Source organism: Chryseobacterium carnipullorum, from assembly GCF_900142785.1.
GTDB lineage: Bacteria > Bacteroidota > Bacteroidia > Flavobacteriales > Weeksellaceae > Chryseobacterium > Chryseobacterium carnipullorum.
Map to the genome: position 1 here is coordinate 115,343 of NZ_FRCD01000004.1, position 57,671 is coordinate 173,013.

The following is a 57,671-nucleotide window of genomic DNA, read 5'->3' on the forward strand; positions in this document are numbered from 1 at the left end:
AGAAAAATACAACAATGAAGGTCCAGCTTCCACCAAAAGAAGCAACTTTATCAGCAAGCCTTTCTCCCGGCGTAAGATCAGCTTCTATTTCATCCTGAATATTTTCCGAGAGAATGGAATTGTTTTTAATAGCCTCCATTACATCCAGATCTATGATTTCAAGTTCTCCCCTCTCTTCCACAATTAAGGATGTCAGGTATAATCTTCGGTATTGATTCAGTTCCGAAATAGAGATAAAATCATCTTTGCTAAAGAGAGCATTTTTCTTCCGAATAAGGTTAAAGATGCCCTCGCGAAGATCTTCTCCTTTCACTTCTTCTCCTTCCCGAATTTCCTGATGACTGATCTTACTGGTTTCCATTTTGAGCTTTTACTTTTATTAATCTGCAGTGATTGAATTCCAGAATGTTTTTTTAAATAAAAAATGAAAATCTAAACTGAGATCCATTTTTAGGCGGCATTCTGCAGATAGGTTCCTGAATTTCCTTTAACTGTTTGGTCGCAGACTGTAAATAATATTTTAAATCATTAATAAACAATTGATTTTTCATCCCGGAATGAAACCGAGGTTTTTCATATAAAAGAATATATAATTCCGGAAATCCTGACTGTATCCCGAACTTGACATCAGAAATTTCTTTTATAAGATATTTGGTTGTATCCCTATAATTCATAGCCGCTTTTTATAATCGTTAATATCATTTTAAAACGCTCGTTGGCTTTGATAACATTAGGCTTATGAGCAGGAATAATAATGGATTGTCCCGTATCTAAAAGGAAAGATTGACCGTCAATCACAATTTCCGCTTTTCCTTCTATAATCTGAGCAAAGGTGTCAAATGGGGATATTTTTTCAGTAAGCCCTTCTCCACTGTCGAAAGACATTACACTGATATTACCGGTTGATTTTTTCAAAATGGTTTTGATGACCACAGAATTGGGAATGTATTCTATAATTTCAACCGTGATATAAGCGGTTGATTTTTCGAGTTCGTTATTATCCATAATAGATTTGGGCTAATGTTAAAAAAATAGATGTTTTAATTCTTCCTGCAGCCTAACGCCCGGAAGATTGATGATTAAAGATCTTCGAGATTTTGCTTTCTTTTTTGTCCTAACTGTTTATAGAAAGAAGGGCTAAGTCCGGTTACCTTTTTAAACTGATTGGATAAGTGGGCAACACTGCTATAATTGAGTTTATAAGCGATTTCCGTGAGATTAAGTTCATCATAAAGAAGTAATTCTTTGGCTTTCTCTATTTTATGATTAATAATATAATGCTGGATCGTAATCCCTTTCACTTCAGAAAATGTATTGGCCAGATAGGTGTAGTCATACCCAAGTTTTTCACTGAGATAATCTGAGAAGTTTTGTTTTGGCAGCTCATCTGAGTAATGGACCATATCTATGATGACACTTTTGATTTTCTCGATCAAAATACTTTTTTTGTCATCCAGAAGCTGCAATCCAGATTTTATTAAAATCTCTGCAAGTTTTGCCCTCTTATCATCACTGGTTTTTTCTAGGGTTTCAACCAATCCCAATTCTATCCCTACATAATTTATATTTAAACTATCTAATGCATCCTGAACAACCATTTTGCAGCGCAGACTTACCATATATTTGATGTATAATTTCATAAGTTCTACTGAATATTTGCATTGTATAATGATTTATGGTATTAAGACAGATTGTAAGAAAGTATCTTCCCATAGTGAACATTCGGAAAACTAAAATGATGATCGCACCGGTAAACTCAATGATTGCCGATTTTTATCCAAGTGTATCAACATTACTATTTCTTTGTTTATATTATGACACCCCTCTCATGATCTCATCAAATCAGTTCATCAGCTACTGCCTGGCGATGGCCATCTGCTATTCCTATTTGTATTTTCATGCGTTTGTTCGCTTGTTCGCTCTCTTAATCTGTTTTTTTGCCTTTTTTGAAATGGGCTTAAGAGATTTTTTTACGATCTTTTCCATTGTACGGGTCAACTCTGAGTTATTACTTGTCAGCACTCTGTTTACCGCTGCCAGAAGTTTTTCCTTTAGTGGTTTTATACCTATTGTATGTTTTACTATTTTTTTTTCCATGATTTCTGGATTTATTTTCTGGATTTATTTGAGCAAGCCGAGCTCAATGCTGGTATTATTGAATGATTTTATTCTTTAACAGGGCTCCATCAGGAGAATAGAATAAAAAATGTTTTGAAGATCCATATTGAACCTCAATTTTATATACTTTAGCTTTGTCTAAAGAATTATCTCTGAATATCTCTTCATTTTCTTTGGCAATTTCCCAATCCCTGTATAACCCTCTACTTATAGCCTCCAAAATAGGTTTAGGAAGCTGAGAACTCAATTTTTTATGGACAGCAATCTTCTTTCCTTCATTGGAATACATTGCTTCCTGATGTTCTCCATCCTCCCAAAATTCGACTACAAAATATCCGGAAGCTACTGAAGAATTTAAATAAGGATTATAATCATACCAAACGTTTGTAAAATCTTCTTTAGGATACCCCTTCCACAACTCATATTTTACAGATGAATGATCTTTAAAAAAATTTTCAATCACAATATCAGGAACCTGTTCCTTTGCCATTCGGACAGGCTCTATATCAGTTCTTTTATTGGCCTTATTTTCAGTATTCTGAGCAAATGCAAAGGTTGTAAATGCAATAAAGATGATCCCCATAGCAAATACCCTAAAAATTCTATTTTTCATACGATCTTTATTTTGTTGAAGAATAATTGTGTGAATGTTTCATTATTTTATTTTAATAATAATCAGATCAAACGAAAGCAATTATTTAAAGATACCGAAGAAAGTGCCCGTCACCTCATCGCCATGATTTATTAAAAAGCATATTCATAATCTACTGTAAGCTTATTTTTCACCTCCCAAATTCCCGGAGCTTTCCAGGCAATATGACCGGCTTCTTCTTTTGCATACAAAGAATTGACTGTTCCCTCTAAGGTGACTGTATTTCCAAACACAGATACCCTGATATCATTATCCTCAATTACGCTTCTTCTCAAAGCATTTTCAATATCTTTCTTTTCAATTTCATCATGAACTTTTGACTTTATTTTAATATTGTTAGTGATTGCCTTAATACCGGGAAGAAAGTTAATAGCCTTTTTTGCAGCATCCCGCTCGTAATTCCAGTTGAGTTCCCCTCCTAAAGTTACCCATCCGTCTTCTACCTTCACACTGACTTTTTCATCAGGAACTGTATCATTCGATTTTAATGCTGCCAATACCTCATTGGCAACATCTGCATCACTTTTAGTCCATGAATTTGGAAAATTCACTTCAATATTTTCTACCAATGCTTTTACCCCTTTAATTTTTATGGCAGCTTTTTCTGCTCCTGCTTTTTTTGCAAAACTGTCCACTACGCCCGTTAAAGAAACCACCCCATCTTTTGCAGTAACCCCAATCTCAGCTGAATGTAAGAGCGGCTCCCATTTGATGGCGTCCTGGACATCTTTTTGTAATTCTGAATTTGTTTTCATTTGTCATGAATTTCATTGAAACTGATTTATTTCGATAGATTAAATTTACGCCTATCTTTTGCTCATCTCTTTACACAACAATAAAACTTGATTACATATATCACACATTTTCAAATGATTGAATCAACCGTTGCCGAACAATTATGATCTGGTAAGAATGCAAAATACCCGCAATGAATACATTGTGAAACGAATATTTAGGAACTGAATGGGAATTCAGAAATATGGAGCCCTACTAAAAGTATGATATTGCTTTAATATTCTCACTTTTTTAGTGGATCGTCACCATTAGGCTGTGACAAAAGGTTAATAAAAAAGATCGTATAAATATATCGTCATCGTCACATGTAAATCCTATTTTAGATACTGGAGAAGTGTACCTTTGATTCTTAAGCTTAAAATAAATTTAAATTCCTCTCATTCCATAAGAATTGTATAGTTAAAATCCCGATAGTATAAAAAATGACTCTTCAAAAGAAGAGTCACTTTAAGTTAAATTTCAGATCATATTTAGAAGCCCAGGAGTTTAAGCTTAAACTGAATGGCAAAATTATCTTTAAATTTAGGTGTATTGTAATACCCTACTCTATAGAAAAAGCCCAAATTAAATTGGGAGGATAAAAAATTATTCCATTCCAGACCCAGCTCATTATATAAATGATCTAATTTTTTAAAATCAAATTGATGAAATTCCGGATTTTTCATATCTCCGATGGTCCCTCTATAGATCACATCGAAACTTGAAACATTCTTCCCGAAACTTTTAAAATACCAAGGCAGCCTATGCGTGAGATAAGCTCCCAAAAATTTGTCGTTATAATATTTTCCACCTTCCATTGTTGCAAAACCCAGATAGGACGTAAGGTTGAAATTCAACCCACCATTTCCATTCCCCAGCCCGTTGAGTGTAAAATTTTTCCAGATCGGAGCATCACCTGTCACTAATCCTCCATACAATCTCACTCCGGTTAAACCAAGCTTAGTTTTAAAATTCTGAACAAATAAGGCATCAAACCTACTGAATTGTAAATCACCTCCCAGAGCCTTGTACCCTTGCTCATAATTAAGATAGAATTCCGGAAGATTCTGTTCGTAGGTATATTTTCCGGTAGGCGTCATAATATTTTTAGAATTGGGTGAATATTTTAGGGTGATGGTGGATGATGCGATATCGAAGCGACTTCCAAGCTCTTTAAAATTATAGTTAAATTTAGATTCTTCCTGCGTTCTTTTAGTGGCAATGTTAATCGTTAATGCATTGGTAAAGTCATTTTCATAACTCACTTTAAAACCTTTATAACCAAAAAAAACGTTATTATTAAGCGCAACTCCGGAGTTCATTATTTTCATTCTGAAATTCCATAAGTTTTCTGAAAAGCGTCCGGCTGCCATGACATCATCAAAATATTCAGCCCGGAAAAATGAATTTTTCTCCAATGTTGTACGGACATCAACCCCCACTCCGTATTTAAAATCCTTATCATAAATACCATAAGCAAAATAAGCATCCGGAGAAATATACCTGTTGAACTTTTCATTCAGTTTGACACCAGCCCCCAGTCGGATATGTTCATATTTGTTGTACCCAATGACTTTAGAAAGGTCAAAATCCAGCATTCCCAGCCTTACCTTACCTTTGAGCAAACCGGTTAATGCTTTTGCTTTCTGACTGAGCTTATATTTGGCGCTTAAGCTGTCGATTTTTGTATAGGTAGCTTGTTCTCGGTCCGTCAGATTTTCAGTACGGTACTGATCAATCTCATTTCCGTCAGAATTTTTAACGCTGATCGTATAGCCTTTAAAATCTTCAGGTTTTTCTTCAATAGAAGTTTTGAAATCAAAATAATCCGCAGTGACAAAAGCATAACTGCCAAACTTTTTTATGTGTTTTTTTTCGGAATCTTTTTGTTCTTTCGTTCTTTTTTTATCCTTTTTATCATCAGTATCAAAAGAGGCAGACCCCATTTTCAGTTTATAATTTTCTTTGACAAGAAACCATTTATTTTCAATAGGTTTCCAAATGCTCGTAATACTTCCTTCACTTTTAATTTTACTATTACTTTCTATTTTTTTCAGAGCGTAGCTCGCTTTGTCTACATAAAGATAGCCATTGAATTTTTTTTGTTTGGGAGATTGCTTATAATCAACCTGGCGAAAACGGATCACATAATTCTCACGTCCTTCTATTTCAATAGAATCTGTTAAAAAGAAACGATAAAGATTCCTGTTTTCCTCACGTACCTCCTTGGGAATCTGATTTCTGTTGGAGCGGAAAGCCATCAGCTCATAGATAGGCTCTTTCAGACCGGCAACTTTATTATCCAGAATGTTAATTTTCTCACCATATTTTTTTGAATACAGATTTTGAGAAGCTCTTTCCCATAAAAAGATTTTGCTTCCCCCTACAAGCTTCATCAGATTGACAGACTCCAAAGAATCTTTTTTCTTTGTTGATTTCATGGGAAGTTGAGGAATCTTTTTAAGTGAATCTATACGGTTGGCAATATAAGTGTTATAAGCTTTGATACTGTCTTCGTCAAAATCCAGAGAAATTTTCTCATAGGATTTAAATGCGTAAGACTCTAAACTCTTAGGAGAATTTTCGTTGTAATTTTCGTTGACTTTCCTGAGAATTTCCAATGCTCTGGGATCACTTTTATCGTCCAAAACGATAGCCTGAATATTTTCAACGTTGGGGTCGGCCTTCATTAAAAAGACCTCCATCACCTTATCAACAACAACATCATCATTCTGGAATCCTCTTGCAGAAATTTCCACTTTTTTACATTTTGTTTTAAAAACAGATATCCCTGATCCATCTGTTCTTCCTATTATTTTGCTGTTACAAGACACTGTTGCATTAGAAATTGGAGACTGATCTCCGGAATTTCTTACAATGACTTTTGACTGTGAAAAAATGCTGAGATACCCAAATGATAACAGCAGGATAAAAATTTTTTTCATATTTATTTTTAGCTAGTGGATTTAATGTATTTTATGATCAGTTCATTCCGTTTTATCGTAAGAATTACTGCTAACATAACACAGAATTGAACTATTGCAAAAATTGGGCTATCCTGTTTCATTTTATACAACAAATAAAATCTATTACTTAACAATAGTAATGAAAATGCTTATATTAATGGGTTTTACATTTAATTTCCTCTTTATTGAAAGGCAGTTAAGATTTAGCCCATGAGAATTGCAATTTTCAAAAACCAATCAGTTAGCTAGCTACTTTGAAAATAAAATAAATCTAAATTCCCTTTATCCATTATTAATCAGAAATTTACTGACACAAAACATACAGCATGCGGTGATAAATACTCTGCTCTTTTGAATTATAAGCAAGGATAATCCATACCAATCAGATTTGTATACCACGAATTATTAAATACTATTTTATGAAAAATTTTGAAAGCCTAAAAAGAATGGCAACTAAATTCTCAAGAGAAAAGATAAAAACTATTAATGGAGGTATGCATTGGACAGATCAGAGGAGTTGTAATATTGAAGACGAAAGGCCGGGAGCTGATCCAATGTGGTGGCGCTTTTTCTGCAATTTGACACGATATCCTTCAATTAAGATATATGAAAGAAATCCCCACCTCATAAGTGGGGATTCGTTTATTTAGAGCGGTTGCTATTTTGTCTGGAAAAAAATACCAAAATCAATTTAAACAACTCTTTTTATGGTAAAATTATAAGTAATAACAGGGAATTACACACTGGCATTATCGTCCTGAACCAAGCATTTTTATCCAAGATGCCTTATAAACAGGGTTACTAAGCGATTCTACATGGTAGGGATTGCTATAGTTTATATTAGTGCTGGAAACATTTTGATTTCCTACAAATAGATTACCACTTGGTATACGCATTGCCTTGCATTTTGCCGCTAACTGTTGAGATGCGATTTCCTTTACATGGTAAGCGGCATAGATATTTGAAAGCGGTGTAACAAATTGTTGAGAATACCATCCGGCTATTTGCTTTGTCCTTGAATTGCTGTAATCCCATCCTCCGGAAAAGCTAATGACCCTTGCAACTGATGCATTTTTGGCTATAAATTCGGCCATACCGCCACCCTGTGACTGGCCTCCTACAGCAATCTTGCTCCATGCGGGCCTGCCTGTACTTTGATTCAGGTATTGTGACCATTGCCCCCCTGGATCATTGATTGACAAATATTTAAAAAGTTTGATCAGACGTGGGATAATAGCATCCTGATATTGATCTGGAATATCTGGAAAGGAAGTATCTCCGTAGATCCGCTGACGACGGAATTTAGCTGCACAATTGACATCAACATCTAACTTTGGCCCTATGCATATTTGGGATACACCAGGATCAGTAATGAAAGAAAGCGCGACAATCCTGTAGCCCTGATTTAGTGCTGTTTTAAAAAATTCAGCGGGAACATTCCTGGTCGTTCCGCCGGTACCGGTGAGCCATAACAATACTTTGTTATTTTTAATCGCTCCGTCGTAATACACAATATGGTCATGATCCCACTGATATACCGAAGGATCCGCCTGGCTGGGTTTTACATGCACTTCGTTATAGCCAGGAAATCTTACAGAAAGATTATTTATTTTTTGCCCTTCTGTATTCATGTAAGAACTGATCTGATTTTCTTCAGACATCTGCGTATTTTTCACATTCAGATCATCTGCCTGATTTGAGCAACTCGACAAGGCAATAAACACCAGACCAAATAAAAATGTTTTTTTCATAATATTTTATTTTTGTGGTACAAATGAAGGAATAAAGCTGAAGTTTTAAAAAAAAATAAACCCCCAAGAAAGCCTCTAATTTCAATAACATGATAATCAAGCAATTAAAAGACATTATTAAAGTTGCATACTTGTATAAATCTCCAAAATGGGATAAATAATACAGATTACTGGATTTATCTTTTGTGGAAAAAAGCAAACTTGAATTCAATTCATCTTCAAAATTCTGCAATTTTTTCTGCAACTTGGGATCAGTCGAAGAAAAGTAAAAAAACAGGGTTAAGGATAAAATGAACTAAAAGGCATTTTTTTAACAGATTGAGTAAATGATTACGCTTTTCTTAGCGATCAAAACGCTCTCTTTTATAGAAGCTGCAAGCCTTAATATTTCGTTTCAGTTTTTAATAATCTTTTTACTGTTGATTGTTCCTCCTGTATGTTCTGATAACGCAGAATAGCCAGTAGATACTTCAGGAATAAATAGCTTCTTACCGTTCCAATCTCTGATTCTTGGGGCAAATTTAAATCCCAATACCTGCATCAAAGCAAACACATGGTCGGTAAACCCTGAAGTATCCGTATAATGTTCTTTTAAAGAAAAACTGGCAGTTAGACAATACCATACAGATAAAGTGATGGCAATGTATTTTCTATGGTATCAGAGATTGAAAGGGATTTGATTTCTAAAAGAACAAAAGAGGCTTTGCAAACAAAGAAAGCTAGTGGAATAAAATTAGGAAGACCAAAAGGCCAGAAAAAAGTAAACTCGATGAATGCAGAAGTGAAATAGAAGCGCTACTTAAAAATGGATCTACTAAAAAATGGATCATGCCCATCCAAAATTGGGGATTGATTTTAAACCAATTTATGCTTATTTTTGAAAAAAGGCTCAGATTATAAATCTAAGCCCTGACTTTTTAACTTACACACTTTACGGCATGTTTCGTTAGTGTATTGCAAAATATTTAAAATTATCTTTTAATAACCTTAACGGTTTTAAAGGTCTTACCTTTTGCATCTTTCAAAGAAAGTAAATAAATTCCTGAAGGATATTTAAGAATCTCCGTATTTATCTCCTTTTCAATAGCATCAAGATTTCCTTTTGAACTGAAAATTATTTTTCCATCTGTCCCCAAAATATTGATATTGTAATTTCCTGATGCATTTTTCAATTTAATATGAATTGATCCATTTTGCTCCACAGGATTAGGATAGACAATCAATTCTGAATTACTATTTTTCACTTCGGCTACAGAAAGTGTTGAAACTGGATACACCAAAATTTTCCGTCCATCATACCCCACTGCATAAACAGCTGTAGCGTTAGAAGGATAGTATACTTTGGTTGTTTGATTGCTAGTATCACCCGTTCCCATAACAGATACATAAATCAATTGATTATTGGCATTGAATGTTTCATAGGCAACTGCATTTTTCCAAACACTGTGCTGTACAGTAAGATAATTATTGCTTAAATTAACTCCCTGACCTGTTTGTCCGCTAAGCGGAAGCTTGTTACTGAAAGCTTTAATACTTCGGGATGAAATATAATGTATTACAGGCGAAACAGGTGTCTGATAGTTTTGAGCTTGTATGGATGCAATGGTAGCATCGATTTGAGCTTGTGTAATGGTAAGCTGCCCGATACCGTAATCATCAATAGATTTGTTTATAGGTTTTAAAAATCCGGTTTTAATAAAGAATCCGGTTAAGTCTTCTTGTACCGCATCGCAGGTATTTTTCACAAAATTCAGAAGCAGTTCACCATTTGAAATCCCAGAAGCATTATAACTTCTTGCCACGTTTGCAACCGTCCCAAACCAGTGTGCATAATCTACTCCTGTATAGTTAGTTGGATAATTAAGGGAAAGAACCGGGGCATTTCTTGAAGCTCCCGCCAGCTGATAATACAGCTCAAGCTGCCAGAAAGGTACCAGCACTTTAAAAACATCTGTATTGCTATTCCCTTGTAGAGCTTCCTGATTGACGGCTGTATTCAAAATGGCTCCGTTTATTCTTCCTCCTTCAATGCTCGCCATTCCTGTTGTCGGTTCTACAGATTCTCTTTCCAGCCGGGACATTCCATCATTTTGTGGATTCATATGATAATCTACCCATGTACTGTGCATATTATTAGTAACCTCTGTAGTGCCAATCCATTTAAGGTCCGGTCTTATCTGATTGATATGCCCGAATTCATGTGCAATTCCCCATAAAGACAATTGATTGACATCAGCCAGAGTCTCTTCGCCCCAGTCAGAATCCATATTTATACCTAGTCCGCCAGCATACCAGCCTCCGCCATTATTACTATAGCTGAACATACGGTTTTTGGGAACTAAATTATATTTATACAGCCCCATCAAAAGCCATTCATTTTTTACAATAAGGTCATATTTTGAAACAAGCTCTGCGGGATTAAAAGTAGCATAATTTTTCAGCATACTTTTTTTGTAAACCAAATGAGAATGCTGTCCCACAACGTCAATCATATGATATGCTGAATTTGTAAGATTGGCCTGCCAGTCACTTTGCGTAGAGGTCTGATAATGATATAGTCCATTGACCTTACCGGAAACAATATTGATTTTAACATCAGGCAAAGCTTCATTGGCATTATAATAACTGATGTATCCTAAACCACTGTTGGTCAGCTGAAATACATTCAAACCATTATGAAGTTCATAATAGGAGGTAGTACCGCCAAGAACGGTAGAAAAATCCTTTACCTGCAACGAGATGCTGGCACCGGGAGGGATATTCTGCGCAAACAAGGCCACTTTATCTGCCTGTGCAAAGACAATACCTGTAGGGTTTTCAAAACTGTCGTAACCGCTTCCCACCTTTAAATTACCTGTGGTAACAGAAATAGGCGGGTAAACCTTATAATCCTGAACCCTGTATTTATTTACATAAGTTCCATTGAACAGGCACTGTGCCAGCCCTTTATAGAACGGCGATGCCATCCCATCAATATCCGCCTGACTAACAGAAGGCTTTAATGCTGAGTAAAGTGTGTTGGCAAAAATATTATTATAAGGATTTACAGCTCCTGAAGAGCCTGCTGTATAAAAGCCCATTTCGGCACAACTAGCAAAATTTCCCTGGCCATTGTTTACGGTAATTCTTACATTTAAAGGAGTTATCTGGTTTGGAAAGTAGACATTCACAGGATAAGAAGAATGTTGAAAATCAAATGACATCAGGTTAACAAACGTACTGTTTGCACTAGTATTGTAACTGATGTTCACGCTTCCGAACCGGCCATTGTCCCCGCTGGGTCTAGGTGTATATTTCAGATAATCAATAGGAGTGGACCCGTTTAATCTGTAATTTAACACCACCGGAAAAGTAGTATTGCTGTATGAAGAGTGATACAGCGTATTTACATTATTATCATAAGATTTATCGATATTTTCTCCCGACTGGTAAGATGATGCGGTTGTTCCTGAAGGGATGATCGCAGCCTTCACATCGTTGGCGCCATTTATACTTAATTCTGATGTATTGATGGTACAGTCTGTACCGTCAGTAATCGCAGGTTGTGTTTCAGAAAAGAATTTTATCTCCGCTCCGCTCGAATAGTTTCCAATACCAGCGTTTACTGAAATTTTAATCGCGTAAGGGTTCAGGATAGCTGTTGGAAAAACAACTTCTTTATCCTGAGCATTGGATGCCCAAATTAAATTATTGCTTACCGAGATGAAAGTATTCGGAGCCCCCTGTGTACTGTAGGAAATACTTATATTGGTCCACATACCGTTTGTCCCGGATTGTCTGGGAGTGTAAATCAGTTTTTTAATGCTGGTGACATTTGAGGTAAAATAAAATTTAAGCTCATCCGGAATACCATTCTGTGACCATTTCGAATGATAAATCGTGGTATTATCACCGTCGAGCAACTTTGCAACTTCACTCCCCGGCTGCCCCGGCTGCAGAGATGAAACTGAATAGATAGGAACCTGATAAAGCTGTGAAAATACAAGCGATCCCCATAAAATAAAGAAATACAATAGTAATTTTTTCATGTGATGTTATTTTATATATAAAAAGAGTTTTTAAAAGAGCTATAACTTTTATCTGGACATTATTTTTACAACATAAGATTTAACTTTTTATCTAAAAAATTTATTAAGGTTGATAGATTTTATCCTTAACATGTTTTTTTTACTTTTCGTGAGCTGATCCCACAACCTCAAGAAAACGAAAATGAACATGGTAACATTCGTAAACAATTTCTAAGAAATGAATTTCATAGCGCTGAGACAATTCAATACATATTTCTTGCAAGCCTGTTCAAACTTCTTCGCTAATAACCTAATTCCTTTATTTCATAGGAAAAATAATACGGTAAAGAAGTAAAGTTTTATTATGCCTTTTCAAAATATGATCATCCATAAATCAAAGCTTCATCTTTTTATTTTTTGAAAAAATATCCGTTTTTCAAACTTTTCCTCTTTAATCCCGAGACAGAGCCCCGAGGAATTCTTTAGATTAAAATAATGAATATTAATAGATAAAAAGAATGTAGTTGTCCAGTTTCCAATACTTTCTATACCTTTATAGATAGTCTCCTGCATTTTGAGTGGAATATCTCATACTCCCTGCTGCCGAAGTACCGTTTATAAGTATCTGATATGTTCCTTCTGCATTAGCATTAATTGCATTTGAATTAAAACTTACGTGTACTGTTACATTCTGCGTTCCAGCCAAACTAATGGTCTGGCTAAGGTCAACTGAATTTCCAATAGTGACCTGTATCGGTCCTCCTGCATTCTGCTGAAAAGTTTTTGCACACAAACTTCTCCAGTTACTTCCATTATACAAAAATGTACAGTTCTCATTAGTATTATATACCTGAAGACCGGCAGCAGGTGTTGCAGTAGCATTCATCTGAACAGAAGTCATACGTGGCATCAAAATCCCAGCTGATGTAGATGTAATATCCAAAATAGAAGAAGTATTAGGAGTTGAAGTACCTATCCCAATTCTTCCATTATCTAAAACCGTTACCATCTCTAAAGCACCGGAGTTATTAATTTTCAAAGCTTTCGTAGTACATAAGTGAAAATAATAATTTTTCATGGCCTTTGTTTTTAAAATTAGTTGTGTTTATCCAAAATAATCAGCAAATTATTATCAAGTATACAAATTAAGGAATAAAGCTGAAATTTTTTAAAAAAACAAGCCCCCAATAAAGCCTCTAATCGCAAAACACTAAAAATCATCAAATTAACAACCCATAATAAAGCTATACACTAATATAAATCTCCAAAATGGGATAAATAAAACAGATTGTGAGGCTTTTTTTGTGGGAAAAACAAACCCGAATTCAATTCATCATCTTAAAATTCTTCAGTTTTTTTCTGCAACTACAAGAAAACGAAAAATATTATACATCTAATTTTGATTAGGAAGAAATTGCAAGAAAATGACGACCATCTTTAAAATAAAAATCCTGCAATTTTATATAATTGCAGGATTAATAAGCTTTTTAAGCATTTTTGACAATGTTTTTAACGTCTGCTCAGTGGAGAATACGGGATTCGAACCCGTGACCTTTTGACTGCCAGTCAAACGCGCTAGCCAACTGCGCCAATCCCCCTACTTTCTTAAAGCGGTACAAAAATAGGTATTTAAACTACATATCCAAATATTTTATCCTCTTTTTTCTAATAATTTACAGTAGAATTTCCTTTGCTGTTCAGTATTTCAACTGAGTTCTTTAAAAAATTCCGAATACAATAGTGAACAAGCATCTCACAATCAGCAGGTTTACATTTCTTTTTTTAACTGGAGTGCCCGCTGATAAAAAGACTGCTCTGCCATCTTCTCCTCTGCTTCATTGATCGCCGCCAGAAGATTATTCTTATTGTCGCCGATATCACCCAATACTTTTGACACCAGATCCCAAACAGGTTTCATTTTCTCTATGAGCTCAATCCCCTTTGGAGACAATACGATAAGTCTTCTTCGTTCATCGTATTTATCCTTTTTAGACTGAATGAGCTTTTGCTTTTCCAACTCTTTAAGCAGACTTATGGTTGATGGATGAGTGTATCCTATTTCGTTGGCGATCTCTACAACACTCAACATTTTTTTATGATGCAGGGTAAAAATCACCGGAAAATATTTCGGCTCAAAATCAATATCAAAAGATTTATAGATCAAAGCACCATCTTTCCGGAGTTGCTCACTGAGACGTTGCAACCTCGTAGATATGGCCAGAATCCCTGATTCATCTATGATGTTCATACAGTTTGGTTTTCTTTTAAATGTAAAGAATAAAAAACATTATCGGCATTCATCAAGGGAAAACGAGTCGGAAGGTTTTCTTTTTCAACCTCTACGAAATGATTCCGTTCATAAAAACGCATGGCTGCTTTAAGTATAGTAACAGTCCCTAAATAGATGGAATGTATTCCATTTTCACGACAGAATGAAACTAAAACGCCCAGCAATTCCTGCGCAATATTCAGTTCCTTTCCTCTAAACTCTTTTTTGACAAACATTTTTCTTACCGCTCCTGCCCTTTCATCAAATTTAACCAATGCTATTGAACCTACCAATTCCCCTTCAATAAAAGCGCCCCAAAAATTTCCACCAGGTTCCCTGTAAAAACTTTCAATCTGTTTAAGGTCCGGCTGATCTTCTACCGTAATCGGAACATTAAATTCTTTCTGCTGGATGGTTAGGATCAGATCAATCAACTCATCAGAATAACTATTGTCTAGCTGCTGGATATTTATCTTCATTTGGTTTAAAATTAACAGTACAAAACTACGTAGTCTGCTACATATATACAAGTGAAATATGTTTTTTGTTCTATTTTAACATTATTATTCTTTTGTAAAATGACACCTCACTCAAATAAAAAAACGCATGTCATTGTTGACATACGTTTTTATGATATAGATTGAAAATTATTATTTCCATCCACCGCCAAGAGCCTGATAAAGGTCTACAGCAGCTTTCATTTTACTGTATTCTGCATTGGAGATATTCAATTCAGCGTTCAATGAATTTACACTTGCATTCAATACTTCAAGGTAGTTGGCCATCCCATAATTGACAAGTTCCTGAGAATAGTCAACCGATTTTTTGTAAGCTTCCAATTCCTTTTCTTTCAATTCTATAAAAGAATCCTGAACAGAGAACACTCTTATCGCATCAGAAACCTCTTTTCCAGCTGTAAGAACTGTTTTTCTGAAGTTTAAATACGCAGTTTCCTGATTCGCTAAACTTACGTCGTAGTTCGTTCTGATGGCTCTTTTATTTAAAATAGGTTGAGCCAAACCTCCCACAACACTTGCAAATAAGGAATTCACACTGAATAAGTGGTGGATATCGAGAGACTGGATCCCTCCACTTCCCGTAATCTTTAAAGTAGGATAAAACTGAGCTTTTGCAGCATTGGTCAATTCAAAAGCATTCATCAGATTATACTCTGCTCTCATCACATCCGGACGGTTGGCCAGCAATTGAGCCGGATATCCCAATTTCAGATCGATGGGTATTTTTTGCGTTTCCAGTGTAGATCTTTCAATAGCGTGAGAAGGCTCTCCCATCAGTAAACTCATGGTGTTTTCCAATAACTGGATCTGTGTATCAATATCAATCAATAAAGATTTTGCATTGAAAACCAATGCTTCACTTTGCTGAACGGCAACTTCTGTCACAGTTCCTGATATCTTTAATGCTCTGGTTGTTTCTAAATTTTTCTCACGAACAGCAATGGTTTCCGTAATGATCTTTTTCTGGGAATCATATGTTAACAACTGATAGTACGAAGAAGCGACCGATGCGATCAAATCACTTTTAACGGCTTTATGGGCTGCAACCGTTCCTAAATAAGTAGCAAGCTGAGCTTTTTCCTGAGCTTTTAATTTACCCCAGATATCAGCTTCCCAACCAAGGCTTGCTGTAATATCAAGCTGATTGATGTATCTTCTATCACCGAATAGTCGCCCGGTTTGGGTATTTAAAGACTGGGTCTGGAAAGTATATCCAGGTCCTACAGTTAATGTGGGTTCATACGCCGCTTTACTCTGCTTTAAGTAAGCTTCTGCAGAAGTAATACTCTGTAAGGCAATTCTTATATCTAAATTATTTTCTAAAGCTTTTGAAATATGTCCCTGAAGTATCGGATCTGTGAAAATTTCTTTCCAGGAAATATTCGCGATATTAGCACTGTCTGCAGGAAGCATATCTGTGCGGAAAAGCTTTTCATCTACAACATTTTTCGGCCTTTCATATTCTTTTCTGGCCATACATGATGAAACGGCAGCAAGAATTGCGACTGAAAAAGTTATTCCTTTTATAATGTTTAATAAACTCTTCATTTTTGTTAATTAGAAGTTAGAGTTTAGAAGTTAGAAGTTAGTTTTAGACTCATCTCTAAATTCTAACTTCTAATTTCTTGAACTTTAATTTTATTCTGCTAAATTGATTTCTTCTTTTTTAAGCGGTTTCACTTTTTCTTGTAAAGTCTGGAAAATTACATACAAAACAGGAATTACGAAAAGTCCTAAAATTGTCCCTATTAATAATCCAATCGCGGCACCTGTAGCAATAGATCTGTTACCTACCGCGCCAATTCCGCTTGCCAGAACCAATGGTAATAAACCGAAGATGAAAGCAAATGAGGTCATCAGGATCGGTCTCAATCTGGCTTTTGCCGCATTGATGGCAGACATGACAATGGTTTCCCCATGATGCCTTCTCTGGACCGCAAATTCGATAATCAAAATGGCATTTTTCGCGAGCAATCCAACCAACATAATCAAGGCAATCTGGAAATAAATGTTGTTTTCCAAGCCCATTATTTTTTGTCCAAAATAGGCTCCCATTACCCCAAGAGGAAGAGAAATAACCACCACCAAAGGAAGAATATAACTTTCATACTGTGCAGAAAGAATGAAGTAAACGAAAATTAAACTTAATCCAAAGATCAAAAGAGTTTGAGATCCTGAATTTAATTCTTCTCTTGTTAACCCCGTAAACTCAACATCGTAATTTTGATTTAAAGTTTCTTTCGCTACGTCCTGAACTGCCGTAATTGCATCCCCTGAACTGAATCCTGCAGAGTTGGCTCCTGTAATCTTTACGGAAGTAAACAGGTTATATCTACTTACTGATTGCGGACCGTATGCTTTTTTAAGCGTTACAAACTGAGAGATCGGCGACATTACTCCGGATGCGGTTCTTACATACAATTCATTTAAATTATTGATGTTCTGTCTGTTTTCAGGAAGCGCCTGAACCATTACTCTGAACTGTTTTCCGTATTTCGTAAAGTCGGCCGTATAAACTCCCCCGATGTATCCCTGCATCGTACTAAGAATCGTACTAACAGAAACTCCCATCTGTTTAGCCAAAGGAACATTGATGTCCATCTGGTACTGAGGATATTTTGTGTTAAATGATGACTGGGCAAATTCAATTTCAGGTCTCTGCATCAGTTTCCCGATGAACTCGTTGGTTTTATCATCAAGATCAGCATAATCACCACCTGACTTGTCCAGTAATACCATTTCAAAACCTGCACTGTTACCAAAACCTGGTACACTCGGCGGTTGGAAGAATACGACTTTTGCATCCGGAACTTTTCCTGAGATCCCGAATAGTTTTTTAGTAATATCTTCAGAAGTCTGATTGTCTTTTTTCCTTTCGTCAAATGGTTTTAACTTAATAAAAGCAAGACCATTATTACTTCCGTTTCCTGATAAGAAACCTCTACCGGTAGAAATGGTAACGTTTTGTACACCAGGAACCTTCATTGCGTTCGCCTGAAGTGTTTTCAAAACGTTATACGTTCTTTCCATTGAAGCGCCCGGAGGAAGCTGCACATCTGTAAAGATAATTCCTCTGTCTTCCGTAGGAACGAAACCTTTTTTCATGGTTGAACTCGCCCAGAATAAAATTCCTCCCGTCACGGCAAAAATGATCAAAGTAACCCATTTATGTCTTAATAAGAACACAAATCCTCTTCCGTAACGATCTGTAGTCGTTTTGAAAGCAATATTAAATTTATAGAAAAACTTCTGTAAAAAGTTTAAGTTTTTATATCCTGCATGATGAGCATCGTGAGGTTTCAGGAATAATGAACATAAAACCGGACTCAACGTTAAGGCATTAATCGCAGAAATGATAATCGCAATAATCAGCGTAATCCCAAACTGCTGGTAGAAAACCCCTGTTGGACCTGTAATAAAGGTTACGGGAACGAATACCGCTGCCATCACCAGGGTAATGGAGATAATAGCTCCTGTAATCTCGTCCATTGCTTCTACCGTCGCTTTTTTTGCATCGGAAATACCGTGTTCCATTTTCGCATGAACGGCCTCGACGACGACAATCGCGTCATCCACCACAATACCGATCGCAAGAACTAATGCAAATAGAGTAAGAAGGTTTAATGAATATCCAAATAAATTCAGGAAGAAGAATGCTCCTACAATAGATACCGGAACCGCAATCGCCGGAATCAACGTGGATCTGAAATCCTGTAAGAAGATATACACCACAATAAATACCAGGATAAAAGCTTCAATCAAGGTATGAACTACCTTTTCGATGGATGCATCAAGGAATTCGTTGGTATCAAAGTTAAACGTATATTTTACACCTTCAGGAAAACTTCCTTCCGCTGATTTAAGGTACGATTTGATATTTTTAATAATATCCTGAGCATTGGAACCCGGAGTCTGGAAGATCCCCATACTGATGGAAGGGTTGTTTCCGTTTTCCCCAACTCCTGTATAAGACTGTCCTGCCAATTCAACTTTAGCCACATCTTTCAGCATTAAGTTCTGTCCGTCAGGAAGCGCTTTAATGATAATATTGTCATACTGATCTTTTTCGTTGAATTTTCCGACATATTTAATGATATATTCAAAAGAACTTCCACTGTTTTGTCCTATAGAACCAGCAGCCGCTTCTCTACTCTGCTCATTGATCGCAGCGGTAACATCATCCGGAGTTAATCCGTAAGCTGCCATTTTAGAAGGATCCAGCCAAACTCTCATGGAATAGTTTTTACCCCCGAAAACGTTGGCATCACCTACTCCATTAATCCTTTTCAGGTTTGGAATAACGTTGATATTCAGGAAGTTTTGAAGGTACACATCATCTAAATCCTTATTTTCAGAATAGAAAGACATATACATCAGGGCACTCGTCTGCTGTTTCTGGGTAACAACTCCTGAACGGGTTACCTCACTAGGAAGTAACGGTGTTGCTCTTGTAACACGGTTTTGTACGTTTACCGCAGCAATATCCGGATCAATCCCTTGTTTAAAGAAGACCTGAATCTGTGCCGAACCATCATTTCCTGCACTGGAAGTAATGTAGTCCATTCCTTCCACCCCATTGATCTGTTCTTCCAAAGGGACTACCACACTTTTCATAACAGTTTCCGCATTGGCTCCGGTATAGTTTGCTGAAACGCTTACGGTGGGAGGAGCAATATCGGGATACTGTGTGACTGGCAGGGAAATTAATCCCAAAACACCGAGAATCACAATCAAAATTGAGATTACGGTGGATAAAACCGGTCGGTTTATAAAATTTTTAATCATTTTAGAATTTCGGTTTTATAGATTGTACAAGGCTATCCATTTTTACAGGTTTAGGCTTTACGGCAGTTCCCGGTTTTAAACCTCCGATTCCAGCAGCAACGATCATTTCACCTTTATTAACTCCGGATTTTATTAAAGCCATATTGTCAATTCTGTCGATCACATTAATTACAACATTTCTTGCAGTATCACCTTTATCAACTTTATAAGCATACACAATACCTTGTTGCTCGTAAGTTGCGCTTTCAGGAATTACCAATACGTTATCATACGTTTTTGGAAGTCTGATAGATCCGCTGTTCCCGTTGCTTAACAATTTCTGTGGATTCGTGAAAGCAACTCTGAACTGAATGGTACCTGTTGTCACATCAATCTGTCCTGTAATGGCTTCAATTCTTCCTTTTTCAGAATAAATACTTCCATTGGCCAATTGTAGCTCAACCATCGGAAGATTTTTGATCTTCTCAGACATGGTAGCTCCCGGAGATTTTTCAAGAAAATCAAAGTATTCTTTTTCATTCATAGAAAAATAGGCAAACAATTCAGAAGTATCTGAAATCGTAGTCAGCGCCGTCTGATCTGTTGGTCCCACCAAACTCCCCACTTTTAAAGGAAGCTTCCCAATCACTCCGGAAATAGGCGCACGAATAATAGAATATTCAATGTTTGCGGCTACTCCTTTATAGTTTGCAGAAGCTTGCTGTTTTGCAGCAATTGACTGCTGCAACTGAGCTTTAGCCTGGGATAAATTTGCCTGTGCAGTCTGCAACTGAACATCGCTGATGATATTTTTAGCCACCAAAGGCTTTAGCTTATTGACTTCCACCTGCGCGGCATTTACCGCTGCCTGCGAAGCTGCAATCGTTGATTCAGCGGCACCGATTCCTGCTTTTGCTGCTGCTGCATTTTCAGTAAGAATATTGGTTTCAAGACGGAATAAAGGTTGTCCTTTAGTCACATATTGCCCTTCATCTACTAAAACCTGAGTGATATATCCCTGTATTTTCGCACGTACATCATTGTTGACTCTTCCTTGTATGGTAGCTGGAAATGTCTGATAACCTACGATACTTTTTGCCTCCACGTTGATGACAGGATATGGTTTTGCGCCATCCTGTTTTGGAGCTTCTTTTTTGCAGGCTGTCAGTGAAAACGCTGCAATAGAAAGTATAACTAGCTTATTATTCATTTTAAAGTTTATTAAGAGATTCCTGAATATTTTCTATATTTTTATATAAGAGTGCTTTGTAAGCTTCTATTCGTTCGTTGTATTGATTGTCATGATTTTTTTTAAAGTTGTTCAGGTCATCCAGCAGTTTGAGCTCGTCCTCCATTTTCTGAACAATTTTTTCAAATCTTATCTTCTTGTATTCATCATTGATAAAAAAATACCGTTTTCGCTCATCCATTTTATTATGATCGATGATCAGCTCTGCATTCAGCAGTAATGAAATACTGGTAGAAACAGAGCTTTTGCTTGCAGAAAGCACCTCGACAAATTCGTCAAAAGTGATTCCTACTTTCTCATAATCGAAGAGAAGGTAGGAATAAATCTTTGAGGCTAAAGGGGGTAGGTTGAAAACAGTGCCATAAAATTTTACAGCATCTTGAAAAATTTTTTCATCAACTTCTATACTTTGGTGCATAATATAAAAATTTTAACAAAAGTAGAAATTAGTTCAGAACTAAACGAACAAACATGATAGAGTTTATAAATACAGACTCTTTTAAAAATTCAATGAAAGTTGATTTAACCTTTTACTTAAATTATAATCTTCTCATACGCCTTCCTCATTCCATCTGCCAGAAGAACTTCCCCACAATAGGAATATCCTTTGCTTTCAAGGATTTTCAGCATGGCCATATTATCATAATTGGTATCTACTTTTATACTTTGTATTCCGTGTGATTTTGTAACCTCTTCAATATGGTCAAACAATTTTTTCACCATTCCCCTTCCTGCAAATTTCGCATCAACGGCAACTCTATGGACCACTAAGAATTCGCCGTCACTTAGCCAGGCTCCTTCAATCGTACTGTAAGCAGGCTCGTCATTTAATATCAGGGCTGCATAAACGGCAATTTCTCCGTCTATTGTAAGAACATAGCCGAAACCTTTTGCAATGTCGCTTTCTACCGTCCCCATATTAGGATAGCCATTCTGCCATTGCGTACTTCCATCCTGTTTTCTTCTTTCAATGGACTGTTGAATAATGTCCCAAATCTCATTTCTGTCTTCCATCTCAGCTTTTCTCAGCTTTGTTTCTAAATTCATTATTGTAGGATTTTTAATTAAAAGATAAATAGATTCGGAAATGTAAATAGCCGTGTTTTTAATTTTTGGTTAAATCCCAATCTGGTAGTCTGATCTCAAAAGGAAAACGACCCCCTATCTCTATTGATTAAAATTGATTGCTAAAAATTTCAAAACTGATATCTCCAAAATTCCCAATCGTTCTATCTTTAAATCATTTAACTTTTAACTCTTTGAATGCTTATTATTTGAATCAAAAAACCGAAAACTAATTAAAATTAATTTTCGGTTCGAAGTAGTAAAATTTAAAATTATGAAATTGTTTTATTGATTTTCACTTTGCTGAAGATAAGCATCTATTACCTGGAATGCATTCTTCTCGTCTTTCAGATCTACCATGATTTTTAACGACGTGGCGGTAGGCGTTGTCGTAAAGGTAAGATAACTGTTTTCGACGCTGTTTGTAATTTGTGCATCATCCAATTTAGACTTTATTAACTGGATTTCTGAAGGCTTATCACTTTCAAAAACCGATACTCTCGTACTTCTTTCCATATTTCTATATCGTTTGAGTATCTAAATGTACAATGTTTTTTTTAAAATTACAAATCTTTGGTTTTAAATTTTATTAAGATTGTTCTCAATTTTATCTAACGCCAACTGAATTTCTTCCTGAGTAACATTCAGATGGGGTCTGAAACGAAGAGACTGATCTCCACACGGAAGAATGATCAATCCGTCTTTGAAAAGCTCGCTCATCAAGTGGTTTCTGTCTTCTGCTGAGGGCAAATCTATAGCACACATCAGACCTCGTCCTCTTGCATTTGAAATTTTTTCAGGATATTTTTGAGCCAGTTCTTTTAATCTGTCCAAAAGATATTCACCAACCACTTTTGCATTTTCAACCAGATTTTCTTTTTCGATGACTTCCATCACCAACTGGAAACGAAGCATGTCGATAAAGTTTCCTCCGAACGTAGAATTGATTCTTGAGCTTTCTCTGAACACGTTGTTCGGGATCTGATCAAATTTTTCTTTATTGGCTAAAACCCCACAAACCTGAGCTTTTTTTCCAAAAGAAATAATATCCGGCTTTGCTGTAAAATGCTGGAACGCCCACATTTTCCCTGTAATGGCAATACCTGTCTGCACTTCATCAAAGATCAGTAAGATTTCATTCAAATCACACAGTTTTCTCAATTCCATTAAAAACTCGTCTCTAAAGTGATTGTCACCACCTTCAGCCTGGATAGGCTCAATGATGATACATGCTACTTTATTCGGGTTCATTAAAATGGCTTCTTCGATCTGAAGAAGGGCCAATCTTTCGTTCTTAATGGTTTCTTCCAAATTCTCTTCCGTGATTGGGAAAGATAATTTAGGATTTAATATTCTAGGCCAGTCAAACATCGGGAAATACTGATATTTTCTTGGGTCAGAAGTATTGGTTAAGCTTAATGTATAGCCACTTCTTCCGTGGAATGCCTGTCTGAAATGGATACAGATTCCGGCTTCCGTCTGAAGTCCTTTTTCAAAATTCTTACGCGTTTTCCAGTCGAAGCACGCCTTCATTGCATTTTCTACCCCTAAACTTCCACCTTCAATAAAGAAAGCATACTGCAGTTCTTCAGGAATAACTACCCTTTCAAAAACTTCAAGAAAGTGAGCATATTCCTCTGAATACACGTCTGCCAAAGTTGGCTTGTTCACCGCCATTCTTCCCAGCCATTCTGATCTTTCTACAAGATAAGGATGGTTGTAGCCTACAGAAGCTGATGCGAACATCGAGAACATATCCAGATATTCTTTGTCTGTAAGTTTGTCATAAAGCCATGAGCCGTGGGATCTTTCAATATCCATCACAAAATCAAAGCCGTCTGCCAAAACGTGTCTTCCTACTGTTTCTTTTACTTTATTTGCTTTTATATCAATTGTTTGTTCCATAATTAACTGTGTTTGATTTAAAAATTGAATGCTTAAAAAGATTTAAACATTCCGGGTTATTAATTTTTAAATTTTTAAATCGGTAAATGATTTAAGTTAGAATTTCTACAGGTCGAATTTAATTCCTTGTGCCAAAGGAAGCTGAGCTGTATAATTTATTGTATTGGTTTGTCTTCTCATATAGTATTTCCAAACATCTGAACCGGATTCTCTTCCGCCTCCTGTTTCTTTTTCACCCCCGAAAGCACCTCCGATTTCAGCACCTGAAGTTCCGATGTTTACGTTCGCAATACCACAGTCTGAACCTGCATGAGATAGGAATAATTCTGCTTCTCTAAGATTCTGGGTCATGATCGCAGATGACAATCCCTGAGGAACATCATTCTGGATCGCAATAGCCTCTTCCAATGTTTTATATTTGATCAGATACAGGATCGGCGCGAAAGTTTCGTGCTGAACGATCTCATAAGAGTTTTTAACCTCTGCGATGCATGGCTTAACATAACATCCTGATTCGTATTCTTTTCCACTTAAAACACCACCTTCAACAGCAAATTTTCCACCTTCTTTCTTACATTTCTTGATAGCCATTTCATACTGATTCACGGCATCTACATCGATAAGTGGTCCTACGTGGTTATTTTCGTCTAGTGGATTTCCTATTTTCAACTGTCCGTAAGCTTTTACCAATCTTGTTTTTACTTCGTTGTAAACGCTTTCATGGATGATCAGCCTTCTTGTAGAAGTACATCTCTGTCCTGCCGTACCTACAGCTCCGAAAACAGCTCCAATGATGGACATGTCTATATCTGCGTCTTTAGAGATGATAATTGCGTTGTTTCCTCCTAATTCAAGGATAGATTTTCCGAATCTTTCTGCTACTTTAGAAGAAACCATTCTTCCTACTCTTGTAGAACCTGTGAAAGATACTAATGAAACTCTTTTATCATCAACCAATTTCTGCCCGATCTCATGGTCAGCAACCAATACGCTTGAAATACCTTCAGGAAGATTGTTTTCCTTCACGACTTCAGCCATAATGTTCTGACATGCGATAGCACATAATGGTGTTTTTTCTGATGGCTTCCAGATCGTAACGTTTCCGCAAATCCATGCTAAAGCTGTATTCCATGCCCATACGGCAACCGGGAAGTTGAACGCGGTAATAATACCAACAACCCCAAGCGGATGGTACTGCTCATACATTCTGTGACCAGGTCTTTCTGAATGCATGGTGTAGCCGTGAAGCTGTCTTGAAACTCCTACTGCGAAATCGCAGATATCAATCATTTCCTGAACTTCTCCCAGACCTTCCTGAAGGGATTTACCCATTTCATAAGAAACCAGTTTTCCAAGGTCGTCTTTATATGTTCTTAATTTTTGGCCTAACTGCCTAACGATCTCACCTCTTTTAGGAGCAGGGATAGATCTAAACTCCTGAAACGCCTTCTGAGCCGTCTCTATTACCTTGTCATAATCACTTTCTCCGGAAGTCTTAACTTTAGCGATGAGTCTGCCATCTACGGGAGAAAAACTCTCTATTGTTTTCCCTGAAGCAAAATATTTTCCGCCCACTGAAGTCCCCTTATTTTCTTCTTTGATACCAAGGTTTTTGAGTGTTTTTTCGATTCCGAAATCCTTTACTTTTTTAGACATAAAATGTTACTTTTCGTTTCCTCTAAAGATAGAAATATTATGCGAACCTCAAAATTTTAATTTTTAAGACGCTTTTTATTTGGACTAATTATAAACATGCTTATCTTTGTCTTGTAATCTTTTGAATTTCAGGAATGGAAAATAATAATACCATAGAGGATAATCATACAGCAGAAGAAAAGAAGCCTTCCAAATGGAAAAGCCTGGTTAAGAAGTTTGGTATTGGTGGAATCATATTCTTCACCGTAAAAGGAATAATTACCTCTACTCTTATGTATTTTCTCGGTAAAAATTTCTGGACCATCATCAGTAATTACTTTACCACCTTATTTGAATAAATATTGGATCTATTGATAAAGAAAAGCAGAGATATTTTCTCTGCTTTTCTTTTTTAGGAACTTATTGGAACGGCTATGGTTCGCTATGAATTGGGGGTAAAGACCATTTAAAATTTTCAGCTTTACAATGCTATTTTATCCTTATTCTTCTTTCTTTTTTCTCCCCGAATTGACCAGGCTTTGATGCAACAGATACTCGATCTGTCCGTTGACGCTCCTGAACTCGTCATTGGCCCACTTCTCGACCTGCTTGTAGGTAGATTCATCGATCCTGATGACAAAGGATTTCCTGCCTTTGTTTTCGGAGGGTTTTGAAGTTTTTTCCGGTTTCATTCTTTTCTCTTTGCCAGTTTAATACTACTTTTTAATAACGCAAAAGACGCAAAGATTTCGTTTCAATCAACTTATACCCATTCGCAAAAGCACTTCACTCGGCTGAGTTGGGTATGAAATCTACGTATTCATTTTTGATCTTTACTGTATACTCTTGATTTTAGTAAAGAGTTCCTGCATTCAAAATGGGCTGCGCTGCTTTTTCACCGCAAAGCACGACCATTAAATTGCTTACCATAGCTGCTTTTCTTTCGTCATCAAGCTCAACAATATTTTCTGCTGAAAGTTTTTTCAATGCAAGGTCTACCATTCCAACGGCCCCTTCCACGATTTTCGTTCTTGCCGCTACAATGGCTGTTGCCTGTTGTCTCTGAAGCATCGCTCCTGCAATTTCTGAGGCATACGCCAGATGAGAAATTCTCGCTTCCTGAATCACAATTCCAGCCTTTGAAAGTCGGTCGGTAAGCTCCTGCTCTAAAATAGAATTGATCTTATCCCCTCCTTCTCTTAAAGTAATCGGAGCATGATCATCTTCTAAGTTATCGTAAGGAAAACTCATCGCCAAATGACGGACCGCTGCTTCACTCTGCATTCTTACAAAGTCTGAATAACGTTCAACATCAAAAGCCGCTTTATAAGTATCTCCTACTTTCCATACCATTACTACCGCGATTTCAATAGGATTCCCCATTTTGTCGTTTACTTTCAACGTCTGTCCCTGAAGGTTTTCTGAACGTAATGACATTTTCTGTGATGAATACAGAGGATTGATAAAAAACAATCCGTTATCTTTTACTGTTCCTACATATTTCCCGAAGAAGTTCAGTACCCTTGAATGATTGGGTTGAATAATCATCAGTCCCTTCAGAAAGAAGCAGAACAACAGAAAGCAAAGCATCGCAATAATCACCAACGTGATGCTCTGCTCAACTCCGGAAATAAAAAAATAAACAGCTCCGATAAACAGAACCAGACAGAATACTAATGCAAGATAGCCCGACATAGGCTTTAAAACTTTTTCCATGATTGCAATTTTTAATTTGATATTATTATGATATCATAAAGATATGAATAAGTTTTGAATTTTGGTGAGTTTTTTTTGTATGAGATTCGAGGTATAGAATTGAAAGAATTCTGTGATGAAATTTATAACGTTTTTAACTACCCCGTCTTTTTGCTTTACAAAAATCCACCCTTTCGTGGAAGGGGAATTTAGGTTGAGATCACTTAGCCGTCTATGTAAATTGAAGGGTATTCACTGCTACAATTACTAAATTATTTTCTTTCAGAAATCCGCAGTATTCATAATCGCTGTGTATGAATTTCCCAACGCAGATATTCCCACCAGAAAAGATCTCTGTATATCTGCTGCTTTTACCATCTGCACGTTCATTATTCTGTCTCTTTTTGCCGTCGGATCTCCGATAATGGTATTTTTAAATCCGAAATCAAAGGCTGCTCTGGTGGTAGAATTCAAGCAAACGTCTGTCATCATACTGTGCTTTCCATGTTTCTTTTTTGCTGCGCATTAATTGTTACCAGTAAAGTTATAGTCAGGCATAAAACCAGAATACTTTTGAACAGATTTTTCATATTTTTTTTCGTTTTTAAGCTTTCTGGAACAAAATTAGTGGCGCTCTCATAACTGACATTTGAACTGGTTCAAAAAACACCTGTCGTATTAGATTTTAATCAAAAAAATATCGGAAAAACCCTGTGTAATTTTAAAAAATAAACCTAAATTACGCTATCTTTTGAAGAAAAAAAGATTCTATTAATGTTGAAAAAACATTAAATTTGCCCACATTGATATTATGGATAAAAAAACACAGACAAAACAGACGGAATCGCCTGATAAAGGCAAAATATTATCTAAGCCACGTATATTTTTCGGGCTTACCTTCATCCTTTTTTCTGTTGTTCTGGCATTTTCGTTCGTCTCTTATTTGATGAACTGGAAAGCAGACCAGAGCCAGGCAGGAACCATGACCGACAAGACGATCAAATCCTCCAATATATTTGGAAAGGTCGGTGACTGGCTGGGGAATATTTTTATATTCGAAAGTATAGGGATTGCTTCATTTATTATTGCTTTCTTATTTCTGGTTGTGGGAACCCTTATCCTAAAAAAAAGAACATTTAAACCATGGAAAACCATAGGCCATTCTTTGTTTTTTATCTGTTGGCTTCCTATTTTCATGGGGGCTGTCACTAAGGGACAGGGTGTTTTGGGAGGTGTTTACGGATACCAGATTATGGATTATCTTAATGCCATTATTGGTTCGGTTGGTCTTTGGATGGTATTGGCGGCGAGTATTCTTTTGTATTTCATTCTGGAATTCAATCTTCGTCCAAGCTCTATTAAAGCTAAACTGGGTAAGATTAATGACAATACAATCGGTAAGGTTAAATCGATGATGCCGAGTTCAGAGGAAAACTTTGAGGCAGATGAAGAACTTGAAGAGGAAGTTGAGACATCAGCACCAAACGTGACCGTTACAGATGTCCCGAATAATAAAACAAAAGTAAAAGAACAAACTCCGGTAAATATTCCTAAAGGATTTCCTGAAGTTCAGCCTACTACGGATATAGCAACGATCGTAACGCCCAATCATACTTCTTTTGAAGGAGAGGAAAAACCCATCAGCTTAAATCTGAATACAAAACCAGCTGTTCCCACTTCAACACCTGAACAGGCTTTTGATATGACACCTGTAAGTCCGGCTATCAATCCGGTTCCACCTGTTTCTAAACCACCTCAGGACAACATCAAATTCAATGTAGAAGTAGCCCCTGTTATTGATGTACTGGACGAATCAGACAGAAAATCACAGGAACTTGTAGAAAAGCATGGATTGTATGACCATAAACTTGATCTGGCAGGTTTCCAGATGCCGACGGTAGAATTGCTGAAAGATTACGGGAACGAAGAAATCTCTATCAACCAGGAAGAATTAGAAGAAAATAAAAATAAAATTGTAGGACTTTTAAAGAACTTCAATGTGGGTATTTCTGAGATCAAAGCAACGATCGGACCTACCGTTACTTTATATGAAATTGTTCCGGAAGCAGGAATCAGAGTATCTGCCATTAAAAAACTTCAGGATGATATTGCTCTGAATCTTTCTGCGTTAGGAATCAGAATCATTGCTCCAATGCCAGGAAAAGGAACCATCGGAATTGAAGTTCCGAGAAAAAATCCTACGATGGTTTCGATGCGTTCTGTGATTGCTTCACACAAATTCCAGAATACGGATATGGATCTTCCGGTAGTTTTCGGAAAAACGATTTCCAACGAGGTCTTTATGGCTGACCTTGCCAAAATGCCCCACTTATTGATGGCAGGTGCTACAGGACAGGGTAAATCAGTAGGGATCAATGCCATTCTTACTTCCCTCCTTTACAAAAAACATCCAAGCGAACTGAAATTCGTGATGGTGGATCCAAAGAAGGTGGAACTTTCGCTCTATTCAAAAATTGAAAGACATTATCTGGCCAAACTTCCGGATGCTGAAGAAGCCATCATTACAGATACGAATAAAGTAATCAATACACTGAACTCTCTTTGTATCGAGATGGACACAAGATATGATCTGCTTAAAAATGCATTCTGCAAGAACTTAAAAGAATACAACAAAAAGTTTACAGAGCGAAAATTAAATCCTGAGAACGGACACCGTTTTCTACCGTATATTGTTTTGGTTGTAGACGAATTTGCTGACCTTATCATGACCGCAGGAAAAGAGGTTGAACTACCAATTGCCAGACTTGCTCAGCTTGCAAGAGCGGTAGGAATCCACCTGATTGTTGCTACGCAGAGACCTTCTGTCAACGTAATTACAGGGATGATCAAAGCTAACTTCCCTGCAAGAGCAGCCTTCAGGGTAATCTCAAGTGTGGATTCAAGAACGATTCTGGATTCTCCGGGTGCAGATCAATTGATTGGTAAGGGAGATATGCTTTATTTCAACGGAAACGAAATTTTAAGACTTCAGTGTGCTTTCGTAGATACTCCGGAAGTGGAAAGACTGGCAGAGTACATCGGAGAGCAGAAAGGATATTCATCAGCATTTTTACTTCCTGAATTTGTTTCTGAAGATTCTACCAGTACCGTAGGTGCCTTTGATCCCAACGAAAAGGATGCCCTGTTTGAGGAAGCCGCAAGAATTATTGTCTCTACGCAACAGGGATCTACTTCCATGTTACAGCGACAGCTTAAATTAGGCTATAACAGAGCAGGAAGAATTATGGATCAGCTTGAAGCAACAGGTATTGTAGGTGGGTTTAACGGAGCCAAAGCAAGAGAAGTCATTATCAGTGATCTTCATTCTTTGGAACAGTTTTTGGAAGATTTGCGTAGTTAAAGGGAAAAATGCTTTGATAAGCTGACCTTAGCATTAGAATGTTTAAAGTTTATTAAATAGAAAAATGAGAAATATTATTTCAAAAGTTATAGTCGGAAGTTTAGTGGTAGGAACTGTAGGATTTGTTCAGGCACAGAAAATCGATGCGAAAGCTAAAAAGATTCTGGATGACATCACCGCCAACTACAATTCTAAAAAGAACTCTTACTTCAAGTTTTCTTTTGGAACAGGACTGAACGGACAGGTGAACAAGACAGAACCAGGAATTTATTATTCTGCAGGTGATAAGTATAAGTTGAAAATCATGGATACAGAACAGATTTTTGACGGGAACAAAATCTACAATATCAATGCAGATGATATGGAGGTAACGGTTGCCAAGCCTAATGGAAGCAGCAGCATGTTCTCCCCTATCAATTATCTTACGACCTACAGAAATGATTATAATGTAACGTATAACGGTAAAAAGAACGTCAATGGTGTGAATGCTGACTTCATTAAACTGACGCCAGTAAAATCCAATGGGATACAGTATGTTTACATTTTTGTAGATTCTGTGAAAAAACAGATTGTAAAACTTGAACAACACGGAAACAATAAAGACGTAGCCGTAATTGCTATTAAAGAATATAAGGAAAACCAGACTCTGGACCCTAATATGTTTGTTTTTGACAAGAATAAGTTTAAAAATTACATCATCACTGAACTTTAAAAATAAAAAGTATTAAAAATTATAGAAGCCACAAGTAAACTTTGTGGCTTTTTGATTAATTTTGGCGCATGTTAAAAATACTAGACCGATATATCATAAAAACCTTCTTTGGACCGTTTTTCTTTATATTCAGCGTTTTGTTTTTCATCTTTATTGTAAACATTATCTGGGTTCAGCTGGGGCAGTTCATGGGAAAAGGGTTAAGCTACTGGCAGATCCTCAAACTTCTTTTTTACCTGGGGATCAGCGTTATCAGTATGGTACTTCCACTTACTATTTTGCTGGCAAGTATTATGTCTTTCGGTGAATTTGGAGAACGGTACGAGCTTGCGGCCATGAAAGCGGCAGGAATTTCCCTGACACGGGTAATGGCGCCCCTCATGGGTGTTGCAGTAGTGCTTGCAGTCATGCTTTTCTTTTTCTCCAATAATATCATTCCGGATTTTCAGAAAAAGGCCAAGAATATGCTTTTTAATATTGCGCAGACAAAGCCTGCCCTTAATTTTACTCCGGGACAGTTCATCGATCAGATTCCGGGATACATGGTAAAATTCGATAAGATCTATGGTGAGAATGAAGAAAGCATCGAAGGGGTTTTTGTACACAGAAAGGCCAGTACTTATGAAAATCAGCAGTCTATTGTGGCAGAAAGAGGAAAATTCGTTCCTGCAGCGAACAAAAACTTCCTGAAGCTGGAACTTTACAACGGCTATATATTTGAAGATAATTTCGCCGGTAAAAGTGAAAACGTAAGACAGAAACAACCGGATCAGGCAATTAAATTTGATACTCTGGTTTCGCATTTTGATATTGGTGAAATCATTAACAAAGCCATCGAAAAGGAGCAAATTACAGATGACTACCGTTTTCAAACATACGGTCAGCTTAATGAAACCGTTGCTAAAAGTAAAAAAGAGAACCTGACTTTCTTTTCGAATGTAAGTTCCGATGTCCTTAGCCAGACCAATTCTGTGATCACCTATATGGATAAAAATAAATCCAAAGCAGTGGCAAAACCTCAGATCAAACTGGATACCGTAAAGGGAGAAAAAAAGCTTGAAATCATCTATAATTCATATACAAGACTGGAAAACCTAAAAACAACGGCAGCCAGTAAAAAGAATGAGTTCAGCTCCAATATCAAATACTTCAGTAAAGTAGTTATCTACCAGCAGAGAATCATTTCCTATTCTGTAACCTGTATCATCTTCTTCCTGATCGGTGCCAGTCTAGGATCGATCATCAGAAAGGGAGGAATGGGACTTCCCGTAATTATTGCGATCATCATCTTCATTATTTTCTACGTGATGAATCTTGGTATCGAGAATATTTCATGGGGAGGAGGAATGAGCCCTTATTTAGCAGCTTGGCTACCCAATCTGATTCTTCTGCCATTCGGAATCTGGATGACGTATAAAGCGCTTACAGACTCACAGCTGTTTGATGCTGAAAAGTACAAAGCTTTGTTTAAACCCATCACGAAGAGGTTTGTCAAGAATAAGGAACATAAGAGATATCAGTAATTCTTGTTAAAAGATTGAAAATTTAATAATTTAAAGATTATAACAGGCCCGGATTTTTTCCGGGTCTTTTTATTTGCGACGTGGTATCTTATTCCTTTTTGAACTAAACGATAAAAAGCTATATTTACAAAAAAATATTAAAAACAATAATTACATGAAGAAAGTATTACTATTTAGCCTGCTTACATTGGGATCTTTCAACGCTTATGCTCAGGAAGACAACACCGATTATGATCTGAGAAACGATGAAAAGTACGGGTATATCATTGATAAAGGAGGAAAAAAAATTGAAGGAATCGTAAGACTGAACGGAGATGCCATGAACCCATGGAGCAATCAGAAAAAAGTAAAATTCGTTGCGGTATCTGACATCGACAAATCTAAAAAGAAGCAGAAGTTCAAGACACTTGATCCGGATGATATTAAGGAATATGTTGCCTTTGACGAAAACAATAATGAAAGGCATTTTGAAATGATCAAGTACACCAATACCAAAGAGGGCTTCAATACAGCAACCGGAGGTTTAAGCGGAAACATCAAAGCTTTCAACAACCTTACAAAAAGTAACCAGTTTGCAGAAGTGGTACAGGATGGTAAAATCAAAGTATACAAACTCTACGGCTACCCTACTACATTTTCTGCCGGAGGACAGATTGCAGTCGCTGAAAAGGAAACCGAAAGAATGAGAAACTCTCCATCTTACACTTATTCTAAGAAGGGTGGTAAAATTGAAGAACTCACTTTAGCCAAAGCTAAAATAATTATTGCAGACTGCAGCTATGCCAAAGGGAAATTGACCAGCGGTTCCTATGCATCTCTTAAAAATGATGAAAAGAAAAGATCAGGACTTGGAAGACTGATCAAAAGCCAGATCGATGATGTGATGTCTAATGTACCGGAAATTGTAGATGAAGTGATTACAGATTACAACGAAAACTGTAAATAAAATAAACAAGGAGGCTTTCAATTGAAAGTCTCTTTTTAATAAAACTAAAGAAAAACAGTAACAACCTGATTTTTCACCAAAATCAACAGTGCATCGAGAGAATCTATGAAAATTAGTGCTTACAAATTAGCAGTATTCGTGCTTACATATATTCTTTAAATCATTGACAACACGACCAGTCTCTTAACAAATTTTATCGGGAAATTTTAAAGGGTAAAACAAAAGACTGTCTCAAAAAACAGTCTTTTATATATTTTTTAAACTTGAAAATTACACTTTCATAATTTCAGCTTCTTTGATCTTCAGATGCTCATCACAAAGTTTCACATACTTATCCGTGAACCCCTGGATTTCATCTTCCACACCTTTTACAACATCTTCAGAAACACCTTCCAGTTTTTTAAGTTCTTTCAAACCATCCTGTCTTGCATTTCTTACCGTTATTTTTGTATTTTCTGTTTCTACTTTAGCCTGTTTTGCCAGTTCCCTTCTTCTTTCTTCAGTTAAAGGTGGAACGTTAAGGATAATATTTTCCCCATTATTAGAAGGTGCAAAACCTAAATTTGAATTGATAATCGCTTTTTCAATAGCACCGATAGCCGTTCTGTCCCAAGGCTGAATAGAAATAGTCATTGCATCCGGTACAGAAACGTTAGCAACCTGGTTAATAGGAGTGGGAGCTCCGTAATATTCTACCATGACATCCTGAACCATTGAGGTAGAAGCACGTCCTGCTCTAATTCTTTGAAATGCATGATCCAGGTGCTTTACAGCCCCCTCCATGTCGTGCTTTACAGATTCTAATATAAGATCTAATTCTTCCATTATATAGTTAAAATTTGATAAATTACACATTTTTATAAATGATAATTGATAAATGTAAATAATCCGTAACGAATAATAAGAGATCCGTAATTTCTAAATCTTTAAATTACCTGCAACCTATTATCTGCTACCTTCTACCTACAAATCAACTAAAGTTCCTACATTTTCTCCATCAACGATCTTTTCTAAATTCCCGTCCTTATTCATATCGAATACGATGATCGGCAATTTATTTTCGTGGCTTAAAGTGAAGGCGGTCATATCCATTACTTTAAGGTTTTTAGCATACACTTCGTCAAATGATAATGAGTTGTATTTCACAGCATCTGCATTCTTTTCAGGGTCCATGTCATAGATTCCGTCTACTCTTGTTCCTTTTAGGATCACATCAGCACCAATTTCAATCGCTCTGAGTGTAGCAGCTGTATCGGTAGTAAAATAAGGGTTTCCTGTTCCTGCTCCGAAGATCACGACTCTTCCTTTTTCAAGGTGTCTTACTGCTCTTCTTTTGATGAAAGGCTCAGCCACTTTATCCATTTCAATGGCAGACTGAAGTCTTGTTTTGATTCCTGCATCCTCAAGGGCACCCTGAAGAGCCATCCCGTTGATTACCGTAGCCAGCATTCCCATATAGTCACCCTGCACTCTGTCCATTCCTTTTGCCGCTCCTGCTACTCCACGGAAAATATTTCCTCCTCCAATGACGATCGCAACTTCGCAGCCTTTTTCTACTACTGTTTTGATCTCAGCAGCATATTCCTGCAGTCTTTCATTGTCTATACCATATTGTCTGTTCCCCATTAAGGCCTCGCCACTCAGTTTCAGAAGGATTCTTTTATATTTCATCTTTAATTTTTAATAAACTTTACCGGAGTAATTTTCTCCGAAATTTGATTTTGCAAATATAATCATTAAAAATATTGAAAAAAGAAAAATATTTACGTAGAAATAATGTCAGAAATATTTTGATAAGTACGAAAAAGGATTATTTTTGCATTAATTATAAATTGAATTGAAGAAAATTGTCATTTTATCATTAATTCTGTCAGGAATTGTTTCTTTTGCACAAACAGGAACAAATGTTTATCCTTTCTTAAACATCCCTGTATCTGCCCGACAGGCTGCCCTGGGCGGTGATGCAATTTCCATCAGAGACCATGATGTTTCATTTGCTATTGCAAACCCGGCCCTTTTAAATAAAGATTCAGACCAACAGCTTTCTGTGAATGCCGCAGCGTATCTTGCCGACTCTAAATATGGTACGGTATCGTATGCCAGAGATTTCGATAACGGACATATGGCGACGATTAATGCCAGATACATGACTTACGGAAGTATTCCCAGAACCGATGAAAGCGGTTACGAAAATGGAGAATTCAAAGCTTCAGACGTAGCCATTGGAGCCGGATATGCTTACCAGTTTGAAGAAGACTGGACCATTGGTGGGGGCATTAATTTCATCACTTCAAAAATTGACAACTATACTTCTTCTGCCGTTTCGGGGACTGCGGGAGTTACCTACCATAATAGAAAGAACAAAGAAGTCCTTTCCCTTGTCATGAGAAATTTCGGTTTTCAGCTGAAATCTTTTAACGGAACCAGAGAAAACCTTCCCTTCAGAATAGATATGGGATATACCAGAACCCTTAAAGCGATTCCACTGGCCATTACCATTACAGCTCATGATTTGCAGCAGTTTGATATTTCTTCGGAATTTAATGTTAACGGACAGGAAGTGGGCTTCGGAAGAAAACTGGCAGACCACTTTTCTATCGGGGCAGAACTTTTCCCGGAAAAAGCTTTTAATATCAGACTGGGATATAATGCAAAAAGAGGAAATGAACTTGCGGTAGCAGACCAGAGAAACTTCTCGGGACTTTCAGGAGGGTTTGGAATTAAACTACGAAGATTCCGAATAGATTATGCTCACGTTCGTTACCATAACTCTTCCAATGTGAACCAGATAGGAGTCTCTATGGACCTTAGCAGCCACGCAGGAGAATAATTCTGAATCCATAATCTTTATTATAATCAATATTTTTTTCTGCGTTGTCTTGATTTTTTAAAAAAATTCTTGAAATTTGCGGTATGAAAAAACCTGTAATAGCTATCGATGGGTACTCGTCTACCGGAAAAAGTTCAATTTCTAAAATTATTGCCGATAAACTGGGTCTTATACATCTGGACACCGGGGCGCTTTACAGGGGAATTACATGGTTTGCACTACAAAACTGTATGGATGCCAATGATTCCATCAATCTAAAGGAGTTATTCGCTTCATTAGATCAGATTGAACTTGAATTCAGAAATAATGACGGCGAACTGATTCTTTACCTGAATCATATTGATATTTCAAAACAAATCCGCACCCCGGAGGTTTCCGATAATGTAAGCCTTGTAGCCAAGCAGAAAGAGGTAAGAGATTTTCTTCTCACCTCACAGCGTTCTCTGGCAGAGAAAGGTGGCATTATTATGGACGGACGTGACATAGGGACAGTAGTTCTGCCAAATGCGGACTATAAGTTCTTTCTGACTGCCAGTATTGACGAACGAACCAACAGAAGGTATTTTGAATTGGCAAGCCTGGGAATCCATACAGACAGAGAACAGGTAAAACAAAATCTTATCGGTCGCGACAAGATCGACAGTGAAAGGGAAATCGCTCCTTTGAAGCAGGCGGAAGATGCGACTGTTATTGACAATACATCCCTTACAAAAGAGGAAACCATAGATCTGATTCTATCTCACATTAAAAAGATTTAACACTTTTTAATAGGTGTATCACCTCCTTTGGTATACAAATTGTACATTTAACCGTAGTAAAAAACTAATATTTATTAACTATTAAAAAAGCTAAAAATGTCTAAAAACGGAAAAAATACAGCAGGTATATTGGCAGGACTTCTTGCAGGTGCTGCAGCAGGTGTAATCTTAGGAATGCTTTATGCGCCGGAAGAAGGTAAAGAAACAAGAAAGAAAATCAAAGATAAAGCAGGAGACCTAAAGGATCAGGCTAAAAACAAGTACGGCGAAGTTTCTGAAAAAGTAAAAGATCAGTATGGCAACATCTCTTCTACTTTCAAAGAAACAGCCAATAGTGTAGCCCATACGGTAAAAGATGGATATGATAAATACAAAGATCAGATCGTTTCTAAAACTGCAGACGTAGTAAAGGATGTAGAAGCGGAACTGAATGATCTTAAAAAATAAATAGTTTATTTTTTGAGTAAATTATGGGAAGGAACTTTTTGCACGAAAGTTCCTTTTTTTGTAACTTTAAAAAAAAACAATGATAGAGACTATTAAAGAATATGCATCAAAGAGAATAGATCTTCTGAAAATCGAAGCTACTGAAAAATCCTCTCTTTCTGCGGGGCTCATTACCTACTTTGTAGTGCTGCTAGTTGCTTTTACTTTTTTTATTATCCTTTTTAATTTTGGAATCGCATTTCTTATCGGCAAGGCCCTTGATAATACTTCTTACGGGTTTCTTATTGTCGCCGGATTTTACGTTATCATCATGGCGCTGATTGTTGCTTTTAAAAATAAACTTGTCAATATGGTAGCAGATCAGGTTATTAAATTTTTAAATCATTAAGCTATGGGCAGAAAATACGAAAGCATCGAAGAACTGAGAAGAAAGAAAAAACTGCTTCAAGGAGAGATCAACGATCTTGAAAACCTATTGACCTTTAAAAACACAAAAGAGAGTCTTAGTGCATTCACCAATGGCCTTACAGACCAGTATCTGCAGGAAAAAGTAGATGATGACGGCGATGAAAAAGTAGTTCTGCGTAAGGATGTTATTGCCCGACATCTTACTTCTGAAGTAAAGGATATGTTCATCAATAAACAAACTGCTGTAGGAATTGCAAGTACCGCATTGGGAGGTAATGTGGCGGACAGCCTGATCAAACTGGGCATCACCGCTGTAGTTGGTAATTATGCCAAAAACAATATGAAAAGCTCAAATTGGAAGAAAAAACTTCTGGGGGTAGCCATGATCTACCTCGCTCCTATTGCATTGAAATATGTGAGAAAGAAACTGGAAGTTTATCAGAAGAATAAAAGTGTTTCGAGTCTGGAACAGTTAATATAGAAATTAGAAGCTAGAGGTTAGAAATTAGTTGATGAAAGTCGAATTGCCATTATTGGTTTTTAAGAATAATCTAATTTCAATAATGAGAATATTTTTTTTCAATAAAAACCTTTAAACTCTAGCTTCTCATCTCTAATTCCTATTTAGATCTCGAAAATAACTGACCCAAAATAATACCCGCTGCCATAGAAACATTCAGGCTTTCTGTAGACTGGGATTTTCCAAATCTCGGAATAGTAATGCACTTTTGAAGAAACTTCTCCGTTTCAGGCCGCATACCATTTCCTTCATTACCGAGAATCAGATTTATTTTTTCAGGTCTTTCAAAAGTATAAATATTTTCCCCTTCCATATCTGTTCCTACATTGATATTCTCTGTTTTTGAAAGATAGTCAACCAGATTAGTATACACCACATTAACCCGGGTGAAAGAGCCCATCGTAGCCTGAATTACTTTAGGATTATAAACGTCTACCGTATCCTCACTGCAAATAATCTGTTCTATTCCGAACCAGTCTGCCAAACGGATAATCGTTCCCAGATTTCCTGGATCCTGAAGGCCATCTAAAACAAGCTGTACATCTTTATCATCATTTCTGGCTTCTTCCGGAAGATAACATACTGCCACTGAATCTTTAGGTGTTTTAAGAAAGCTGATTTTTTTCAGTTCATTTTCAGTAATCCCAATAACAGGAATATTGGTACGGTCCAGTTTTTGCGGATCGGTAGAAAATATTTCTTTAACTTTAAAATTAGATTGAGGAAGTTCACTGATGATTTTATTACCTTCAACCAAAAACAAATTGTATTTTTGTCTGAACTTCTTTTTATCTAAAGACTGTAAAATTTTTATTGTATGAGCTGTAAGCATTATATGAATTCTCCTCAAAAATATTATAAAATTATCTCATTTGCAACATTTGTTGGTCTCCTTTATGCCTGCAGTACAACAAAAAAAGTTCCGGACGGTGAATATCTGCTTACTAAGAACAACTTTGAGTTTGAAGACAGGAAAGAATCTGTTGATGAAGAACTGAAAGATTACGTTCAGCAAAAACCTAATAAAAAGCAACTTCTGTTCGCCCCACTAAGTTTAGGATTTTACAATATGGCCAATCCTAAATATGATACTTTACTCAATGAGTACATGACCTACCCCAGCGAAATGAGAAATCAGAAGCTGCGAGATTCACTTTTCCTTAAATACAATATGAAAAACAGTGTCGGAAAAACATTGTTTTTAGACCGTTTACTTCACAGTTGGGGAACTCCGCCCGTAATTCTGGACCAGACCAGAAGTGAAAAAAGCACGGAATCTATCGAAAAAAGACTTATTTACAGAGGTTTTTGGGATGCCGATGTAAAAGTAAAACATGATCTTGATTCTGCATCCAAGAAGGCCACTGTTGATTATATCATTAAGCATAATGATCCCACTTATATAAAAGATTATTACTATAATATTACAGACCCTACGATCAAAGGTCTTTACTGGCAGAAACTCGACAAAAGTCTTATAAGATCCGGACAAAGGCTTGATCAGACCGTTCTTGAAAAAGAAGTCATGAGGATTACCGATTTGATGCGTGAAAACGGATACTATAGATTTAACAGTTCCAATGAAGAGATTTATTTCGTAGCAGATTCTCTGAAAAGTAAAAAAAAGGTTCCCCTTACCCTGGAGATCCATAAAGATTCTGCAGACCACCCTTATAAAGTAGCCACTATAGGCAATATAGACGTGGCCATCGTCAACGAGGCAGGCGATTTTCCTAAAAATACCATCAAAGACAGCTTACGAAGAATAAGATTCCACAAAATGGACAACAGTTACAAAACTTCTTCTTTATGGAGAGCTGTAATTGTGGACAGTAAAAAAGTATATGACCAAAAGAATCTGGATCTTACCAAGAGGAATTTCATTGCGATGAATAATTTCAGTATCCTGAAGGCAAGAGACTCTCTGAGAAGAGGCGGGATGACTGCACCCAATGACAGCATCGTTGATATTCTTTATGTATTGAAACCTCTTCCAAAATACGAGCTTAAACTTGGAACAGATATCAATTATTCCCAGCTTCTGAATCTTGGAGTATCCCCTTCTGTAGATCTTACCACAAGAAACCTTTTTAAAGGAGCAGAAAACCTTTCTACAAGTCTTTCGGGAACATTCGGATCCATCAGAAGTACAAAAAATATAGATAAAAGAGAAGTAGCCTACGAAATTTCAGCTCAGGCATCCCTTAATTTCCCTAGACTATTACTTCCATTTGATTACTATAAATTACTTCCGAAAAGGTACACTCCCACTTCATCCATTCTTTTGGGAGCATCATTACAGAATAACATCGGTTTGGGAAGAATTAACTTTAATACTGGACTGAATTACCAGGCCAATGTTAATGATCAGGTATCGCACAGGCTTACCCTTTTCAATACCCAGATCAGTCTTACGAAAAATAAAGATGCCTATTACGACTATTTTGCCAATGATGAGCTTATCAGAAGAGATATGTTTGCCAGCTACTTCGCCACTAAACCACCAGAGCTTGAACAACAGTTTACGTCCGGACAGCTTTCTATTGATGCTGTTTCCGAGATGATTCTGAAAGACCTCAACTACATCACTACACTGGATAAGAAAGGGCAGGATCTTATTTTAGCATTTATGGGATCACTGGTAAACAAAGACAGACAAACCCAGGATATTATTATCTCTTCAATGATCTATAATTTCGTTTATAACGAGATTGGTAAAAAAGATTATCCGAACGCTTTCTATTTTAATGGAAAAGTAGAGCTTGCAGGGAATATTTTAAGCATATTCAATCAAAAAAGAGATGCCGGAGGTGTTGTAGCAAGCCCACAAAGGACGATCTTCGGAATCCCTTATGCCCAGTTTGTAAAGTTTGATATTGATACCCGAAAATATTTTAAATTTAATGGCAATCAGACATTAGTTTTGCGTCAGTTCATTGGATTGGGTATTCCTTACGGGAATTCTCAAGATATGCCTGTTATCAAGTCTTATTTCAACGGTGGATCCAATGACATCAGAGCATGGGTAGCATTTGGCGGACTTGGTCCTTCAGACTCTCAGGTCGATGAAAGAGTTCGTACCTATATGACAAACAACGTAAAACTAACGACCAATATAGAATACAGAATTCCATTTAATGAAATGTATGAAGGTGCCCTATTTACCGATATCGGAAACACCTGGAGCATTAGAAAAGCTGGCGATGGCGGCAGCTATGGAGATGAATTTAAATTCAATAAATTCTTGGGACAGATGGGAATCGGAAGTGGATTCGGATTAAGAGTCAATGTGGCTTATATTACCTTCAGACTTGACTTAGCGTATAAGATATATGATCCAAATAAACCTGATGGAGACCGATGGAGATTTAAGAATTTCCAGCCCTTCAAACCCACTCTGAATATCGCATTCGGATATCCTTTCTAATCCGGAGAAATTCCCAATATGAAATAGACTACAGCAATCACTCTTGCGAGCACTTCTCTGGCTTGATTCCTGTAGTAGCTTTCAGGTTTTGTGACATCCTGAGCGTCAAATCCAAGGGCATTCATATTGTTGTTTCTTGCAAAAAACAGCGCCCGGAGATTGTGAAAGCCCTGTGAAACAATGATCACATCCTTCTTTTTATAGATATCTTTACAGCGGAGAATACTTTTATAGGTGTTAAATCCTTTAGGATCTTCTACAATGATGTCACCGGGAACCCCTTCCTGATTCACAAGGTAATTTTTCATCGCAGCAGGCTCATTATATCCCTTACTTTTCTCTCCGCTTACAATGATTTTTTTAATTTTTCCATGATGATACAAAAGGGCGGCAGCATCCATTCTCTTGGTAAAATAGGGATTGGATAAGCCCGATCTCATCTTGGGAGAAGTTCCCAGAACCAGTGCCACTTCACGCGGAGGAATTTTTGAAATTTTGGTATAGGTACGTCCGTTTGTAAGCCCGAAAACCCAGGCATTACACAAACATATCACCAGAATTCCTATTTCTGCTGATATAAAAGTTAAGTTAAATATGTTCCTGATAATTCTCAACTAAGGTCAAAGTTAAGTTTTATTTTCTTACTTTTTACAATAGACATACACGCTAATATTTTTCCCTGTGCCTCTTCCTTTTCCGTCAGATATTCATTTTCCAGAAGTTCTACTTCTCCTTCTTCAAGATAACATTCGCAGCTTCCACAGATTCCGGATTTACATGAATAAGGAACCGGAAATTTCTGAATCAAAAGCTGTTGCAGGATTTTCTCTTTATTATCAGGAAGATGGGTTTCATACGCTTTACCTAGCATCTTAAACACAACTTCTACATTCTCAATCAGGGGAAATTCTTTTTCTACAGGATAAATATCGTCATTATATTCTTCAAAAAGCTCAAAATGGATATTCTTTTTCGGAATTCCATGGTGATAGCACGCATTGGCCAGCGATTTTATCATTTCTCCCTTCCCACAGATCAGCACTTCATCTACGGCATCCCAGATGGTAGATTCCTCGTCAGTATCGTCCAGATGCAGAATTTGATTGATGATCAGATTGAGTTTCTTTTCATCCAGTCTTCCAAAAAAAAACTGGTCCTTTGTTTTTTCCTGTGAAAAAAAGTAAAAGATTTGCAGCCTTTCGCCCCAGATTTTAGCAAGATGATCTAATTGTTGTCTATAGATAAGCTCCTCAGAACTTTTATTTCCAAAGAATAAAAAAAGTCTGGTGCGGGGTTCTGTATGAAGAATATTTTTGAAATGACTTAAGATCGGCGTAATTCCTATTCCTGCCGCAAAAGCAACGATGGTTCTGAACTCGCTGGGTTTGGAAACCAGGGTAAATCTTCCGGAAGGCTCTCCAACCATCAGCTCGTCTCCAACATTGTAATTCCTGAACAATTCTGAGGTAGCTCCTTTGGATGAGTTGACCTTAATTCCAAGGCTTATCTTCTTTTCATACGGCGCCGATGTCATTGAATAATCATTAATGACTTCCTGTCCGTTGGCGATAAATTTTATACTTACGTACTGCCCTGCTTCAAACTTGAAATTCTCCTGCAAATTCCCGGGAATATCGAATTCCAGAGAAAAAGTATTTTTGGTCAGTTGTTCCTTTTTCGTTACTTTTAACGGATGAAACTGTATCAGTTTCCCTTTATAGATTTGTTGTTCCATACTTCAATTCAAAAATAGTCAAAAAATAATTTATGAAGAAGATAATTTTATCAACCCTTATTCTTACCGCTCTTTACAGTTGTAAAAAAGAAGGCCAGAAAGTGGAAAATACTTCTGTGGCAGACTCGGCTTCAGTAACGGAAAATACAGTTTCTGCAACAAGCACTTCTATTTCAAAAGAATTTTCTCCTGAAGACCTTGGGAAATATTTAGCACAAAAAAATGACACTTTATATGTAACCAATTTTTTCGCGACCTGGTGTGGACCTTGTATGAGAGAGATCCCTCATTTTAAGAAAAAAATGGAAGAACTGAAGGGTAAACCGGTGAAATTTACGTTTATCAACCTTGACGATAAATCTGAATGGAACCGTTCAGTGAAAAAATTTGCAGACGAAAACAATCTTGCCTCCAATATTATTCTTTTAGACGGACAGAAATTAGATCCAACTTTTTTTAAAGCTAATTTCAAGCAGTGGGACGGTGGCTCAATTCCTTTTACTTATTTAAGAAAAGGGGATAAAACCGATGAATATTTGGGTATGATGACCGAAGAAACATTGAATTCTAAAGTTGAAGCTCTTTTAAAATAAACGATCCAGATTCTTTCTGAATAATGTCAAAAAAATTCAAGATCCTGTGTTTACTGCTGATCATCGCCATTATGTTTACTGCGATGATCAACCTGAACACAGGATTTTTAAGTTTGAACCTACAGGACTTTTTCCAGGATTCTGCCCAAAGTCAGATTGCTGAAATCCGTATCAACCGGGTCTTTGTGATGCTTTTGGCAGGCATTTCCATTCCCACGTCAGGATTTTTGATGCAGGAATACTTTCAGAATCCACTGGCAGGTCCTGATATATTGGGAATAACATCTGTAGCCAGCTTATCTGTTGCCTTTTATATTTTCTTTTCCCACGATTTTCTGATTCCGGAATTTCTGCAAAACAGTTTTCTCAGCCTTTCAGCGATCGCAGGAAGTCTTGTATTAATGCTGATTTTGCTTTCCATATCGAATAAATTTCAGGATAAATCTTATCTTATCATATTTGGATTCCTTGTTTCTGCTTTTGCGGGTGCTGTGGTCTCGCTACTGCAGTTCTATGCAGAAGATCAGAGTCTGAAAAACTATATTTTATGGTCTTTCGGGGCTAATAATATGGTGACCAGAAACCAGATCTACGTATTGGCTGTTCTAGTTTTCACTGGCCTGTTTTTCTGTTTTAAAACGATAAAACCGTTGATTGGGAATTCATTGGGAACTTCTTACGCACAGAGTTTAGGAGTTAATCTCCATCAGCTAAAGATCCTTATCATTGCGGCTTCGTCTCTACTTTCAGCATCTATTACTGCATTTTTGGGTCCTATCTTGTTTATTGGAATCATTGTTCCGCATTTCTGCAGACTGATCTATAATCCTTCCAAATTGTGGCAACAGTGGATTCTTAATATGTTTCTTGGCATGCTGATGATGATGCTTTTCTCCGTCATAGCAGAAAAAACACAGATTCCTCTGAATGTGATCAGTTCAGTATTTGGTATACCGGTGATTTTATTGATGCTTTTGAAACAAAATAAGGTTTAAGGGTAAATAAGTGAACTGTGAATGGTGAATTTTTTAACCCGTAAAATAAGCTCCGTATAATCTGAGAAACCTGGGTGAATTCATTTTTTTATTTGATCGCTTATTTTGCTGATGAATTCTGTTGAGGAAATTTATAATTTATATATTTGATCAAATGAACGCTATAAATTTGTGATTGAATGAATCTGATGAATATTACAATAACACAGAAACAATTAATTATTGCAAATACACTTCAGTTTGTATTAGGTTTATTATTCATGAGATTTTCCAACATATTCCGGATGAATAAGAATCTCCACTGGATTTACTCATTTGGACATTCCTGGTATCTGATGTCGGCTTTACCTTTCTTTTTTTGGGGATCTCTAATTTTAGGAGGTTATACGATCTGGAAAGTTAAGACAAATAAAATTCTCTATTTATTTTTCAGCCTTTTTCCTTTATTACTATTTTTAATAATTATTTTTTTCGCAACTTAATATGCACCTGGAAATCAAACAAGCCCACGTAGGCTACGACACTACCTTAATTTCAAATGCTAATGCAGATCTGAAACTGGGCGACGTATGCCTTCTGATTGGAAATAATGGTGTAGGAAAAACAACACTCATTAAGTCTATTTTACACCAGCTTTCCCTGCTAAGCGGAGAAATTTTAATTAATCAAAAAAACATAAAAACCCTTTCTGTTAAAGAAATTGCAGAAAATATAGCGATCGTTTTTTCAAAATCCAGTATTCCGCAGCATTATACGGTTGAAGATCTTATTTGTTTGGGAAAATACATCTACTACCCTTTTTATTTTGAACTGAAAAAACAGGACCGAGAAGAAGTTTCCCATATTATAGACGAACTGGAATTGGGACAATACCGCCACACACTTCTTAAAAACCTTTCGGACGGAAATCTGCAGAAAGCATTCATTGGACGGGCTATTACCCAAAATTCCCCGGTTATAATTCTTGATGAACCAACAACGCATCTGGATGAAAAAAACAAGCTTATCATCTTAAAAACACTTCGCAGACTGGCTAAAGAACAGCATAAGATCATATTATTCTCGTCCCACGACTGGAGACTTGCCAAAGAGTTTGCAGATAAAATATGGTATGTAAAAGACAATCAGCTTTTCTCAGGGCTGGTAGAAGACCTCCTTCTTCAGCATGATGAGCTGACGAATGCATCGTTATTTCAGGTGAATGAAAACTTCGTTCCCCCTTCCATTACCGCACCCCAGGTTCATAAAGAAATGCTGTATTCCCTGTTACAGAAAAACTCCGAAAAAGACCTTTCATCACTTCATTTTGAGTATAAAGATGGTTTTTGGGAAATCCTTACCAACACTTCCAGGCAACAATATGAATCTTTCGAAAAAATAGTTAATTTCGTTAAAAACATTCATTAATACTGCTTTTTTACTAAATAATTCACATACTATGCATGCATAGTATTATGCTAATCATACAATTTAACCCACTATATTTCAGGTTATTAACAAAATTTAACGTTAATAAATACTATGCATGCATAATATTTACTAAATTTGGGTAACACCATTCGTACAAAAATGATGGATAATAATAGAGAAAAAATAGAAAACGTAGATTTAGTTTTGAAACAGACCTGGTTGGCTGTCTCAAAAATGTACACAGAACTTGCGCAAGAGCATGATTCAACCGCTGTACAAGCCCTCACTCTTCTTAAAATTGATCCCAAAGAAGGTACCCGAAGTACAAACTTAGGCCCTAAAATGGCGATTGAACCGACCTCATTGACCAGAATCATCAAGCTTCTGGAAGACAATGGATATATCTATAAGGAAAAGACCACCGCCGACAAAAGGGAAGTGATCATCAAACTTACTGATAAAGGCCTTAATTCAAGGAATATGTCAAAAGAAGTGGTTGTGAATTTCAATAAAAAGGTGATGGAAAAGATTGCTCCTGAAAAAATTGAAACCTTCAAGGAAGTGATGTCTGAAATCATGAAAATCGCAAACGAATTACTTAATAACAGAAAATAAATGATAATGAAACCTCAGGGTTGCATATGATTTTAGAAATAATAAAAATTTACATATGAAAAGAAGAATCAAACATGTAACGGTTCTTGGTTCAGGAATTATGGGTAGCGGTATAGCGGCACATTTCGCCAACATTGGTGTGGAAGTGTCTCTGTTGGATATCGTTCCTTTTGAACTGACGGAAGCTGAACAGAAAAAAGGTTTGACCAAAGATGACAAAGCAGTAAGAAACAGAATTGCTTCTGAAAACTTTGAAAAACTGAAAAAAGCAAGTCCTGCCCTTCTCTATTCTCCAAAATTTGCAGATAGAATTAAAGTAGGAAACTTTGATGATGATCTTCAAAAGATCAAAAACACAGACTGGATCATTGAGGTTGTTGTTGAAAAACTTGACATTAAGAAATCTGTTTATGAAAAAATTGAACAGTTCAGAAAGCCGGGAACATTAATTTCTTCTAATACATCAGGAATTCCTATTCATTTTCTAATTGAAGGAAGAAGCGATGATTTCAAACAATACTTTGCGGGAACGCACTTCTTCAATCCGGTAAGATATCTTCCTCTTTTAGAGATTATCCCTACCCCGGATACTCTTCCGGAAGTGGTTGACTTCTATATGAGCTATGGAGCTAAATTCCTGGGAAAAACCACCGTTTTAGCCAAAGATACTCCGGCATTTATTGCCAACAGAATCGGAGTATTCTCCATGATGGATTTGCTTCATAACGTACAGAAATTAGGATTAACTGTTTCTGAAGTTGATAAATTAACCGGTCCTGTCATCGGACGTCCAAAATCCGCAACTTTCAGAACTGCTGATGTTGTAGGTTTAGATACTTTGGTAATGGTTGCCAACGGCGTTCGTCAAAGTGGTGCTGAAGCCAATAATTTCAATGATGTTTTTGCTCTTCCCAATTATATCCAGACAATGATGGATAATAAGTGGCTGGGTTCTAAAACAGAACAAGGGTTCTATAAGAAAGTGAAAAATGCAGAAGGAAAATCTGAAATTCATGCTTTAAATCTTGATACCTTAGAATACGAGCTTCAGGGAAAATCTTCATTCCCTACCTTAGAACTAACTAAAACCATTGACAAACCAATTGACAGATTCAAAGTGTTAATTGGTGGAAAAGATAAAGCAGGAGAATTATACAGAAAATCCTTAGGGGCGTTATTCGCTTATGTTTCTCATAAAGTTCCTGAAATCTCTGACGAAGTTTATAAAATAGACGACGCTATGAGAGCAGGTTTCGGGTGGGAAAACGGTCCGTTTGAAATTTGGGATGCAGTAGGCGTTCAAAAAGGTATTGAATTAGCTAAAGATGCAGGCTATGAAGTTTCTGACTGGGTTAAAAATGTAGAAACGTTCTATAAAGTAAATGAAGAAGGTCAGAATATTTTCGTTGATAAAAATTCAGGAGAATACAACAAAATTCCAGGTCAGGATGCCTTTATTATTTTAGATAATATCAGAAAAAATAAAACACTTTGGAGCAATTCAGGGTCTGCTATTGAATATCTGGGTGACGGAATTATCAACTTCGAGATCCGTTCTAAAATGAACTCTCTTGGAGGCGAAGTTCTTGACGGATTAAACAGAGCCATTGATTTAGCTGAAAAAGAATATGACGGATTAGTCGTTGGAAACCAGGGAACGAATTTCTCTGTAGGAGCCAACCTTGCGATGATCCTGATGATGGCTATCGAACAGGACTGGGATGATTTACATATGGCCATTGCCTATTTCCAAAAATCCATGATGAGAGTTCGTTACTCTTCTATTCCTGTGGTCGTTGCTCCTCACGGAATGACCCTTGGCGGTGGTTGCGAAATGACCATGCACGCAGACCGGGTGGTGGCAGCAGCAGAAACGTATATCGGATTGGTAGAAACAGGAGTTGGAGTTATTCCTGGTGGTGGTGGAACGAAAGAATTAACCTTGAGAACTTCAAGAGAATTCCACAGTGATGATGTTAAAAATAACAGACTTCGCGAAGCCTTCATGAACATTGCCATGGGTAAAGTAGCTACTTCCGCTTATGAAGCGTACGATATGGGAATCCTTGAAAAAGGAAAAGATATCGTTGCCGTTGATAAAAGAACACAGATCATGACGGCAAAAATGCTGGCAAAAAGTTTAGCAGAACACGGTTATACTCAGCCTATCGAGCAGAAGGTGAAAGTTTTGGGTAAAGATGCACTAGGGATGTTCTACGTAGGAACAGACCAGATGCTGACCGGAAATTTCATTTCTGCACACGACAAGAAAATTGCAGACAAACTAGCCAACGTAATGGTGGGAGGAAATCTTTCTGAACCAACAGTCGTTACCGAACAATACTTACTGAATCTTGAAAGAGAAACTTTCCTTCAGCTTTGCGGCGAAAGAAAAACCTTAGAGAGAATTCAGTATATGTTGCAGAACGGAAAACCACTTAGGAATTAGACTTGAGATATAAAGACTCGAGACTAAGAGACTAGTAAAGAACTAAATTAAGGGTAAAATTATGCATAATATAAAAAAATTGAAAATCTGGAATATTTCAATTGATTTATGTGTTGACGTCTATAAAGCATTAGCAAATATGCCAAATGATGAAAAGTATGGACTTTCTTCACAAATTAAAAGATCTTCTGTTTCAATTTCTTCCAATATAGCAGAAGGTGCTGGAAGAGAAAGAGAAAAAGAATTTTACTATTTTTTAAATATTGCATATGGCTCTTCTTATGAACTTCAAACTCAACTTATTTTATGCGAAAAGCTAGAATTTATCTCTTCAGAGGTAATTAAACCATTGCTAGATAAGCTTAATGATGTTCAAAAAATGATTTATGTTTTTAAAGAAAATATTAATAAAAGAATAATTTAAGTGACAAGAGTCTCAAATCTCTTGTCTCAAAATCTCTAATCTAATGAAACAAGCATATATAGTAAAGGGTTTTAGAACTGCCGTTGGAAAAGCTCCAAAGGGAAGTTTAAGATTTACAAGACCTGATGTAATGGCAGCTACCGTGATTGAAAAATTGATGGCTGAGCTTCCACAATTAGACAAAAACAGAATTGATGACCTTATTGTAGGGAATGCAATGCCGGAAGCTGAACAAGGCTTAAACGTAGCCCGTTTGATTTCTCTGATGGGACTGAATACAGATAAAGTTCCCGGAGTAACTGTCAACAGGTATTGTGCATCAGGAAGTGAAGCGATTGCTATTGCTTCCGCAAAAATCCAGGCAGGAATGGCCGATTGTATCATCGCAGGAGGTACAGAATCTATGTCTTATATCCCAATGGGTGGTTACAAGCCGGTTCCGGAAACAGATATCGCAAAAACAAACCCTGATTATTATTGGGGAATGGGTTACACCGCTGAAGAAGTGGCCAAACAATATAATATTACAAGAGAAGAACAGGATCAGTTCGCTTTTGAATCTCACATGAAAGCTTTAAAAGCTAATGCTGAAGGTAAATTTGCCAGCCAGATCGTTTCAATTCCTGTGGAATATAATTTCTTGGACGAAAATCAAAAAATGCAGACTAAAAAGTTTGATTTTTCTGTAGATGAAGGTCCCAGAAAAGACACTTCTTTGGAAGGTCTGGCTAAATTGAGACCTGTATTTGCTAACGGAGGAAGCGTAACGGCCGGAAACTCTTCTCAGATGAGTGACGGAGCCGCTTTCGTCATGGTGATGAGCGAAGAAATGGTGAAAGAGTTAGGGCTTGAGCCAGAAGCAAGATTAGTAGCGTATGCCGCAGCAGGTCTTGAACCGAGAATTATGGGAATGGGTCCTATTTATGCTATTCCAAAAGCTCTAAAACAGGCAGGTCTTGAATTAAAAGATATTGAACTTATTGAGCTGAATGAAGCATTTGCATCACAGTCTGTTGCGATCAAAAAAGAATTAGGTCTAAATCCTGATATTCTTAATGTCAATGGAGGTGCGATCGCTCTTGGTCACCCGCTTGGATGTACCGGAACAAAATTGACTGTTCAGCTTCTTGACGAAATGAGAAGACGCGGCAACAAGTACGGAATGGTCTCCATGTGTGTGGGTACCGGACAGGGAGCAGCTTCAATCTTTGAATTATTATAGATAATGAGATAATGGACCAATAGATAATAGACTTTACAAGCACAAAAAAATTATGAGCAATTTTAAAAGGCATAATTTTAAAAAACTTAAAATTTGGCAGATGGGTTTAGAATTAGCAAAATTTACTTTAGACCTAACTGATACTTTTCCAGCATATGAAAAATATGGTCTGAAAAGCCAGATGGATAGATGTGCAATCTCCATTCCTTCTAATATAGCCGAAGGTTCAAGCAGAACAAATAAGTCTTTCAGTCACTTTTTAGACATTTCCTTAGGTTCTTCATTTGAATTACAAACTCAAATTGTATTGGCAAATCACAGAAAATATTTATCTGATGAAAAAAGTGAAGCTTTTGAGATTAAAATTGAGGAATTTCAAAAAGCAACAATGGTCTTTCAAAATACTTTAAATCAGTAATACAATCTATTATCTATCAGTCTATCATCTAATAATCTTAAAAACAATCTAAAATTTAAAATCATAACAAATGAGTAATATAGTTAAGGGAGGTGAATTCCTCATCAAGGAAATTCCTGCAAATGATATTTTCACTCTTGAAGAACTGAGTGAAGAGCAAAAAATGCTTCGTGATTCTGCAAAAGAATTTATCGACAGAGAAGTCATTCCTCAAAAAGAAAGATTTGAGAAAAAAGACTATGCATTAACTGAAGAAAAAATGCGTCAGTTGGGTGAAATGGGTCTTTTGGGTGTTGCTGTTCCTGAGGAGTACGGCGGCCTTGGAATGGGCTTTGTGAATACCATGTTAGCGTGTGATTACTGTTCAGGAGCCAATGGTTCTCTGGCAACGGCTTATGGAGCTCATACCGGAATCGGGACCCTTCCTATTCTATTATATGGTACAGAGGAACAAAAGAAAAAATATCTTCCGGATTTGGCAACGGGTACAAAATTCGGAGCTTATTGTCTGACAGAGCCGGATGCTGGTTCTGATGCAAACTCTGGAAAAACAAGAGCAAAACTTTCCGAAGACGGAAAACATTATATCATCAACGGACAAAAAATGTGGATTTCCAATGCAGGTTTTGCAGAAATCTTCATCGTGTTCGCCAAAATTGATGATGATAAAAACATTACAGGTTTCATCGTAGAAAAAGAAGGAACTGAAGGTCTTACTTTCGGTGAGGAAGAACATAAATTAGGAATCCGTTCGTCTTCTACAAGACAGGTTTTCTTTAATGACATGAAAGTTCCTGCTGAAAATCTTTTAGGGGAGAGAAACAACGGTTTCAAAATCGCTTTGAATGCTTTGAACGTTGGAAGAATCAAATTGGCAGCAGCCAACCTTGACGGACAAAGAAGAATCCTCAACCATTCTCTTCAATATTCTAATGAAAGAAAGCAGTTTGGCGTTTCTATTTCAACTTTTGGAGCGATCAGAAAGAAACTGGCAGAAATGGCAACCGGAATTTTCGTTGCTGAAGCAGGTTCTTACAGAGCAGCAAAAGATGTTGAAGATAAAATCAACGAATTGGTTGCCGGTGGAATGAATCACCAGCAAGCTGAGTTAAAAGGGGTTGAAGAATTTGCGGTGGAAGCTTCTATTTTGAAGGTTTTCGTTTCAGATTTGACTCAACATACGGCTGATGAAGGAATTCAGGTGTACGGTGGTATGGGCTTCTCTGAAGATATGCCTATGGAAGCAGCATGGAGAGATTCAAGAATTGCAAGAATCTATGAAGGAACCAACGAGATTAACCGTCTTTTAGCGGTTGGAATGTTGATTAAAAAAGCAATGAAAGGAGAACTGGATCTGCTTTCTCCTGCCATGGCAATCAGCAAAGAACTAATGGGAATTCCTTCATTTGACGTTCCTGATTACTCGGCATTCATGGCTGAAGAAAAAGCGATCATTGCCAACCTTAAGAAAGTATTCTTAATGGTTTCAGGAGCTGCCCTTCAAAAATACATGATGGATATTGAAAAACAGCAGCACTTATTATTGAATGCTTCTGAAATCCTTAACCAGATCTATATGGCTGAATCTGCTATTCTGAGAGCAGAGAAACACTTCTCTCCTGAGTCTGTAGAAGCAGCGATGGCGCAGCTTAACCTTTACAAAGCTGTTGAAAAAATCATCGTAGCAGCTAAAGAAGGTATTATTTCTTTCGCTGAAGGTGACGAACAGAGAATGATGCTTTCAGGATTAAGAAGGTTCACGAAATATACGAACCATCCAAATGTAGTAGCCTTAACTGAAAAAGTAGCTGCTCATTATATTGCTAAAGGAGCTTATTAGTCTTTTTTATAAATAAATTTGATTGTAAAGCGTCTCAAAATTGAGACGCTTTTTTTGATATAATTATTACAATGTTCGGTCAATATTAAACTTCTCTTATCATTTCAAATTGGGCAACCTTTTTTGAAAGCCCGATTTTTTTCAGAAAACAGGAAGCAGAGGCTGAGCTATCATCCACATTATAAACATACACATCATGCCCTTTAACCGCCTCATTAACGTAAGAAAATAAACTGCTGCCAATTTCCATACCTTGGTAATCAGGAGACACGGCAAACTGATGGATCTTTCCTGACATTGCATTGAATATCACATATCCCACGAATACATTGTCCTTGTAAGCCATACCAATGTGGCAAAGTTCTTTGATTTTTTCTAATGTATGAACGGCATTTTGCCAGGTAGGTTTTATTTCCCACAAAGAAACAAATTCATTCCATTTAAATTCCGAAACCTCCAGGATCGTAACCTCTTTATTGTAATTTAAAATATCCAATTTACCTGAGAAACAGTCCAGTTTTCTGGAAACAACATATCCCATTTTCTCATAGGCTCTAATGGCGGGCCAGTTCTCCTGGATGACTTCAAGAACCATTTTCTTTACATTGAGTGCTTTTAATTGAGGAATCAGTTCTTCGTACATTTTCCCGACCAGACCTTTTCCTCTGTAGTCCGGTATTACTCCGGTACCGGCATTGTATACAGCCAATTCTGATTCCTCCATTCTTAAGCCATGAAGCATAAATCCTACTATCCTATCGGAATCAAAAACACCCAAAGATAAATCAAGTCTGATATCCTCGGCCTCAATTTTAGATTCCAATTGTTCCATAGTCAATTGAAAAGGCACAATATAATCGGAGAATGACAGATTAAAAACATCAACAAGCTCTTCTGTCGTTATACCTTCTAAATTTTTAATTCTCATATTCGGCAACCTCTATTTTCAGTTAAAAAATTATAAAAATCATTTGTAAAACCTGATCAAACAGGCGCTATAAAAGTACTTTATTTCTAAAGAAACTCAAATATTTATTATTTTTAAAGCTTGAACTTTTTTATAAATATCCCAACATTATTGAGTTTACCATACTTTTTTTTGTTGTCTTTCTATTTTTTTTCTATTTTTAGTTAATAAATATGATCAGCAATCATTTTTTCACACTATGATAAAAAAATTATCCGCTTTTATTACCGTATTTGTATTCTGTCTCTCTTTTTCCCAATATGCCCTTCGAGACAGTATAAGACCAAAATGCAATGGTATATTACAAGACATTACGTTGAGTAAGATGGAATATGCTTTCAGCAGCAGAATAAACCGACCTAAAGAACCCAAGATTAATTTTGGATGCGGTACCGCAGCAATGGAGTACGCAGAGGAAATTTCATGCATGAATGCTGAATCTATTCTCAAAAAATACCCTTTTATTATAAAAGAATTAAAAAGCATAGAAAGTGAAATCTTAACATTAGGTGACTCCAATATCCTATGGATCCAGAACGACCCTGTAAGTCTGAACGACGATCCTGTTGAGATCAGGAAAAATGAAATTAAATATAAAAACTGGAAACTAAAAAAGAAAAAAATTCCGGTCTCTGTTTCCATTACCATTAATAAAAAAATGACGATACAGAAGATGTTCTGATCCAATTTTTATGGCCAGATAAAAATAAGGAAATAACCAAAAAATACAAAGTGTTTAAAAATCCAGAATGGAATTTTACTCCATCATAACCATTATTAAAAAACGTAAAGGAATGAAATCATTATTATCGTGTACATTGATAGTATTTTGTACAACCATTTTCGCACAGCAGAAGGAAGATACAGTAAAGGTTCTGCCAAAAACGGACACCGCAAAGGTGAGTTACTTTAAAGATCGTAAAAAAGGAATGCCGGCAGACCGTAATACAGACCATCAGGAACTCTATAAAATGCTTACCGTAAAGCCCAAGGACACCTCCGCTTACATGGCTTTAAAAGAGGCAAAAAAAGATTATTCAAAATACAGGATACTCAACACTACGGTTCCTGAAAAAACAGCAACAGATCCTGCCAAAAAAGAAACACCTTCAAAATAATTAAAAACAAACTAATCAAACCACAAAAACCAATTACTATGGGAAAATTTATTATCTCGAAGAGAACAGACGGTGACTTTAAATTCAATCTGAAAGCAGGAAACGGTCAAGTGATCTTAAAAAGTCAGGGATATGGCTCAAAATCATCATGCGAAAACGGAATAGAATCTGTACGCACCCACTCGCAAGACGATTCGAAATTTGAAAGAAACGGAGCAAAAGACGGGCGCTGCTATTTCAATTTAAAAGCAGGAAATGGTCAGGTTATAGGAACCAGCCAGATGTATGAGTCTGAAAACGGAATGGAAAACGGGATAGAGTCCGTAAAAAACAATGCACCAGGTTCCTCTGTAGAGGATGAAACCATTCTTTAACAATATCTAAAATAAACTCAATAAAAATGTCTTATTTTTTAAGGCATTTTTTATTTTTGTATTCTATTTTCTATTTGAAATGACAAAAGAAGAAATGCTCAACAGAGCCATAAAAATAGCCGATAAGGCACACAAAGGACAAACCGACAAATACCATGCACCCTACATTGCTCACGTTTTGAGAGTGATGGAATATGGAAAAACACTTGATGAAAAGATCGTAGGTGTACTGCACGACGTGGTGGAAGATCATCCGGCAGAATTCAGTCTCGAGTATTTAAGAGCTGAAGGTTTCCCAGAATATATAATTTTTGCCGTAAGCTGCCTTACCAAATATGATCCTGAAGAAGATTATGATGAGTTTATCAAGAGAACTGAAAGATCTCCTCTTTCGGTAGCCGTAAAGCTGAATGACCTCCGCGATAATATGGATCTTCGGAGAGTAAACAGAGAACTGACACCTAAAGATATTAAACGGTTTAACAAATATCTGAAAGCGTACCGCTATCTGATCGAGAAATACTAAAAATATAAAAACACAAAAATGAATAACCTTCCTAAAATGTCACCAGCTTATAGGTCTAAGCTGACTTCTGCTATTGTATCCATTTCAATATTTTTTACGGTATATCTTATCCTCATCGCCATTTCCCTCTTTCTGATTGTACTCTTAGGATATGGAGCCTATTCTATTCTTGCATTCAAAGTAAGCTATTACACCCTGATAGCTGCCGCAGGGCTTGCCAGCATAGGTATTTTTGTGTTTTATTTTATGATTAAATTCATTTTTAAAAGAAGTACCTCTACTACCCGGCATCTGGTAGAAATTACAAGATCCCAGCAGCCCGAACTTTTTAGCATCATCGATGAAATTGTCACAGACACTCAGGTAAAAGCTCCTAAAAAGGTATTCCTTTCTCCTGATGTTAATGCCAGTGTAAGTTATAATTCTGTTTTCTGGAGTATGTTTTTTCCGGTGAGAAAAAATCTCACCATAGGATTAGGATTAATCAATTCCACCAGTATCGGCGAATTAAAAACCATTCTCGCTCATGAATTCGGGCATTTTTCCCAAAGAAGTATGAAAGTGGGCGGATACGTACACCATGCACAAAAAATTGTTTACGAAACGGTTTACAATAACAAGGAATATGAAGATATGATCCTGAATTTTTCGGGAAATTCATTTCTTACTTTATTTGGAGCGATTT

57 protein-coding genes and 1 tRNA gene (2 of these 58 running past the window's edge) are annotated in these 57,671 nt (G+C 36.7%); 26 read left to right on the plus strand and 32 right to left on the minus strand.

Features of this window, described 5'->3' with window-relative positions; genetic code table 11:
* The 8 genes from BUC06_RS05930 to BUC06_RS05965 all read right to left on the minus strand — a co-directional run.
* Window positions 1-361, minus strand: the 5' portion of a protein-coding gene (locus BUC06_RS05930; protein ID WP_073331073.1) for a DUF1003 domain-containing protein. The gene continues 332 nt to the left of window position 1, outside the view; the window shows 361 of its 693 coding nt (coding positions 1-361); its start codon is at window positions 359-361; its stop codon lies beyond the left edge, outside the window.
* A gap of 52 nt (window positions 362-413) precedes the next feature.
* Window positions 414-674, minus strand: a complete 261-nt coding sequence (locus tag BUC06_RS05935) for a hypothetical protein (protein ID WP_073331076.1) — start codon at window positions 672-674, stop codon at window positions 414-416.
* Window positions 664-1,005 carry a cupin domain-containing protein gene (locus BUC06_RS05940; protein WP_073331079.1) on the minus strand — a complete coding sequence of 114 codons (342 nt, stop codon included), beginning with the start codon at window positions 1,003-1,005 and terminating at the stop codon, window positions 664-666. The genes BUC06_RS05935 and BUC06_RS05940 overlap by 11 nt, the downstream gene beginning before the upstream one ends.
* 74 nt (window positions 1,006-1,079) lie before the next feature.
* Window positions 1,080-1,640, minus strand: a complete 561-nt coding sequence (locus tag BUC06_RS05945) for a helix-turn-helix domain-containing protein (protein ID WP_073331082.1) — start codon at window positions 1,638-1,640, stop codon at window positions 1,080-1,082.
* Between the two features lie 256 nt (window positions 1,641-1,896).
* Entirely contained in the window at window positions 1,897-2,097 is a 201-nt protein-coding gene (locus BUC06_RS23500) for a hypothetical protein (protein ID WP_139263312.1), read from the minus strand.
* A gap of 55 nt (window positions 2,098-2,152) precedes the next feature.
* Window positions 2,153-2,731: a hypothetical protein gene (locus tag BUC06_RS05955; protein WP_139263314.1), complete on the minus strand. Its 579-nt coding sequence runs from the start codon at window positions 2,729-2,731 to the stop codon at window positions 2,153-2,155.
* 131 nt (window positions 2,732-2,862) lie between these two features.
* Entirely contained in the window at window positions 2,863-3,525 is a 663-nt protein-coding gene (locus BUC06_RS05960) for a BON domain-containing protein (protein ID WP_073331092.1), read from the minus strand.
* A 510-nt stretch (window positions 3,526-4,035) separates the two neighbouring features.
* On the minus strand, window positions 4,036-6,489 hold the full coding sequence (locus tag BUC06_RS05965; RefSeq protein WP_073331096.1) for a hypothetical protein: 2,454 nt from the start codon (window positions 6,487-6,489) through the stop codon (window positions 4,036-4,038).
* Between the two features lie 440 nt (window positions 6,490-6,929).
* Here BUC06_RS05965 and BUC06_RS05970 point away from each other — a divergent pair, with 440 nt between their 5' ends.
* A complete protein-coding gene (locus tag BUC06_RS05970; RefSeq protein ID WP_073331099.1) occupies window positions 6,930-7,160 on the plus strand; it encodes a hypothetical protein in 231 nt (76 codons plus the stop codon).
* 99 nt (window positions 7,161-7,259) lie between these two features.
* Here BUC06_RS05970 and BUC06_RS05975 read toward each other — a convergent pair whose 3' ends face one another.
* The 15 genes from BUC06_RS05975 to amaB form a co-directional block, all read right to left on the minus strand.
* A complete protein-coding gene (locus BUC06_RS05975; protein WP_167367403.1) occupies window positions 7,260-8,186 on the minus strand; it encodes a BPSS1187 family protein in 927 nt (308 codons plus the stop codon).
* A 469-nt stretch (window positions 8,187-8,655) separates the two neighbouring features.
* Entirely contained in the window at window positions 8,656-8,904 is a 249-nt protein-coding gene (locus BUC06_RS05980; protein WP_083563990.1) for a Tn3 family transposase, read from the minus strand.
* Window positions 8,905-9,232: 328 nt separating this feature from the next.
* Complete coding sequence (locus BUC06_RS05990; protein ID WP_073331105.1) at window positions 9,233-12,289, minus strand: M60 family metallopeptidase; 3,057 nt, start codon at window positions 12,287-12,289, stop codon at window positions 9,233-9,235.
* 532 nt (window positions 12,290-12,821) lie between these two features.
* On the minus strand, window positions 12,822-13,346 hold the full coding sequence (locus BUC06_RS05995; protein ID WP_073331108.1) for a hypothetical protein: 525 nt from the start codon (window positions 13,344-13,346) through the stop codon (window positions 12,822-12,824).
* Between the two features lie 446 nt (window positions 13,347-13,792).
* Window positions 13,793-13,866 (minus strand) — tRNA-Ala (locus tag BUC06_RS06000).
* 170 nt (window positions 13,867-14,036) lie between these two features.
* Window positions 14,037-14,516 (minus strand): MarR family winged helix-turn-helix transcriptional regulator, encoded by a 480-nt coding sequence (locus tag BUC06_RS06005; protein WP_073331111.1) that lies wholly within the window; start codon window positions 14,514-14,516, stop codon window positions 14,037-14,039.
* Complete coding sequence (locus BUC06_RS06010; RefSeq protein ID WP_073331114.1) at window positions 14,513-15,016, minus strand: GNAT family N-acetyltransferase; 504 nt, start codon at window positions 15,014-15,016, stop codon at window positions 14,513-14,515. Before BUC06_RS06010 ends, BUC06_RS06005 begins: the two co-directional genes overlap by 4 nt.
* 171 nt (window positions 15,017-15,187) lie before the next feature.
* Window positions 15,188-16,603, minus strand: coding sequence for an efflux transporter outer membrane subunit (locus BUC06_RS06015; RefSeq protein WP_073331117.1), 1,416 nt, complete (start codon window positions 16,601-16,603; stop codon window positions 15,188-15,190).
* 90 nt (window positions 16,604-16,693) lie between these two features.
* Complete coding sequence (locus BUC06_RS06020; RefSeq protein ID WP_073331120.1) at window positions 16,694-19,840, minus strand: efflux RND transporter permease subunit; 3,147 nt, start codon at window positions 19,838-19,840, stop codon at window positions 16,694-16,696.
* A 1-nt stretch (window position 19,841) separates the two neighbouring features.
* The gene (locus BUC06_RS06025; RefSeq protein ID WP_073331123.1) at window positions 19,842-21,029 is read right to left on the minus strand and encodes an efflux RND transporter periplasmic adaptor subunit; all 1,188 of its coding nucleotides are present in this window, start codon (window positions 21,027-21,029) and stop codon (window positions 19,842-19,844) included.
* A 1-nt stretch (window position 21,030) separates the two neighbouring features.
* A complete protein-coding gene (locus tag BUC06_RS06030) occupies window positions 21,031-21,486 on the minus strand; it encodes a transcriptional regulator (RefSeq protein ID WP_073331126.1) in 456 nt (151 codons plus the stop codon).
* A gap of 116 nt (window positions 21,487-21,602) precedes the next feature.
* A complete protein-coding gene (locus tag BUC06_RS06035) occupies window positions 21,603-22,115 on the minus strand; it encodes a GNAT family N-acetyltransferase (protein ID WP_073331131.1) in 513 nt (170 codons plus the stop codon).
* Between the two features lie 303 nt (window positions 22,116-22,418).
* Window positions 22,419-22,649: a DUF2007 domain-containing protein gene (locus BUC06_RS06040; protein WP_073331134.1), complete on the minus strand. Its 231-nt coding sequence runs from the start codon at window positions 22,647-22,649 to the stop codon at window positions 22,419-22,421.
* Window positions 22,650-22,712: 63 nt separating this feature from the next.
* Entirely contained in the window at window positions 22,713-24,038 is a 1,326-nt protein-coding gene (gene lat, locus BUC06_RS06045; RefSeq protein WP_073331137.1) for an L-lysine 6-transaminase, read from the minus strand.
* Between the two features lie 105 nt (window positions 24,039-24,143).
* Window positions 24,144-25,694 (minus strand): L-piperidine-6-carboxylate dehydrogenase, encoded by a 1,551-nt coding sequence (amaB, locus tag BUC06_RS06050; protein ID WP_073331140.1) that lies wholly within the window; start codon window positions 25,692-25,694, stop codon window positions 24,144-24,146.
* Between the two features lie 134 nt (window positions 25,695-25,828).
* Between amaB and BUC06_RS06055 the strand changes: the two genes are divergently transcribed.
* Entirely contained in the window at window positions 25,829-26,032 is a 204-nt protein-coding gene (locus tag BUC06_RS06055; RefSeq protein WP_073331143.1) for a hypothetical protein, read from the plus strand.
* Between the two features lie 141 nt (window positions 26,033-26,173).
* Here the strand turns inward: BUC06_RS06055 and BUC06_RS06060 are convergent, their stop codons facing one another.
* The 3 genes from BUC06_RS06060 to BUC06_RS06070 form a co-directional block, all read right to left on the minus strand.
* On the minus strand, window positions 26,174-26,365 hold the full coding sequence (locus BUC06_RS06060; protein WP_073331146.1) for a type II toxin-antitoxin system antitoxin: 192 nt from the start codon (window positions 26,363-26,365) through the stop codon (window positions 26,174-26,176).
* Between the two features lie 160 nt (window positions 26,366-26,525).
* Window positions 26,526-27,389 (minus strand): SPFH domain-containing protein, encoded by an 864-nt coding sequence (locus tag BUC06_RS06065; RefSeq protein ID WP_073331150.1) that lies wholly within the window; start codon window positions 27,387-27,389, stop codon window positions 26,526-26,528.
* A 261-nt stretch (window positions 27,390-27,650) separates the two neighbouring features.
* Window positions 27,651-27,860, minus strand: coding sequence for a cysteine hydrolase family protein (locus tag BUC06_RS06070; protein ID WP_073331153.1), 210 nt, complete (start codon window positions 27,858-27,860; stop codon window positions 27,651-27,653).
* Window positions 27,861-28,179: 319 nt separating this feature from the next.
* Between BUC06_RS06070 and BUC06_RS06075 the strand changes: the two genes are divergently transcribed.
* From BUC06_RS06075 to BUC06_RS06090, 4 genes are all read left to right on the plus strand, one after another.
* Window positions 28,180-30,729 carry an FtsK/SpoIIIE family DNA translocase gene (locus BUC06_RS06075; RefSeq protein ID WP_073331156.1) on the plus strand — a complete coding sequence of 850 codons (2,550 nt, stop codon included), beginning with the start codon at window positions 28,180-28,182 and terminating at the stop codon, window positions 30,727-30,729.
* 64 nt (window positions 30,730-30,793) lie between these two features.
* The gene (locus BUC06_RS06080; RefSeq protein WP_073331158.1) at window positions 30,794-31,441 is read left to right on the plus strand and encodes an outer membrane lipoprotein periplasmic chaperone LolA1; all 648 of its coding nucleotides are present in this window, start codon (window positions 30,794-30,796) and stop codon (window positions 31,439-31,441) included.
* Window positions 31,442-31,509: 68 nt separating this feature from the next.
* Window positions 31,510-32,964 carry an LptF/LptG family permease gene (locus BUC06_RS06085; RefSeq protein WP_073331161.1) on the plus strand — a complete coding sequence of 485 codons (1,455 nt, stop codon included), beginning with the start codon at window positions 31,510-31,512 and terminating at the stop codon, window positions 32,962-32,964.
* Between the two features lie 154 nt (window positions 32,965-33,118).
* Window positions 33,119-33,910 carry a hypothetical protein gene (locus tag BUC06_RS06090; protein ID WP_073331164.1) on the plus strand — a complete coding sequence of 264 codons (792 nt, stop codon included), beginning with the start codon at window positions 33,119-33,121 and terminating at the stop codon, window positions 33,908-33,910.
* 270 nt (window positions 33,911-34,180) lie between these two features.
* Here BUC06_RS06090 and frr read toward each other — a convergent pair whose 3' ends face one another.
* Together frr and pyrH are read right to left on the minus strand one after the other, a co-directional pair.
* Window positions 34,181-34,735 (minus strand): ribosome recycling factor, encoded by a 555-nt coding sequence (gene frr / locus BUC06_RS06095; RefSeq protein ID WP_073331168.1) that lies wholly within the window; start codon window positions 34,733-34,735, stop codon window positions 34,181-34,183.
* 138 nt (window positions 34,736-34,873) lie between these two features.
* Window positions 34,874-35,581, minus strand: coding sequence for a UMP kinase (gene pyrH / locus BUC06_RS06100; RefSeq protein WP_073331171.1), 708 nt, complete (start codon window positions 35,579-35,581; stop codon window positions 34,874-34,876).
* 166 nt (window positions 35,582-35,747) lie between these two features.
* Between pyrH and porQ the strand changes: the two genes are divergently transcribed.
* From porQ to BUC06_RS06125, 5 genes are all read left to right on the plus strand, one after another.
* The gene (gene porQ, locus BUC06_RS06105; RefSeq protein ID WP_073331174.1) at window positions 35,748-36,740 is read left to right on the plus strand and encodes a type IX secretion system protein PorQ; all 993 of its coding nucleotides are present in this window, start codon (window positions 35,748-35,750) and stop codon (window positions 36,738-36,740) included.
* Window positions 36,741-36,823: 83 nt separating this feature from the next.
* Window positions 36,824-37,498, plus strand: coding sequence for a (d)CMP kinase (gene cmk, locus BUC06_RS06110; protein WP_073331177.1), 675 nt, complete (start codon window positions 36,824-36,826; stop codon window positions 37,496-37,498).
* Between the two features lie 96 nt (window positions 37,499-37,594).
* A complete protein-coding gene (locus tag BUC06_RS06115; protein ID WP_073331180.1) occupies window positions 37,595-37,945 on the plus strand; it encodes a YtxH domain-containing protein in 351 nt (116 codons plus the stop codon).
* Window positions 37,946-38,024: 79 nt separating this feature from the next.
* The gene (locus tag BUC06_RS06120) at window positions 38,025-38,333 is read left to right on the plus strand and encodes a phage holin family protein (protein WP_073331184.1); all 309 of its coding nucleotides are present in this window, start codon (window positions 38,025-38,027) and stop codon (window positions 38,331-38,333) included.
* A gap of 3 nt (window positions 38,334-38,336) precedes the next feature.
* The gene (locus tag BUC06_RS06125) at window positions 38,337-38,834 is read left to right on the plus strand and encodes a phosphoribosyl-ATP pyrophosphatase (protein ID WP_073331187.1); all 498 of its coding nucleotides are present in this window, start codon (window positions 38,337-38,339) and stop codon (window positions 38,832-38,834) included.
* 139 nt (window positions 38,835-38,973) lie between these two features.
* On the opposite strand, the gene BUC06_RS06130 is transcribed toward BUC06_RS06125, so the two are convergent.
* A complete protein-coding gene (locus tag BUC06_RS06130; protein ID WP_073331189.1) occupies window positions 38,974-39,705 on the minus strand; it encodes a TrmH family RNA methyltransferase in 732 nt (243 codons plus the stop codon).
* Here BUC06_RS06130 and tamL point away from each other — a divergent pair.
* Window positions 39,691-42,300 carry a translocation and assembly module lipoprotein TamL gene (gene tamL, locus BUC06_RS06135; RefSeq protein WP_083563992.1) on the plus strand — a complete coding sequence of 870 codons (2,610 nt, stop codon included), beginning with the start codon at window positions 39,691-39,693 and terminating at the stop codon, window positions 42,298-42,300. The two genes, BUC06_RS06130 and tamL, sit on opposite strands and share 15 nt — an antisense overlap.
* On the opposite strand, the gene BUC06_RS06140 is transcribed toward tamL, so the two are convergent.
* Window positions 42,297-42,854: a SanA/YdcF family protein gene (locus BUC06_RS06140; protein ID WP_394363676.1), complete on the minus strand. Its 558-nt coding sequence runs from the start codon at window positions 42,852-42,854 to the stop codon at window positions 42,297-42,299. The two genes, tamL and BUC06_RS06140, sit on opposite strands and share 4 nt — an antisense overlap.
* A 56-nt stretch (window positions 42,855-42,910) precedes the next feature.
* Window positions 42,911-44,035: a ferredoxin--NADP reductase gene (locus BUC06_RS06145; protein ID WP_073331195.1), complete on the minus strand. Its 1,125-nt coding sequence runs from the start codon at window positions 44,033-44,035 to the stop codon at window positions 42,911-42,913.
* Between the two features lie 32 nt (window positions 44,036-44,067).
* On the opposite strand from BUC06_RS06145, the gene BUC06_RS06150 reads away from it, so the two are divergent.
* The 9 genes from BUC06_RS06150 to BUC06_RS06195 all read left to right on the plus strand — a co-directional run bounded on the left by BUC06_RS06150 (window position 44,068) and on the right by BUC06_RS06195 (window position 54,001).
* Complete coding sequence (locus tag BUC06_RS06150) at window positions 44,068-44,628, plus strand: TlpA family protein disulfide reductase (protein WP_073331198.1); 561 nt, start codon at window positions 44,068-44,070, stop codon at window positions 44,626-44,628.
* 23 nt (window positions 44,629-44,651) lie between these two features.
* Entirely contained in the window at window positions 44,652-45,623 is a 972-nt protein-coding gene (locus BUC06_RS06155; protein ID WP_073331201.1) for a FecCD family ABC transporter permease, read from the plus strand.
* A gap of 483 nt (window positions 45,624-46,106) precedes the next feature.
* Window positions 46,107-47,030: an ABC transporter ATP-binding protein gene (locus tag BUC06_RS06165; RefSeq protein WP_073331207.1), complete on the plus strand. Its 924-nt coding sequence runs from the start codon at window positions 46,107-46,109 to the stop codon at window positions 47,028-47,030.
* Window positions 47,031-47,195: 165 nt separating this feature from the next.
* The gene (locus BUC06_RS06170; protein WP_034751372.1) at window positions 47,196-47,648 is read left to right on the plus strand and encodes a MarR family winged helix-turn-helix transcriptional regulator; all 453 of its coding nucleotides are present in this window, start codon (window positions 47,196-47,198) and stop codon (window positions 47,646-47,648) included.
* Between the two features lie 55 nt (window positions 47,649-47,703).
* On the plus strand, window positions 47,704-50,097 hold the full coding sequence (locus BUC06_RS06175) for a 3-hydroxyacyl-CoA dehydrogenase/enoyl-CoA hydratase family protein (RefSeq protein WP_073331210.1): 2,394 nt from the start codon (window positions 47,704-47,706) through the stop codon (window positions 50,095-50,097).
* A 61-nt stretch (window positions 50,098-50,158) separates the two neighbouring features.
* Window positions 50,159-50,521 carry a four helix bundle protein gene (locus tag BUC06_RS06180; protein ID WP_073331213.1) on the plus strand — a complete coding sequence of 121 codons (363 nt, stop codon included), beginning with the start codon at window positions 50,159-50,161 and terminating at the stop codon, window positions 50,519-50,521.
* Between the two features lie 43 nt (window positions 50,522-50,564).
* On the plus strand, window positions 50,565-51,743 hold the full coding sequence (locus BUC06_RS06185) for a thiolase family protein (RefSeq protein ID WP_073331216.1): 1,179 nt from the start codon (window positions 50,565-50,567) through the stop codon (window positions 51,741-51,743).
* Window positions 51,744-51,795: 52 nt separating this feature from the next.
* On the plus strand, window positions 51,796-52,161 hold the full coding sequence (locus BUC06_RS06190) for a four helix bundle protein (RefSeq protein ID WP_073331219.1): 366 nt from the start codon (window positions 51,796-51,798) through the stop codon (window positions 52,159-52,161).
* 70 nt (window positions 52,162-52,231) lie between these two features.
* Window positions 52,232-54,001, plus strand: coding sequence for an acyl-CoA dehydrogenase family protein (locus tag BUC06_RS06195; protein ID WP_073331222.1), 1,770 nt, complete (start codon window positions 52,232-52,234; stop codon window positions 53,999-54,001).
* An 85-nt stretch (window positions 54,002-54,086) separates the two neighbouring features.
* Here BUC06_RS06195 and BUC06_RS06200 read toward each other — a convergent pair whose 3' ends face one another.
* Complete coding sequence (locus BUC06_RS06200; RefSeq protein WP_073331225.1) at window positions 54,087-54,929, minus strand: GNAT family N-acetyltransferase; 843 nt, start codon at window positions 54,927-54,929, stop codon at window positions 54,087-54,089.
* A gap of 238 nt (window positions 54,930-55,167) precedes the next feature.
* Between BUC06_RS06200 and BUC06_RS06205 the strand changes: the two genes are divergently transcribed.
* The 5 genes from BUC06_RS06205 to BUC06_RS06225 form a co-directional block, all read left to right on the plus strand.
* Window positions 55,168-55,650 carry a hypothetical protein gene (locus BUC06_RS06205; protein ID WP_139263316.1) on the plus strand — a complete coding sequence of 161 codons (483 nt, stop codon included), beginning with the start codon at window positions 55,168-55,170 and terminating at the stop codon, window positions 55,648-55,650.
* Between the two features lie 112 nt (window positions 55,651-55,762).
* Window positions 55,763-56,086, plus strand: a complete 324-nt coding sequence (locus BUC06_RS06210) for a hypothetical protein (protein WP_139263318.1) — start codon at window positions 55,763-55,765, stop codon at window positions 56,084-56,086.
* A 38-nt stretch (window positions 56,087-56,124) separates the two neighbouring features.
* Window positions 56,125-56,460 (plus strand): YegP family protein, encoded by a 336-nt coding sequence (locus BUC06_RS06215; RefSeq protein WP_073331235.1) that lies wholly within the window; start codon window positions 56,125-56,127, stop codon window positions 56,458-56,460.
* Between the two features lie 79 nt (window positions 56,461-56,539).
* Window positions 56,540-56,986 carry a phosphohydrolase gene (locus tag BUC06_RS06220; protein ID WP_083563996.1) on the plus strand — a complete coding sequence of 149 codons (447 nt, stop codon included), beginning with the start codon at window positions 56,540-56,542 and terminating at the stop codon, window positions 56,984-56,986.
* Between the two features lie 18 nt (window positions 56,987-57,004).
* Window positions 57,005-57,671, plus strand: the start of a protein-coding gene (locus BUC06_RS06225; protein ID WP_073331238.1) for a M48 family metalloprotease. The gene runs 1,382 nt beyond the window's last position; the window shows 667 of its 2,049 coding nt (coding positions 1-667); its start codon is at window positions 57,005-57,007; its stop codon lies beyond the right edge, outside the window.

What these genes read in the sequence shown, in the direction of transcription:
- BUC06_RS05935 (WP_073331076.1), bottom strand. Translation starts at nt 674, where the DNA reads ATGAATTATAGGGATACAACCAAATATCTTATAAAAGAAATTTCTGAT.
- BUC06_RS05940 (WP_073331079.1), bottom strand. Translation starts at nt 1,005, where the DNA reads ATGGATAATAACGAACTCGAAAAATCAACCGCTTATATCACGGTTGAA.
- BUC06_RS05945 (WP_073331082.1), bottom strand. Translation starts at nt 1,640, where the DNA reads ATGAAATTATACATCAAATATATGGTAAGTCTGCGCTGCAAAATGGTT.
- BUC06_RS23500 (WP_139263312.1), bottom strand. Translation starts at nt 2,097, where the DNA reads ATGGAAAAAAAAATAGTAAAACATACAATAGGTATAAAACCACTAAAG.
- BUC06_RS05955 (WP_139263314.1), bottom strand. Translation starts at nt 2,731, where the DNA reads ATGAAAAATAGAATTTTTAGGGTATTTGCTATGGGGATCATCTTTATT.
- BUC06_RS05960 (WP_073331092.1), bottom strand. Translation starts at nt 3,525, where the DNA reads ATGAAAACAAATTCAGAATTACAAAAAGATGTCCAGGACGCCATCAAA.
- BUC06_RS05965 (WP_073331096.1), bottom strand. Translation starts at nt 6,489, where the DNA reads ATGAAAAAAATTTTTATCCTGCTGTTATCATTTGGGTATCTCAGCATT.
- BUC06_RS05970 (WP_073331099.1), top strand. Translation starts at nt 6,930, where the DNA reads ATGAAAAATTTTGAAAGCCTAAAAAGAATGGCAACTAAATTCTCAAGA.
- BUC06_RS05990 (WP_073331105.1), bottom strand. Translation starts at nt 12,289, where the DNA reads ATGAAAAAATTACTATTGTATTTCTTTATTTTATGGGGATCGCTTGTA.
- BUC06_RS05995 (WP_073331108.1), bottom strand. Translation starts at nt 13,346, where the DNA reads ATGAAAAATTATTATTTTCACTTATGTACTACGAAAGCTTTGAAAATT.
- BUC06_RS06005 (WP_073331111.1), bottom strand. Translation starts at nt 14,516, where the DNA reads ATGAACATCATAGATGAATCAGGGATTCTGGCCATATCTACGAGGTTG.
- BUC06_RS06010 (WP_073331114.1), bottom strand. Translation starts at nt 15,016, where the DNA reads ATGAAGATAAATATCCAGCAGCTAGACAATAGTTATTCTGATGAGTTG.
- BUC06_RS06015 (WP_073331117.1), bottom strand. Translation starts at nt 16,603, where the DNA reads ATGAAGAGTTTATTAAACATTATAAAAGGAATAACTTTTTCAGTCGCA.
- BUC06_RS06020 (WP_073331120.1), bottom strand. Translation starts at nt 19,840, where the DNA reads ATGATTAAAAATTTTATAAACCGACCGGTTTTATCCACCGTAATCTCA.
- BUC06_RS06025 (WP_073331123.1), bottom strand. Translation starts at nt 21,029, where the DNA reads ATGAATAATAAGCTAGTTATACTTTCTATTGCAGCGTTTTCACTGACA.
- BUC06_RS06030 (WP_073331126.1), bottom strand. Translation starts at nt 21,486, where the DNA reads ATGCACCAAAGTATAGAAGTTGATGAAAAAATTTTTCAAGATGCTGTA.
- BUC06_RS06035 (WP_073331131.1), bottom strand. Translation starts at nt 22,115, where the DNA reads ATGAATTTAGAAACAAAGCTGAGAAAAGCTGAGATGGAAGACAGAAAT.
- BUC06_RS06040 (WP_073331134.1), bottom strand. Translation starts at nt 22,649, where the DNA reads ATGGAAAGAAGTACGAGAGTATCGGTTTTTGAAAGTGATAAGCCTTCA.
- lat (WP_073331137.1), bottom strand. Translation starts at nt 24,038, where the DNA reads ATGGAACAAACAATTGATATAAAAGCAAATAAAGTAAAAGAAACAGTA.
- amaB (WP_073331140.1), bottom strand. Translation starts at nt 25,694, where the DNA reads ATGTCTAAAAAAGTAAAGGATTTCGGAATCGAAAAAACACTCAAAAAC.
- BUC06_RS06055 (WP_073331143.1), top strand. Translation starts at nt 25,829, where the DNA reads ATGGAAAATAATAATACCATAGAGGATAATCATACAGCAGAAGAAAAG.
- BUC06_RS06060 (WP_073331146.1), bottom strand. Translation starts at nt 26,365, where the DNA reads ATGAAACCGGAAAAAACTTCAAAACCCTCCGAAAACAAAGGCAGGAAA.
- BUC06_RS06065 (WP_073331150.1), bottom strand. Translation starts at nt 27,389, where the DNA reads ATGGAAAAAGTTTTAAAGCCTATGTCGGGCTATCTTGCATTAGTATTC.
- BUC06_RS06070 (WP_073331153.1), bottom strand. Translation starts at nt 27,860, where the DNA reads ATGATGACAGACGTTTGCTTGAATTCTACCACCAGAGCAGCCTTTGAT.
- BUC06_RS06075 (WP_073331156.1), top strand. Translation starts at nt 28,180, where the DNA reads ATGGATAAAAAAACACAGACAAAACAGACGGAATCGCCTGATAAAGGC.
- BUC06_RS06080 (WP_073331158.1), top strand. Translation starts at nt 30,794, where the DNA reads ATGAGAAATATTATTTCAAAAGTTATAGTCGGAAGTTTAGTGGTAGGA.
- BUC06_RS06085 (WP_073331161.1), top strand. Translation starts at nt 31,510, where the DNA reads ATGTTAAAAATACTAGACCGATATATCATAAAAACCTTCTTTGGACCG.
- BUC06_RS06090 (WP_073331164.1), top strand. Translation starts at nt 33,119, where the DNA reads ATGAAGAAAGTATTACTATTTAGCCTGCTTACATTGGGATCTTTCAAC.
- frr (WP_073331168.1), bottom strand. Translation starts at nt 34,735, where the DNA reads ATGGAAGAATTAGATCTTATATTAGAATCTGTAAAGCACGACATGGAG.
- pyrH (WP_073331171.1), bottom strand. Translation starts at nt 35,581, where the DNA reads ATGAAATATAAAAGAATCCTTCTGAAACTGAGTGGCGAGGCCTTAATG.
- cmk (WP_073331177.1), top strand. Translation starts at nt 36,824, where the DNA reads ATGAAAAAACCTGTAATAGCTATCGATGGGTACTCGTCTACCGGAAAA.
- BUC06_RS06115 (WP_073331180.1), top strand. Translation starts at nt 37,595, where the DNA reads ATGTCTAAAAACGGAAAAAATACAGCAGGTATATTGGCAGGACTTCTT.
- BUC06_RS06120 (WP_073331184.1), top strand. Translation starts at nt 38,025, where the DNA reads ATGATAGAGACTATTAAAGAATATGCATCAAAGAGAATAGATCTTCTG.
- BUC06_RS06125 (WP_073331187.1), top strand. Translation starts at nt 38,337, where the DNA reads ATGGGCAGAAAATACGAAAGCATCGAAGAACTGAGAAGAAAGAAAAAA.
- tamL (WP_083563992.1), top strand. Translation starts at nt 39,691, where the DNA reads ATGAGCTGTAAGCATTATATGAATTCTCCTCAAAAATATTATAAAATT.
- BUC06_RS06130 (WP_073331189.1), bottom strand. Translation starts at nt 39,705, where the DNA reads ATGCTTACAGCTCATACAATAAAAATTTTACAGTCTTTAGATAAAAAG.
- BUC06_RS06145 (WP_073331195.1), bottom strand. Translation starts at nt 44,035, where the DNA reads ATGGAACAACAAATCTATAAAGGGAAACTGATACAGTTTCATCCGTTA.
- BUC06_RS06150 (WP_073331198.1), top strand. Translation starts at nt 44,068, where the DNA reads ATGAAGAAGATAATTTTATCAACCCTTATTCTTACCGCTCTTTACAGT.
- BUC06_RS06155 (WP_073331201.1), top strand. Translation starts at nt 44,652, where the DNA reads ATGTCAAAAAAATTCAAGATCCTGTGTTTACTGCTGATCATCGCCATT.
- BUC06_RS06165 (WP_073331207.1), top strand. Translation starts at nt 46,107, where the DNA reads ATGCACCTGGAAATCAAACAAGCCCACGTAGGCTACGACACTACCTTA.
- BUC06_RS06170 (WP_034751372.1), top strand. Translation starts at nt 47,196, where the DNA reads ATGGATAATAATAGAGAAAAAATAGAAAACGTAGATTTAGTTTTGAAA.
- BUC06_RS06175 (WP_073331210.1), top strand. Translation starts at nt 47,704, where the DNA reads ATGAAAAGAAGAATCAAACATGTAACGGTTCTTGGTTCAGGAATTATG.
- BUC06_RS06180 (WP_073331213.1), top strand. Translation starts at nt 50,159, where the DNA reads ATGCATAATATAAAAAAATTGAAAATCTGGAATATTTCAATTGATTTA.
- BUC06_RS06185 (WP_073331216.1), top strand. Translation starts at nt 50,565, where the DNA reads ATGAAACAAGCATATATAGTAAAGGGTTTTAGAACTGCCGTTGGAAAA.
- BUC06_RS06190 (WP_073331219.1), top strand. Translation starts at nt 51,796, where the DNA reads ATGAGCAATTTTAAAAGGCATAATTTTAAAAAACTTAAAATTTGGCAG.
- BUC06_RS06195 (WP_073331222.1), top strand. Translation starts at nt 52,232, where the DNA reads ATGAGTAATATAGTTAAGGGAGGTGAATTCCTCATCAAGGAAATTCCT.
- BUC06_RS06200 (WP_073331225.1), bottom strand. Translation starts at nt 54,929, where the DNA reads ATGAGAATTAAAAATTTAGAAGGTATAACGACAGAAGAGCTTGTTGAT.
- BUC06_RS06205 (WP_139263316.1), top strand. Translation starts at nt 55,168, where the DNA reads ATGATAAAAAAATTATCCGCTTTTATTACCGTATTTGTATTCTGTCTC.
- BUC06_RS06210 (WP_139263318.1), top strand. Translation starts at nt 55,763, where the DNA reads ATGAAATCATTATTATCGTGTACATTGATAGTATTTTGTACAACCATT.
- BUC06_RS06215 (WP_073331235.1), top strand. Translation starts at nt 56,125, where the DNA reads ATGGGAAAATTTATTATCTCGAAGAGAACAGACGGTGACTTTAAATTC.
- BUC06_RS06220 (WP_083563996.1), top strand. Translation starts at nt 56,540, where the DNA reads ATGACAAAAGAAGAAATGCTCAACAGAGCCATAAAAATAGCCGATAAG.